Below are 45,854 nucleotides of genomic sequence, written 5' to 3'. Positions count from 1 at the left end.
WCYCCTGTTACCGCCGTGAAAGGGCGGTAACAGGGGTTCGAATCCCCTAGGGGATACCACTATTTTATTTTTCTTGATKYATTTCGAGAAATTAAAGCAAGCGTTAAGTTTTAGCCTACAGAACTTAATGAGTATTCACTCTTTGCAGAGTCTAATGCAGTCCGGGTCCCCTTCGTCTAGAGGCCTAGGACACCGCCCTTTCACGGCGGTAACAGGGGTTCGAATCCCCTAGGGGATACCACTCTCTTTTTAAGAGTTATTAAAGCCACTTAATTGTGGTTTTTTTATGTCTGAAATTTAGATCTTACCTTTCTAAACGAACGTTAAAGCCTTTCCCCAACAACTAGCACAACAGTTCTGACACCTTACTTTATAGAACAATGACTAACCTTCTACCGCTCCGCCTCCTATAGCTTCAACCTATGATTCTGCATCAAGGTTTCTATTTCACTCATGAAGGATAATTATTTAAATTATTGGACTAGCTAGCGTGAAACAGGTGTTCTATTCATAAGCAGGTGCCATTAATAAAAACTAGTGTTTCAATAGTTTCAGTTTAATCGTGCTGCCCAATTACCCTATAGATTCAATCTCCATTCGATAAAGCAACAGCATATCTAAAATGCAACCAGGATTATTCAAAGCAACCTAGATTATCCAAAGCTTTGTCAAACGATACACCGAGCACTTGATATAAAAAAAGAGGCCTATTGGCCTCTTATAAAACGTTATAATTAACCTTAGCTTCGTACAGCTATGTCATCAGCCTTTGATTGATGATAAGTAAGGCGCATTATTGCGACACAGAGTAATGCAAGAATTCCACACGAACCAATCACAACACCTTGCCATTCAAGCTGGTGCCAAAAAATCATCAAATAAGGCCCTCCAAGCGATGCTCCGAGGTAATAACTGCAAAGATATAACGAAGTCGCTTTTGCACGATGAGTCGACGCTCTGATGGCCACAAACGAGTTACAGCAGCTATGGGTTAAGAAAAAACCACTTGCTGTGAGTAAAAAACCGATAACGATTGCAGCTAAGTTATCCATTAGGGTCAACAAAGTGCCTATGAGCATTACCACCAATGCGCCTTTAATTAAGCCTAAAGCCCCGAATTTAACAACCCACTTTGCTGACAAGTAAGACGTTAGGGTTCCACTTAAGTAACAAAGAAAAATTAATGTGGCAGCAAAACGACTAAAGTTATACGGTTCATCCATTAAGTGCAGCTGGATAAAGCTAAATTGATTGACCATCATCATGAAGGCAAGCCCACCAATGATGTAAACCAAGCGCATTTGATGATCAGTTAAATGGTAAATAAACCCACCAACATCCTGCTTTATTTTCGCAATCATACCGATTGAACTTTGAGTTTTCTCAGGTTTCAATTCTCGCCTTGGTAGCAGGTAGGTGACAATTGAGATCCCTAATAAAGTGACGGCAAAATTGACTGTCATGGCTTGCTCCCAAGTGCAGTATTGAGATAACAAACCGCCCATCAACCTACCACCAATCCCCCCTAAGCTATTGGCCATAATATAAATTCCAGCAGCTTTAAGTAAAAAACTTGCAGGCAATTGCTCTTTAAAATATGCCATGGCTATTGCTGGCACTGCAGCTAATAGGATGCCTTGTAATAATCTCACCATTAATAAAGCATCAAAATCTTGCGCAAATATCAATAAAATATTTGATGCCACTAATAACCATAGGCTCAGCATAATTGGGGCTAGACGGCCTACTCTGTCAGAAATAACGGCGTAAATTAATAATGAAAAAGCCAAAGAGAAGCTTGTAACAGAAAGAATAAGCGTTGCTTTGGCGCCGCTCACATGAAAATGCTCTGCAATAGAGGGTAGCATCCCCTGTACAGCATAAAGGTTGATATAGACAACGATAGAGGCTAAACACAAAGCCCAGATAAGGCGAAGCTCAGATCGAGATCGACCGAGTTCATTTACAGCATTAGCACGCAAATCAGGCACAACTTAAAGCCTCGATGAAATGTTTGAGAAAAGATGATTATTACTTGCTGTTCAGCATAAGCAAATTGAGTGACAAGAAGATGTGAGTTACGTCTTAAATTCTAAGAATAAATACTTAAGACGTAACTAAATAAGACTTTTTAAACCAAATCAAAGCAAGCTAGACTATCGCTGAACCTGCTTCATTATCACTTCAGTAGTAAATTTATCATTACTGATCACAGGGAATTTTTCATAGGTTTGAAAAATGACTTGATCTTGATAAGAAATCATAGCTACTACACCATAATCAATATCATCATCTATACCTTCTGCTGGCAAAGTAAACTTAAACGGTACCGGTGCCCGCGCAATATCAAAGGTCTTTTGAGAGATGATTAATCCAGGGGTATTAAAATCAATAATCGCAATATTGATCTTACAGCCTTGGGGTAAGGTAACTTTTTCAAGGTATCCTGCATAACCATTAATAATGACTGGTTTATCAGGCTCTACAGTCACACAGGCTGTCATCATTAATGCCATTAGCGCAAAAATGGCAGCTTTAACACCATACTTCATATACATTATCCTTTCGTCATTCTTAACAGGCCTTCTTGCGTTGCTGAAGCAACTAAACGCCCTTGCTGATCAAAAAACTGTCCCTTCACAAAGCCACGACCACCGCTTGCATTGGTACTTTCAACACTATAAAGCAACCAGTCAGAAAAATTAAATGGTCTATGGAACCACATAGCATGATCTATCGTAGCCATTCTCATGCCTGGAGTTAGGAATGAGACGCCATGTGGCTGCGCCGCTGTAACTAAGAAATTGAAATCTGAGGCGTATGCCAACAAATACTCCTGCACGCTATGGTCACTTGGAATATTGCCACTAGCACGCATCCATGTATAACGCTTAGGCTCAGTTGAGTCTGGCGCAATAGGATGAATAGGGTTAACTAAGCGCATTTCAATTGGCGAGTCAGCCATGAACTTTTCAAGTATTTTAGCAGGTACTTTATCTCGCATTGTAAGTGCAAGTTCTTGTTGATTGAGCAATCCATCAGGCCCAGGCACTTGCGGCATCTTTGCTTGATGATCAAATCCTTCTTCGGGAGTTTGAAAAGAACAAGTCATATAAAATATAGGACGGCCTTTTTGAATGGCTTTGACTCGTCTTGCACTAAAGCTGCCACCATCGCGCATATTCTCAACATCATAAACAATTGGTAATTTCTCATCACCCGCTCTTAAAAAGTAAGAATGTAATGAATGAACGTGTCTATCTTCGCTGACAGTTTGCTTAGCAGCACTTAGCGCTTGGCCCATCACCTGACCACCAAAAACATGACCAAAGCCTAAATCCTGACTTTGACCACGAAACAGTCCCAGCTCTATTTGTTCTAATGAAAGTAACGAAAGTAAATCGTTTAATACCTGACTCATAAATATCCTAACGCTGTTCAAGCAAACTAATAGTCTAAGGTTACCTTAGAACGACTCATCAATCGTAAAAATATTCTTAAATTTACGCACATGTAAACAAAATTCACTAAAAATCAGCACAAATAACAACAACTTTTTACCTAATTGCGAGATCACAACCTCGTACTTAATCATAAAAAATTGCTATGCTATTAGGCAATCCTAATTTAACTCAACATCTTGAAGCCTTAACTATATGCAATCTTGGATTTTAGCGATTCGACCACGCACCTTACCTGCTGCCATTGGTCCATTATTAGTGGGTAATATTTTAGCCCTTCACCTAGAACAATTTAGTTTTACCATTGCTTGTATTTCGATGTTATGTGCCGTTTTATTACAAATTGCCGTTAACTTAGCGAATGATTACTTTGACTTTAAAAACGGTATTGATACAGAAGAGCGTGTGGGCCCTGTTCGTGTCACTCAAAGTGGCATGATTTCACCTAACAGCGTTCGTAATGCAATGGTGATATGTCTTGTACTTGCGTTGCTCGTCGGCTCAGCACTGATTGTTCACGGAGGTTGGCCAATCGCCATTTTGGCAGTAGCCGCTTTATTAGGTGCCGTTTGTTACAGCGGTGGTCCTTACCCGCTTGCATCACATGGGTTGGGAGAAGTCGCAGCGTTTGTTTTTTTCGGGCTAGTGGCAGTGGTTGGCAGCTATTACATTCAAGCGGGCGATACCAGCACCAGCGCTTGGCTGTTAGGTAGCGCTATTGGTTTGTTTAATGCGGCCATTATGCTCGTTAACAACACCCGAGACATTCAAACGGATACCAAAGCCGGCAAACATACTCTTGCTGTTAGAATTGGTCAGGCGCAAGCTAGAGTACTTTATCAAGCATTAGTATATTTACCGTTCGGCATTATCATCGGTGGTTTCTTGATGGGAGCTTTACCAGGAATACCAGTATTACTTGCAGGCCTTGCATTAGTTTATGCACGTCAGCTTAGCGGTGAGTTTAGCCATACTAGTGGCGAGGCCCTTAACCCTATCCTTGGCCGAACAGCTAAATTGACCATGATTTTTAGCTTCTTATTCAGCATCGGCTTAATTTTTAGCTTACCTCACTAACATCAACAAAAAGGCTTCCTAGGGAAGCCTTTTTTGAAATGAGTTAAATCGATTTCCTGATATTAACCAGTGTCTCATTAACCAGAGTCTCATGCTTTAACGATGAACTACTCAACCTCTGCAGCGTTGGCCGCCGCAGCATTAGCGGAAATTTGTTTTCTATCAAATTGATCATTCAGTAAAATCAAATCAGCAATTGCAGCTCTTAACTTCACCGATGCAGGTGCCTTCTTAGTCGTTCTTTGGCTCATGGATTCACGTAATAAAACAATTTCTAATAACTTCTCTAGTGATTCACTATCTTTGATATCTAAAGGGGGGAGTTTTTTGTCTGCGGCTTGACTGTATTTCTCATATTCAGCGATAAGTGTTTCAATCGCTTCATCAACTCTTGCTGCCTTATCCATATTAGCACCCTGCTCCGTTATTATTTTAAAGCCTATAACTGAACCTATAGCACAGACGTCTGATATACAAGTTTTCTTCAAGCTTGGTAATGAGTAAGTATTGAAAATAAGACAGGTTTTTAAACGATAAGTAGGGTCTGTTGATCTTTGCTGGTTAAGTTTTGTTCGAAATAAAAGCGTTTTAATCGAGGCTAATGAATTGATGCCTAGTCATCTAAGCACCTTTTATTCACAAAGATGCATTCAACAAAGAGTAAAACGCTTATAGTCGAACCCTTCGGGCAGCGTTTGTAGGTCATTTTTACCGCGTTATCAACTTTTTATGTAGAATAACTACACCACAAAGTCTCTGCCTTGTACAAATGACCAACAATTCGCTGCAAAAAACAACCTCGAAAGATCAACAGGCCCTAGTGATATTCGCTGAACTCGAGCAATAAAAAAGCGCCTTATATTAAGACGCTTTGTTCATGTCCCGCCGTTAGTGGTAGGGCTTCGAATACATAAGAGAAATCTACACTTTAGATAAAATACGCTCTTTAGCGCTCCAATCTAAATGGTATTTTTCACCTGCAGGCTTATCTGTACGCTCAAAAGTATGTGCGCCAAAAAAGTCGCGCTGACCTTGAAGTAAGTTGGCCGGTAAAGTTTCGCTACGGTAGCTATCGTAGTACGCCACAGCAGAGCTAATACACGGTGCTGGAATCCCTTGCATTACTGAGGCTGCTACCGTCTTGCGCCAATTCATATGCTTAGCAGATAAACTGTCGCTGAAGGTTTGAGCCATCAGTAAGTTTGGAAGCGCTGCATCATCTTGATAAGCTTTGGTAATTGACTGCAAGAAAGTCGCACGGATAATACAACCTGCACGCCAAATCTTAGCAATTTCAGCAAAATCTAAAGACCAGTTTTGCTCTTTTGCTGCCATAGCCATTAATTGGAAGCCTTGTGCGTAGCAACACACTTTGGCGCAATACAATGCATCTTCAAGATTGGCAATAAACTCAGCTTTTTCAGCATCACTTAAAGCCACTTTTACAGGACCTGCAAGCTTTGAGCTTAAGTTAACTCGTAAATCTTTTTGTGTGCTCACTGCGCGCGCATAGACAGCTTCAGCAATAGTTGGCGCTGGGCAGCCAATTTGTAAACTGCTCACAGCAGTCCACAAACCTGTACCTTTCTGGCCTGCTTTATCTAATATCATTTCAACTAGAGGTTGACCCGTTAATGGATCATCTTGTTGTAAAACCTCAGCACTGATTTCCATCAAGTAGCTGTTTAAGCTGCCTTTATTCCAGTTATGGAAAATATCGCCAATTTCATGAGCTGACAAACCTAAACCATCATGAAGTAACTGATAAGCTTCGCAAATCAATTGCATATCGGCATATTCAATACCGTTATGAACCATTTTCACATAATGACCAGAACCTGCTGGACCAATATATGTAGTGCATGGCTCACCTTCAGTTACTGGGTTACCCGGCTCGAAGCGTTCAATAGGTAAACCTGTATCAGGGTCGACTTTAGCCGCCATGGCTTTCCATACAGGTGCAACATATTGCCATGCATCTTTATCGCCACTAGGCATAAGTGATGGGCCAAAGCGCGCACCAACTTCACCACCTGAAACCGCTGAACTAAAGAACACAAATTTGCCTTTAAAACGGGCTTCACGTTCAACAGTATCAGTCCATAAACTGTTACCTGTATCAACGATAATATCGTCAGACTCGATACCAGCTTCGATTAATGCATTACACACACCATCAACCGGTCCACCAGCAGGAACAGATAAAACAATAACACGAGGTTTAGCCAGTGAATCGAGCATTTCGGTAAGATTATTACAACCAAGCATTCGGGGTGCTTTGTCGGCTTTTCTTTCCGCTTGTTCTTGATTAATAGCAGCATTTACTTTTTCACTGTCAAGATCAAAAGCTGCCACCTGGTAGCCATTATCAGCTATGTTTAACGCGAGATTTTTGCCCATCACACCGAGGCCGATAACGCCGATGTCTGAACGAAATGATTGGGTATTCATTATTATTTTCCAAAGGTCACAGAGATTAATCGCGCGTAGCGAATCCATTTGAAGGGGGATTATACGGATTTATGTAACAAAATTACAGTCGCAATCTGTGCACACACTATTGCAGAAATAGGAAAACAATCATTAAAATTTTTTTATCTAATAAACACAGATAGTTATAAATTATATGTCAATTGTAAACGGCTAAATTAGTACAATCTTCAGCCTTTGACAAATAATCACCTTGATGATTTATAAAGCGGATAAAGCAGGGTTGTAAAAGCGCATCTATCGGAGTGATTAAGCTTTTACATCCCTTACCCTGCTTTAAATTGCTTTAGTTAAAGCCGTGCATCACATCAATGCCAAAGCCTTTACCTTCGCCATGACAAGTTCGACAAGATTCATCTCCAGGTTGATATATCGCACCTGAACTCGCATCTTGTTGGAACACCCCACCATAACTTTGAGCATGGGCAGCCCAACTAGCTTCATTGTTATGACATGCAGCACAAACCGCGACAGTTGGAGAATACTCAGCCACTTCACCCGTCATTGTCGCATTCGGCGTCGCGACAATAACTGAGCTTTGCGCAGACAGAGTATCCATAGTTAGCTGGCCTTCATCATGACAAGCCTGACAGTCATTCGCTGCTGCAGGATAAGTCATATCCTCTCGCTCGCTACCGCTGTAACCTACGGTTGTACGAGTATTAGCATGTAAAGAATGCACTAATTCACGATAACCTAAGCTGTTACTGATGGTTCTGAACGCCTTTACACTGGCATCACCCGGTGTATGCTTGCGCGTTGCATTCATGTATTTAACCATGTCATTGGTGTGACAGCTTTGACAACTGCCATCTGCAAGTGTGGTTGCCACTTGTGGTGAGTGACATGCACCGCAGGTAGCACCATTATCAGGAGTCGAAATTTTACTGTGGGCATCGTTCACACGTTGCTGGAATTGGTCATCATGACAAGCGACACATTTTTGGTTGTTCACCAACTCTGCATAAGCCGACACATTCGCCGTTAATGCAACAGCACTATCGGCTGGAACTTCTGCAATCACAATATTTGAATCAATATCTTGCGCGTCACAAGAAGCCACAAGACCTGTAGACTTATCACCGCACGCCATCACTTTAGCGTATAGAGTACCTGCAGAATCTAAAGCAAAATCAGCAACACCGGCATTTTCGACAATCACAGTGACCACTGAACCTTCTCTAGTCATCGTAATATCATCAGCGTCAGATACAATATCCCACACTTTTCGCTGGCCGTTATTCTCAGGCATCACTGTTTGCTGCGTATTACCTGAAGCCACAATCCATAAGTTATCAATTGCAGGGTCGACTTCTGGACTAGCACTTAATTGATTAAAGGTTAAGGTTGCCGTTAGGGTATCTTGCACTTCATCAATCACACTATCAGTAATAGCAAATTGATATTGCTCAGCTAACGCATCCGTCACACTAACCGCTGCATTATGAAATATTGCTGAACCTAATGGATTATTGCTATCAGGATGACAACCACTACAACTCATTGCCCACGCATCAGGAAATGCATCACGATCATGGAATAAACCAACAGCGGTGCCATTCCAGCCTTCTGGTGCATATTTCTCATGACAACTTAAGCAGGTTTCTTGACCAGGGTATTGATAAAAGTCCGCTTGAGGCGCTGCATCTTCAATATGACACTGCTGACATTGATGCATATCACCTGGGTACGATAAATCACTGTAATCATGCACTGAGCCTTTGTAGCCAATGACGAGATAATCACTCTTATGAATTTTATGAACTAAACTTGCCATTCCGATGCTAACACCCGTTTCTGGGTCGCCAGAATAACTGGTATGACACATTACACAGCCTTCATAATCGAAGCGTTTGCTGCCGTGCATTAATAAGCTATTGTCTGCAGACAGATCGGCTGTGTGACAGCGATAACAGCTTTGCTCAGAAGCCAATAACACTCGGCTATCTGCTTCTGCAGCGGCTGTGCCAGTTTGTGGTTCAAAATCAAATGTCGTATTAACCAACATCGTATCAATTGTAGCCCCAGAATAAGGCAACAACTCTAAATAAACACGGTGAATGTTTTCAGCAACGTACTCAGTATTGATGCCATCAATATTCGAATAGCTGTCTAAAGATTGCGAGAATGTGTAACGATATAAACCATTACCTATGGCTTCAATACAGGCTTCTTTACAAGTAGACTCTATGCTTGCTTGCCACTGCGTGCCTTTATTTTCATCCCAGCCCGGCTCTAAATCATTATCATCAACCTCTCCGGGTTCAACCACGTTATTAATATAACTGGTCCATTGTGGAGATAAATCCGTTTCAGCCGTACTTTGCACGCTGGCACTGTCAGCTTCATTTAACGGTCTAATACGTCTTTGTTGATCGCCAAGTTTGGCAATACCCGCACCTAATGTTGGAATCGAATCTAAGTCAGCTAGACCGCTTACGGCAACCCCATTGGCATTACTTAAATAGAACTCAAAAGAAACTTGTAATGCATCATCAATAGTCACTTTTTCAATTTCAGCCTTCAACGATGTTGCTGCAGATATCGCAATATTGATATCACCAGGTTCTCCATCATCTCCATCTTTTCCGTCATCACCGGAACATGCTGTAAGCGCGACCACTGGAATTAAAACAAGTGGGGTTAACCACTTCTTATATTTCCTAGTTAACAATCTACTCATCATTGTTATTCCTTTTATTAATCCATGGCTTTTATATTTTTATTAATCATTATTTATTTATAAAAATCTTATTGTGATAAAAATCATGAAACCATTTAAAATATATAAATACTTTTAAAACCATCTAAATTTCACTTTATAAATTTCATACTTCAGAAACTAACATTCTAAAAAACAAAACCATTCAAACGACAATGAAGACAAATAGAATCATAACTTGCAATAAATGAAAGTCACGCTATAAAAGTGTGACCCAAGATATATATTATAACTTTCAACCAAAACAAGAAAATAAACGTGATCATAATCAACTTGTTTTTAATTTAATTAAACAATACTCAGATTATAAATATAAACATAAAAGCAATATTTATAATTAAGAGGAAACAAATATGATTACAAGGAGAGCACTACTTGCTAATAGCGCTAAAGTTGCTGTTGGTACTGTTTATGCAGGGTCTTTAGTAAGTTTTCTGACGGGTTGTGGTAGCAGTGATGATGGTGGTGATGACACCCCTATTGTAGAAGTATTACCAGGTGGCTTAATGGTTGTTAATCCCATCATGTGTGTCGGTTGTCGCCGCTGTGAAATTGCATGTAGTTGGAGCCACGGAAAGTCTGCTGTCAGTCCAAGCACCTCAAGAATCAAAGTCGCTAAAAACTTAAACTTTGGGCCTCATGGCGTACAGACCAATTATCAAGACCAGCGCGGTGAACAAGGTGATAGCACCATTGTTCCATCTACCTGTCGTCAGTGTGATGTCTGCATGACTGTATGTCCGCAACAAGCCATTTCAGTCAATGAAGAAACTGGTGCAAGAGAAGTAAATGATGACTTATGTGTTGGCTGTGGTTACTGCGCAGATAAATGTCCTCAGCAAGTCATTACTATCGATAAAAACACGCGTAAATCACTTAAGTGCGACCTTTGCCAAGGTAATCCTAATTGCGCTCAAGTTTGCCCTACAGGTGCCATTAAGTTTTACACCTGGGAAGACGCCGTTGCTGAAGTTGAGCTTCATGAAAAATATTTAGAATTAGTTTAAATAAAAACTAAAAGGAATAATTATGACTACTACATATGGCGGCTGGGCCGGTTATATTTTAAGAGTTAATTTAACAACAAAAGTAATTACTAAAGAAACAACAGAAACCTACCATGATTATATTGGCGGGATGGGAATTGGTTATAAAGTTTTATGGGATGATCATGAAGAAGGAATTAAAGCCACAGACAAAAATAATAGATTAGTTATTTCAGCAGGACCATTAAGTGGTTCTGGTGCTATTTGTTCAGCAAGAACAACTATTACTTCACGCAACCCTGTTATTCGTAATCACTTAATTACTGACGGCCATTTTGGCGGGCACTTCTCACCCGAGCTTAAATTTGCAGGTTACGATGCTATTATCGTTGAAGGTAAATCAGACACGCCTGTTTGGTTAAAAATTGTCGATGACACGGTAACATTAGAACCCGCAGAATCTTTATGGGGAGTGGGAATTTTCGATACTTTTGCTGCTGTTAGCAAAATGATGGGACAGCAAGCCCAAGTAGCAGCAATTGGTCCTGCTGGTGAAAACCTCGTTGCCCAATCAACAATCCAAACCCAAGGTGGTCACTCTGCTGGTGGACATGGTTCTGTTCTAGGTTCTAAAAAGTTAAAAGCCATTGGTATCATTGGTACCGGCACAGTAGATATTGCAGAATCCACAACCAATGAGCAACTGCGTGCACTAGACGATCATATTCTTGGGATCATTGGTGCCAACAACAATGGGGTTGTACCTAACCAACCGCAATCTTGGGCAGAATACAGCTCTTCTGGTAGCCGCTGGCGCGGTGGGCCAGGCGTAAAATGGGGCGCAGCTGACACCCCTGTTGAATTAGAAGAAACTCCATGGGACGATCGTCAAAAAGTGGGGATGCGAACTTCTATGGCTGAAATGTATTTTGGTCGTGATGAAGCCAATAAGGTCTTTAAACGCCCAGGTGGTTGTCATTCATGCCCTATTCGCTGTTTTTGTGAAATCAAAAACCCAAAAATGAAAACTGAATATAATCTCCCAACAGAAAACATCACTAATGTATGTTTAGGGTTCTTAGACCCTTGGTACGCTATGGGTAAGCCTAGTAGCGGTGAAAAACGCACCGATATTCAAACCGTTGGTGCTTACTATATGGATGATAATGGTATCTGGAGTGCATACGGACAACTTTCTCATTTAATGCGTGAATTTACCGCACGTGGTTTTTGGGAAATTATTCTACCTGCTGAAGAATATGCAGCGATTAATTGGGCGCAGTATGCAGATCTAGACGCCCACTTTATGCAAGATTTTTATACCCGTATCGCTTACAGCACAGATTACCCTACCTCTAATATATTAGGCCGCTGTCTGGGTCGTGGTTTACACGAGTTTATTAATGAAGACGGTGAGCTATACAACGTCGAAGATATTTTAAATGAAGTTGAAAACCCTCGTATGGCAGAGCTCACGTTTGAATTAGAAGCTGATGCAAATTACGATTTAGTAGGTAAAACCTACAGTGTATTCCTTGATAAAAACATGAAAGTGTTTAACCGCTCTATGGTCGGCGGTGTTCATCATGCAAGCGAGTCTGCAGGTCAAGTTGGCGCACTGTTAAATACGGTATTTAACCGCGACCCTCAATGTCACTCGCACATCAACTTAATTAACTGCGGTTTACCCCATGCAAAGATTGCCGAAGTAGCAGCATCACTATGGGGAGAAGGCGCATTTGATCCCGTTAAGCACTACACAGCAATGAACACCTCAAAAGCTAAATTTGCTAAATGGTGTTTAGTTAAAAATGTATTGCATGATTCACTCACCCTATGTAACTGGATGTTCCCATTAGTCGTATCACCTGACGCTAATCGTAATTACCTTGGCGATAGCTCCATCGAAGCGCAAATGTTCAGTCTCGTCACAGGGATTGAGACCTCTGAAGCAGAGCTCGATGCTAAAGCCGAAAGTGTATTGCAACTTCACCGAGCACTCACAGTATTACAAATGAATGAAATCGATCAGCGCAATAAACATGATGTGCTATCTGAATGGGTTTACGATTTGGATCATGACATGAACTTTGGTGACGAAGGCACTATCAAGATGGACCGAGACGATATCCAAATTGGCTTAGATATGTTTTACGCTGAAATGGGATGGGATAAAGACACTGGTGTGCCTACTCGTTCTACCTTAGAGAAATTCAATCTGGGCTATGTAGCAGATAAGCTAGAAAGTTTAGCCCTTCTGCCAGCATAGGTGATGCACATATGATTGAACTAGTGGACTATATTCGCTTATTAAGTAAGGACGGCCGTCTTGTGACGGCCGAGCAGGTCATTGCAGTTGCTGGACTTGATCTCGAAATTGAAGATGTAGAAGTCGCTCACCAACAATTAATTGAGGATACTCAGTATCAAGACGTCGCCATCATTGCGGGTGAAAAAGACCATTACTTTTATTCAAAAAGGTTCATTGTCAGCACCTATGCTACTCAGTGGGTTGGTGTCAAAGACGGTAAGCTAATTGAAACTATGGCCAGCTATATCCGTCGCTATTCTTCAATGGGTGAATTAGTCGCGGCATCAAATTTTACTCACCCACCCTATAATCTTGAGCAAACTGAGCTAGCAACATTAAAGGAAAAGTTTAGCCATACTGAGGGATGTGAAGATATTCACTTTCAACTTGATAGGCAAAACAACAGTGACACCCAAGGTTACTACTTTTCTATCAAAACCATGACGACAACTTATGCCAAAGTCTTAGCTGATCACGATCCCTTTGAATGGTCAGCTTAAAGCCAAACAAGTAAAAAACTAAAGGTTGAACCGAGAAATAACAATGCCAATGCCAATCACACGATTGGCATTTTCTTCACTCCCCAATAAAACACTCTAGAGACAAATAGTGTCAGCGACGAGCTAAATATACGCCGACAAATAAAAATAGACTTTAGATTGATTTCCCTAATATTATTCGTGAGTTAACACTTCAACCTTATAAGTCATACAAAAGCGTGATTGAGGTATAAATTTTGTTATTTCTCACTCCTAAAATACCTCTAAATTGGTACATTAACTACAAGGTTAATCCATAATAAGCGAGCATAATGATCCCTACAACGACACAAGAAAGGCTGCTTAACCTCGACTATATGACCTTGTTAGTGTTCTTAAGGTTGTATGAATTTCAAAGCGGAAAACTAACAGCTGAATCATTTAACGTTCCTCAATCAAAAATAAGCCGCTGTTTATCACGACTCAGAGATGCTTTCGATGACCCCCTGTTTGTAAAAAAAGTATCGGGTCTAGAGATAACGGATAAATCTCAGCGCTTATACCCTATTCTAAAAAGAATCGAAATTAACCATATCGATCTTGCCCAAGAAATCGATAAGAGTATCGATAGTCTTGATAACGACATAACCATTCACGCACCATCTGGTTTCACCAATGGAATATTAAGAAAACTCTATAATTGCCAATGTAATAGTGCATGCGGTCAAACCTGTGTTAAATCAGCAATGCTTCAAGATAATGGTCCAAATGATGAAGAAATGCTGCTAAATAATCAGTGTGATGTGGTCATCACTTGCAACCCATCGATCCATGTTGGTATCCAGAGTACAAAAATCTGTGAAGTCACAGACACCTTTGTGGTTGCCAGACAAGACCATCCAATTTGGGACGAAATTTATAAGCCAATACTCGATAGAGCGCTAAATTACCCAGTGATCCTCACAGAAGTTTTACACTTTAATAGTGAGCTTGAAGCAACCCCGTTAAAACAATTTGCTGACGGTAGAGAACGCGAGCTAAAAGTGGCGGCCAAAACCAACAACCTCAATGAAATTTCTGATTTTTTGACTGGTACTGATGCCATTACGTTAGTGGTATCCCAAGGCGCTGTCGATTACCTAACCCATGATGACTCTATCCGAGCACAAATAGTTTCAAAAACCGAGCGGGCTGAACTCATGCGTAATAAGCCAAATATGACCTTATATATGCAAACTCGTAAAACCGAAAGAAAGCTCTCTGATTGCGTTAAAAGCAAACTCGCTGAATTAATTACCACAGGCGCAAATGGTTGTATTAAAACTTGTCAGTTCGAACGATAGGGCAAAACAATACCAGCCTCATCTGATGGCTGGTATTTCACCTTTTCAGGCCGTTAAACTCATATTCAACATTCCCAATATTTTATTAAATAATTCACTTATTTGACTCCACTCTTAATTGCCAGCAAGATAATTTGAGTTATTGCTCTGATTTGTCATAAATAAAGTCATGAGTTGCGCAATAACATTCGACTACAAGTAAAATAAAAAACGACTCATACTCGATTGTTAGGAATGGAATCAACATGCACAGACAGAACATTATTATTACCGGCGCAAGCTCTGGTTTAGGGCAAGGGATGGCACTTGAATTCGCCAAACAAGGTTCAAACTTAGGCTTATGTGCTAGACGAACTGATCGTTTAGAAGAACTTAAAGCTCAAATTAACCAAGCCTACCCTAATGTAACAGTGTGGATATTGGCGTTAGATGTTAATGATCACCAGCAGGTTTTCGAAGTATTTAAACAGTTCAATACGCTGATGGGCAGTGTTGATAGAGTGATTGTTAATGCGGGTATGGGTAAAGGTGGCTCAATTGGTACAGGGTTATTTGAAGCCAATAAACAAACTGCACAAACTAATTTTGTCGCGGCATTAGCCCAATGTGAAGCGGCGATGCAAATATTCAGACAACAAAACTTTGGTCATCTGGTCACGGTTTCATCTATCAGTGCGTTACGTGGGTTTAGACGCGCAATGACCGTCTATGCAGCGACCAAAGCTGGACTTTCATCATTAACTGAAGGGATCCGATTAGATGTAATGAATACTCCGATAAACGTCACTTGCGTTCATCCAGGTTATATCAAAACAGACATCAACGATCACGCTGATGGCGCACCATTTATGGTGGATGCAGAAACAGGTTGTCGAGCTATGGTCAAAGCTATCAATAAAGAGCCGGCTAATTGCTATGTTCCAAGTTATCCATGGGCATTTATCCAACTAATATTGCGAGTGTTGCCTGATAAAATCTTGCGAAAAATGAGTTAAATAAGCAACAAAATGATGATTTAACAAGCTAAAATCAACCTGTATCGCTCAATAAATATTTTGATGCCGGTTCATCTAAAATAAACAAACCACATAAAAAAAGAGAAGCTAACTGCTTCTCTTTTTTTGGCTAATTACGTCAATCCATTTATTTAAGTTCGGTAATCTTGATTGAGCCTTTTCCGTAACTTGGGTGACCTTTTTGCTGCTCTTCCGGCAATTGATTAATACAGTAATTGATATAAAAGATATTCAGCACCACAGTGAAAAATTTATTCATCTTGAAATCAATACCAAAATTCACATGGGCATAATCTTGCAACGCTGCCCGCGCTCTGAAAGACCAGAATACGTATAAGAAAAAAGCTGCAGTTAATAATAACGTCCCTATTGCCCCGATAAACCCAAATTCGCTATGGGATAACACACCACCAAAACCAAAACACACAGCAATTGAAAGTACAAACGAATCATCGGCAGTGCGTATTGAAGTAATTTCATCCATTTTTGGGTATTTAGCAAACAGCCAAATGATTGGATATATCCCGCCTGTAAATACTGTTAACCAAAAGAGTCGGCTAGTTTTCGTATTAATCTTTTCAGGTAATTCATTAATGTTGTTCATAAACGTAAATCAAGCCTTTGTCTTATTTCAGATAAAAATAACAGATGAACTTATAGTTAACAGTACCGATTATAAAACATTAATCGCCGAAGTTTGATTAAATAACACTATAAATCAGCACTTAACTCCCATTTTAGCCCAATTACACACCATATCCAGCTCAATAATCGCAATCTTTAACAGTAAAGCCTAATAAACAAAAAACGAGCCATCGGGCTCGTTTTATCTCATTAAACATTTAACTAGGATCTAGGGTAACTGATAAAGGTTAGCTAAACCGTCAACTCCTTAGTTAGCGAGTCAGCGTACCCCATTTTCGTTAACGCACTGCGGACAATGTCTAACGTCATTGGATCTTCAATGGTAGCTGGTACAGTGTATTCATTGTTATCTGCAATTTTGCGCATTGTGGCACGTAATATTTTACCTGAACGGGTTTTAGGTAATTTTTGTACCGCGCTCACTAGTCTAAATGAAGCAACAGGACCAATTTCGTGGCGAACTAAACCCAGCAGTTCCTGATAAAGTTGTTCATCCGATAAATTAACGCCATTTTTGAGCACCACTAATCCCAGTGGCACTTGACCTTTAAGTTTATCCTGCACACCAATCACAGCCGCTTCAGCGACAGCATCATGCTGGCATAGCACTTCTTCAAACCGTCCAGTGGATAATCGATGACCCGCGACATTAATGATGTCATCAATACGGCTCATAATGTACAAGTAACCATCATCATCAATATACCCCGCATCACCGGTTAAATAGTAACCGTCATACATTGATAAATAACTGTCGACATATCTCGTATCATTGTTCCAAAGTGTAGTCAGGTTGCCTGGTGGCAATGGTAATTTAATCACCACATTGCCGCTTTCATTGGCAGGCACTTGATCACCCATGGCATCGAGTACTTCTACTTGATAGCCAGGGACTGGCCTTGCAGGCGATCCCGCTTTAACCTCAATCGGATCAACTCCCATTAAATTAGCAGCGACAGGCCAACCTGTTTCTGTTTGCCACCAGTGATCAATAACTGGCTTGCTAAGTTTATCTTGCGCCCAATAAAGGGTGTCTGGATCGCATCGCTCTCCCGCCAAAAAGACTTGTCCTAAACAAGATAAATTAACACCTTTCAGGAGTTCGCCATTTGGATCTTCACGTTTGATGGCCCTGACAGCTGTAGGTGCAGTAAAAAAGCTTTTCACGTTATAATTTTCAATAATTCGCCAAAAAGCCCCCGCATCTGGCGTACCTACAGGCTTACCTTCATACATCAAGGTGGTAGCGCCAGCCATTAATGGGCCATAAACAATGTAAGAGTGGCCAACCACCCAACCCACATCCGATGCAGCCCAAAATACATCTCCTGCTTCGATATTATAAATATGCTTCATTGACCACGTCATGGCGACAGCGTGTCCACCATTGTCTCGCACTACCCCCTTAGGCTGTCCGGTTGTACCTGAGGTATATAGCACGTACAAAGGGTGGGTAGCTTCAACGGCAACACAATCAACAAATGGCGCGTCTGCGATTGCCACCTGCCAATCGGCATCTCTCACAGGTTGAAGGTCGGCGCTGTATTGTGGACGATTTAGAATTACGCAGTGATTCACTTTGTGGCTTGCTTGACTCAAAGCTTCATCTAACAAAGGCTTGTACTTCACAACACCCGAAGGCTCGATACCACATGACGCTGATAAGACTAATTTAGGTTTAGCGTCGTTAATTCGTGTGGCTAACTCATTGGCCGCAAAGCCACCAAAGACCACAGAATGAATAGCACCAATCCGCGCACAAGCTAACATGGCATAGGCTGTTTCGGGCACCATTGGCATATAAATCACCACTCTATCGCCCTTTTCAATGCCAATAGATTGCATGTAACCTGCTAATCGACTGACCTGAGAAAGTAACTCTTGATAGCTAATACTGTATTGGTTTTGAGTGACTGGACTGACATATTCAATGGCGATTCTATCGCCGTGTCCCGCCTCAACATGTCTGTCGACAGCATTAAAACAGGTGTTCATTTTACCGCCTGCAAACCACTTATAAAATGGCGCATTAGATTCGTCTAACACTTGTTCAAACGGTGTAAACCATGTCACAGCTTGTGCGGCTTGCTGCCAAAACCCTTGCTTATCTTGCAAAGATTGCTGATGCATTTGCTTTCCTAATCCAGCCATCTTTAACTCCCCTGTACCATGCTTGTAAGTTAATTTTTAATCACAACGATTATTTTTATTTCATTATGGCGTGGTTAAAAAATAAACCCTATTAGACCAAGGGATATAGCTTTTAGGTCACTCAAAACCAGTTATTTTGACATAGTTTAAACAGCTAACGCATTGAAATTAAAACACTCGTATAATTTTTCATAACCAACAATCAGTGATAACTGATATACTACTCCAGTTTTATCATCATCAAATTTGTAGCAATATCACCTCACTTGGCAAGCTCGATTTACAATAATCTCAGCCAAAAAACTGATTACAAACTGGCATCAAACTTTACCTTTACGTAAACTTCATATATCTTGCATCAAAAGACGTACTTTTGGTGAAACGATGAGCGCAAACTTGAACCCACAATCCACATATTCAATCAGTGATTTATCAAAAGAATTTGATATCACGACACGAAGTATTCGTTTCTACGAAGACCAAGGGCTAATTAAGCCTAAACGCCGTGGGCAAACCCGTATTTACAGTCTTAAAGACCGTGTACGTTTAAAACTAATTTTGCGCGGAAAACGCTTAGGGTTTTCATTAGCTGAAACCCGCCGCTTATTTGAACTGTACGATGCTGATAAAAGCAGTACATCACAACTCCATACCATGCTGGATTTAGTTGAAGAAAAGAAAGCATCTCTGCAACAGCAAATGGACGATATTAAAGTGGTATTAATGGAGCTCAATTCTGCAGAGCAGCAATGTCGAGCAGCACTTGAACAAGAAAAGTAACCACTGAACGGGTTAGACCCAATAGAAAAGTACATAAGTAGAAAAGCAGTAAGTCCAAATAGCTAAACTCATCGACGCTTTTGGTTTTACGCAGTAAAAATAAGCATTTAGACAAAAATAATCACTAAAGCTTACTAATAGAAAACCGTCACATCATAAAAGGTAAGCATTGGATCACTAAGAATCCAAGCTTACCAATGTTAGCAATAACAGTTAGACCATAAAAATTATAAGCCAAAGAAACAACATAGTTTTACGGCAGCAGTAACCTATATTCAACAGGACACAAGACAATGACATCACTCTACACAAGCCTTAATTTTGGCCTGGGCGAAGACGTGGACATGCTTCGCGACGCCATCAATGATTTTGCAACTAACGAAATTGCCCCTATCGCTGCGCAAGTTGATCAAGACAATGCATTCCCTAATCACATGTGGCCAGTTTTGGGCGAAATGGGGTTACTCGGAGTGACCGTTCCTGAAGAGTTTGGTGGTGCAAACATGGGCTACCTTGCTCATGTGGTCGCAATGGAGGAAATCTCCCGCGCATCGGCCTCAATTGGCTTAAGCTACGGCGCTCATTCTAATTTGTGTGTTAACCAAATTAACCGTAATGGTAATGCCGCTCAAAAAGCCAAATACCTACCTAAATTAGTCAGCGGTGAACACATTGGCGCATTGGCTATGAGTGAACCTAATGCTGGTTCTGATGTGGTTTCAATGAAGCTTAATGCCCGCAAAGAAGGCGATCGCTACATTCTTAACGGCAATAAAATGTGGATCACTAACGGCCCAGACGCTGACACCTTGGTGATTTATGCCAAAACCGATATCGATAAAGGCCCCCACGGTATTACCGCTTTCATCATCGAGAAAACCTTTAAAGGTTTCAGCACAGCGCAAAAACTAGACAAACTAGGCATGCGTGGCTCAAACACCTGTGAGCTAGTATTTGAAGACTGTGAAGTCCCAGAAGAAAATATTCTTGGCGGTCTAAACAATGGCGTTAAAGTACTAATGAGCGGCCTAGATTATGAACGAGTGATTTTATCAGGTGGACCATTAGGGATCATGAATGCCTGTATGGATATTGTGGTGCCATATATTCACGAGCGTGAGCAGTTTGGTAAATCAATCGGTGAGTTCCAGTTAATTCAGGGCAAAATCGCTGATATGTACACGGGCATGAATGCCGCAAAATCTTATGTATATAACGTGGCTAAATCATGCGATCGCGGTGAAACGACTCGTAAAGATGCCGCTGGCGCAATCCTATACAGTGCTGAATTAGCAACGAAAATGGCATTAGATGCGATTCAGCTGCTGGGCGGAAACGGTTACATCAACGAATATGCCACTGGCCGCTTATTGCGTGATGCCAAGCTATATGAAATCGGTGCAGGCACCTCAGAGATCCGTCGTATGCTGATTGGTCGTGAGCTTTTCAACGAAACAAAATAGTTGGCCCCAAAAGCCAAGGTAAATAGAAAGTGTTTTGCGTAACATGGTTGGGTGTTCCCCCATTGTCTCAGCCATGTTATCGCTCCCCTTTATCAAATAAGGATATGCATTGTGACGCAATTGAGCAGCCGTATTAACTCCCGTAGCGATGATTTTAAAGCCAAACATAATGACATGGCCGCCATCGTTGACGACTTAAAAATCAAACTCGCGAAGATTGAACAAGGTGGCGGCCCTGCTGCCCTTGAGCGTCATTTATCGAGAGGTAAATTGCTTCCCCGTCAACGTGTTGAAAAACTCCTCGACCCAGGCTCGCCATTTTTAGAAATCTCCCAATTCGCAGCCTATGAAGTTTATGACGAAGCCGTACCAGCTGCAGGCGTAATTGCTGGCATTGGCCGTGTTAGTGGCGTTGAGTGCATGATTATCGCTAATGACGCCACAGTAAAAGGCGGCACTTACTACCCGATTACCGTTAAAAAGCATTTACGTGCTCAAGATATTGCTAGCCGTTGTCACCTGCCTTGTATCTATTTAGTTGATTCAGGCGGGGCGAACTTGCCACGCCAAGATGAAGTGTTTCCAGACCGTGACCATTTCGGGCGTATTTTTTACAATCAAGCCCAAATGTCAGCCAAAGGAATTCCGCAAGTGGCAGTCGTGATGGGCTTATGTACTGCTGGCGGCGCATATGTGCCTGCCATGGCTGATGAATCGATTATTGTAAAAGAGCAAGGCACCATCTTTTTAGCAGGTCCGCCACTGGTTAAAGCCGCGACGGGTGAAGAAGTCTCAGCCGAAGAGCTTGGCGGCGCTGAAGTTCACACCAAAATTTCAGGTGTGGCTGATCACTTAGCCCAAAATGATGACCATGCATTAGAACTTGCTCGCAAATCTATTGCCCGCCTAAATCATCAAAAACAAATTGAAGCCCAGTTAAGTCCAGTAAAACCACCTAAGTTTGATATTAGCGAGCTTTATGGGATTGTCGGCACCGATCTTAAAAAACCATTTGATGTCAAAGAAGTCATTGCCCGTGTGGTTGACGATTCTGATTTTGATGAATTTAAAGCCAATTACGGTAACACCTTAGTGTGTGGTTTCGCCCGCATTCACGGCTACCCTGTCGGGATTGTGGCCAACAACGGCATTTTGTTTTCAGAGTCTGCCCAAAAAGGCGCTCACTTTATTGAATTGTGTTGCCAGCGCAAAATCCCATTACTGTTCTTGCAAAACATCACAGGCTTCATGGTCGGTAAAAAATACGAACATGAAGGCATCGCAAAGCACGGCGCAAAAATGGTTACCGCTGTATCCTGTGCCAGCGTACCTAAATTCACCGTGATTATTGGTGGCAGTTATGGCGCTGGTAACTATGGTATGTGTGGTCGCGCATTTGAGCCAACCATGATGTGGATGTGGCCAAATGCCCGTATCTCAGTTATGGGCGGCGAGCAAGCTGCAGGCGTATTAGCCACAGTGCGTCGTGACGGTTTAGCCCGTAAAGGCCAACAATGGTCTGACGAAGATGAGCAAGCGTTTAGAAAGCCCATCGTTGAGCAGTACGACAAAGAAGGTCACCCATATCATGCCAGTGCTCGTTTATGGGATGACGGCATTATCGACCCTGCGCAAACCCGTGATGTGGTTGGTCTTGCTTTATCCGCGGCGTTAAATGCGCCTATTGAAGATACTAAGTTTGGTGTGTTCCGCATGTAAATGCGGTTATTCAGTCAATATCAATAGGAGCATGCAAACATGGCAGTAGCCAACCCATATCAATATATTCAATGCCAGCTAAGCCAAGGCGTTGGAGAATTAATTCTAGATCGCGCAGAAAAGCACAATGCGTTTGATGAAGTGATGATCAATGAAATGATCACCGCCATTGAATCCTTTGCTAATAATGATCAATGTCAGCAATTAATTTTGCGTGCTAATGGTAAAAACTTTAGCGCTGGCGCAGACCTTAATTGGATGCGTAAACAAGCTAAAATGGATTTTGAGCAAAACCTTAGCGATGCCAACGAACTGGCTAAATTAATGCACGTGCTGGATAAGTTTCCTAAGCCCACCATTGCGTTAGTTAATGGGGCGGCCTTTGGCGGTGCATTAGGGTTAATTTGTTGTTGCGATATCGCCATTGCGAATACCCGTGCAAGCTTTTGCTTAAGTGAAGTCAAACTCGGCCTTATTCCTGCGGTCATCAGTCCTTATGTGGTTCGTGCCATGGGCAACCGTCAAGCTCGTCGTTACATGTTAACGGCAGAGCGCTTTAGCGCAGAAGTTGCTGTGACCCATCAAGTGATCCATGAGATTAATGATGATTTAGATGCCGCAGCGCAGCCATTTATTGATGTATTTAATGGCAATAGCCCACAAGGCATGGCTTGGGTTAAAACTTTAGTATCTAGCCTTGAAAATGGCGTCATTGACGACAATACCCTTGCCTATACCAGTGAGCAAATTGCTCGCATTCGTGTGTCAGATGAAGGCCAAGAAGGCCTCAATGCATTCTTTGAAAAACGCTCGCCAGCTTGGACCACTAAGCAACAAAACGCCAAGTCTGATGCACAAGGAGCTCAATAATGTTTACCAAATTATTAATTGCTAACCGCGGTGAAATTGCTTGTCGTATCATCAACACCGCTCGTGACATGGGCGTGCGCACAGTGGCGCTTTATTCTGATGCCGATGCCAATGCCCGTCATGTGGCTATGGCCGATGAATCATTTCATATTGGCGGTAGCGCCCCAGCAGATTCATATTTAAAAGGCGATGTAATTATCGATATCGCCAAAAAATCTGGCGCTGAAGCGATTCACCCAGGTTACGGTTTCTTGTCAGAAAATGCAGACTTTGCCCGCAGCTGTGAACAAAACGGCATTGCTTTTGTTGGACCTGGTAGCGACGCTATCGACTCAATGGGCAGCAAAAGCGCTGCCAAAATCATTATGGGCGCAGCCAATGTACCGCTAGTGCCGGGTTATCACGGTGATGTTCAAACCGATGAAACATTGCTTACTGAAGCTGAAAATGTCGGTTACCCAATGCTGATTAAAGCCGCTTATGGCGGCGGTGGCAAAGGGATGCGAATTGTTGAAAGCCAAGCTGAAGTGCTAGATGCAATTAACTCAGCCCGCCGCGAAGCTGCCTCATCATTTGGCAACGACAAGCTATTAATGGAGCGCTACTTACGCAAGCCGCGCCATGTTGAAGTACAAGTGTTTGCCGACACCTTTGGCAACACCATCTATTTATCAGATCGTGATTGCTCAATTCAGCGCCGTCACCAAAAAGTCGTTGAAGAAGCGCCAGCACCGGGGCTTTCTGATGCACTTCGTCAACAAATGGGCGAAGCCGCCGTTGCTGCTGCCAAAGCCATTGACTATGTAGGCGCAGGTACCGTTGAGTTCTTACTCGACACCGACAATAGCTTCTACTTCATGGAAATGAATACCCGCTTGCAAGTGGAGCACCCTGTTACCGAAATGGTCACAGGCCAAGACTTAGTTAAATGGCAGTTAATGGTTGCCAGTGGCAGCGAGCTACCGCTTAAACAAGATGAAGTCAGTGTTCACGGCCATTCATTTGAAGTGCGAATTTACGCTGAAGATCCACGCAATGAATTTCTGCCCGCAGCAGGTAAATTAAACTTCCTGCGTGAGCCAGACCAAAACCGCCACGTGCGTATCGACTCTGGTATTCGTGAAAACGATGTCATCAGTAACTTTTACGACCCTATGATTTCAAAACTGATTGTATGGGACGAGTCTCGTTCACGCGCATTGCAACGGTTAACCCATGCATTAAGCTCTTACCAAATCAGTGGGCTTAAACATAATATCGAATTCTTGTCCAACATTGCCGAGCACAAAGCCTTTGCTGAAGCTGATTTTTGCACTGACTTTATTGAGCGCTACTCAAGCAGCTTAATTGGTGATGTGACCAATGATTTTGATAACGCCCTTGCCTTAGCGGGTCTGTATCAAGTGCTTTCTCGTCAAGAGACCGCAAAGGTTAACGCCACCAATAGCGACGATCCATACTCGCCTTGGGGACAAGTGAGCGGCTTTAGACTTAATAGCGCAAGCATTCATCATGTATCACTACTGACTGACCAAGCCAGCACTCAATTAAGCACCTCTCACTTAAGCACCAGCGACAATGATGAGCCAGCACTGCAAAACTTAGTCATTACCGACTTGGGCGATGCACTTCACTTAGGGCTTAACGGTCAAGCATTAAAGCTTGCAGGTTCTATTAAAGATGATGTGCTACTGGCTGAAATAAACGGTCATAAAAGTAAAGTACCGGTGTGCCATGAAGGCGATGACTTCACCCTATTTTTACCTAGCGGCAGTTACCACTTTAAAGCGGTATTAGCTCAAGAAGCAGAAGATGCATCCGATAGCGCAGATAAACTAAATGCACCAATGAACGGTACTGTGGTGACTCACTTAGTTGAAGTGGGCGATACCGTCACTGAAGGTCAAGGCTTATTGGTAATGGAAGCAATGAAAATGGAATACACCATTGAAGCGCCATTTGATGGTGTGGTAAGTGAGTTTTACTTCCAAAGCGGCGAACTCGTCACCGACGGTGCCCAACTTCTTAATGTAGAAGCGCTTAATGTAGAAGCTGCAGACAAGGAAGCCTAATGATGAATGCATCTCGTCTTCCTAAAAAAGTGAGCATCTTTGAAGTAGGTGCTCGTGATGGTCTGCAAAATGAAAAGGCTGTGACTACCCTAGACAAGCTTACCTTGATTGAGCAACTCGCCGATGCGGGGATCAAACGTATTGAAGCAGGCAGTTTTGTGTCACCTAAATGGGTACCACAAATGGCTGATTCAGATGACGTGCTTAAAACTGTCAAGCGTAAACAAGGCGTGGTCTACTCTGCTCTTACCCCCAATCTAAAAGGGCTGGAACTTGCACTTGACGCTGGCGCCGATGAAGTCGCCATCTTTGGTGCAGCATCTGAAACCTTCAGTCAGCGCAATATTAACTGCTCTATTGAAGAGTCCATTGCCCGCTTTGAGCCAGTCATGGCGCTAGCTAAAGCAAAAAACATCCCTGTTCGCGGTTATGTCTCTTGCGTACTTGGCTGTCCTTACGAAGGTGACATTGATATTAACGAAGTCGCCCGCGTGTCTGAAATACTTTACAAAATGGGCTGTTACGAGATTTCCCTTGGCGACACCATAGGTGTTGGCACCCCCATTAAAGCCCGTAAGATGGTTGAAGCCGTTGCTAAATTAGTCCCTGTTGAAAAACTGGCGCTGCACTTTCATGACACCTATGGCCAAGCACTCGCTAATATTCAGGCATGTTTAGAAACTGGCGTGAGTGTCATTGACTCATCGGTTGCTGGCCTTGGCGGCTGCCCTTACGCCAAAGGTGCATCAGGCAATCTTGCTACCGAAGATGTGGTTTACATGCTGCACGGAATGGGCATCGAAACCGGCATTGATTTAACTAAGCTTGCTAAAACAGGTCAGCAAATAAGTCACACTTTAGGCAGAACAACAGGCTCAAAAGTGGCACAAGCTATTTGCGCAGAATAAACCGTTTTTAGCTAATAAGTTTTTTAGCTAAGAAACTTTTTAGCTAATAAGCTTTTTGCCAATAAACTTTTTGCTAATAAGTAATAAGCAGATAGCAGACCAAATACATCGCGATTGGCATCAATTGCCACTCGCACAATACTGAAAAGGACAAGATGATGGCAGGACTCAACAAAGTCGTTCATAGCTACGAAGAAGCCTTACAAGGTTTAACAAATGACATGACCATCATGGTCGGTGGTTTCGGCCTATGCGGTATTCCAGAAGGCTTAATTAATCACATGGTCACCATGGGCGTATCAGGTTTAACTGCCATTTCAAATAATGCCGGTGTGGATGATTTTGGTTTAGGCTTATTGCTTAAACAACGTCAAATCGCCACCATGATTGCCTCATACGTTGGCGAAAACGCCACTTTTGAGCAGCAAATGCTATCAGGTGAACTTAATGTCATCTTAACGCCGCAAGGCACATTGGCTGAAAAAATCCGAGCTGGCGGCGCGGGTATCCCTGCCTTTTTCACTGCCACAGGTTACGGCACCCCGATAGCTGACGGTAAAGAAACCCGTGAAATCAAAGGTCGTCATTACGTACTTGAAGACTCACTAACGGCTGACTTTGCCCTCGTTCGAGCTTGGAAAGCTGACACTATGGGTAACTTAATCTTCCGTAAAACCGCTGCGAACTTTAACCCTATGATGGCGACAGCTGGCAAAATCACCGTGGTAGAAGCTGAAGAAATTGTAGAGCCAGGTGAGTTAGACCCTAACCATATTCATACCCCAGGTATTTACGTTGACCGCGTTATTCAAGCAAGTTTCGAAAAGCGCATCGAACAACGTACTGTCAAACCAAACGCAGCGGCAGCAAAATAAGGAGCAAGACATGGCATTATCAAGAGAACAACTTGCTCAACGTGTAGCCCAAGAAATGCAAGATGGCTTTTACGTTAACTTAGGTATCGGTATTCCAACCTTAGTCGCAAACTATATCCCTGAAGGCATGAGCGTGATGCTGCAATCTGAAAATGGTTTATTAGGTATGGGCGAGTTCCCAACTGAAGACACCATAGATGCAGATCTTATCAATGCTGGTAAGCAAACCGTCACCGCTGTTGATGGCGCATCGTTTTTCTCATCAGCAGAGAGCTTTGCAATGATCCGCGGCGGCCATGTTGATTTAACCGTACTTGGCGCATTTGAGGTCGATGTTAATGGTTCAATCGCATCATGGATGATCCCAGGCAAGTTAATTAAAGGCATGGGCGGCGCCATGGACTTAGTGGCTGGCGCTGACAATATTATCGTCACCATGATGCATGCTGATAAAAAAGGTAACTCTAAGTTACTGCCTTTGTGTGAGCTGCCATTAACGGGTTATGGCTGTATTAAACGCGTGATGACTGACTTAGCCTTTATGGAAATCAAAGACGGCGCATTTCACTTGTTAGAGCGTGCTCCTGGAGTGTCGGTTGAAGAGATCCAATCTAAAACTGCAGGTAAGTTGGTGGTGCCAGAGCATGTACCAGAAATGGTGTTTTAACTTCTAGCCAAAAGTTAATGTGTTGGCCTTTTTAAAATCAAAAGCGAGCTTCATTGGAGGTTCGCTTTTTTGTTTGGTGTGATTTGAGGTTTATTTAAGAGCACCAAACTCCGTTTGGATTGATTGAGAATTAAAAGATTAACGTCGTGGCGCTTCGCCCACCCCAGACCAAAAGGGAGTGAACGGCAACTCCCTCTTGGAACACCCACCCGCTCCAACGAAGTTATTCTGAAAAGCGAATAAGCTGCGCTCTTATTCGAAAATAACTAACGCTTACGATGGGGCGTCCCTTCCCCTCGAAAGCTAGCCAGACATCCATGTCTGGACTTACGTCATTTTCTTCAACGACCACAACAACTTCGAATGGAGATTGTTGAGCCTGCTGGTTTGTTGTTTATAGACAATAATTATCTTAATTCAAAATTCAAATAAATTACTTAGGGTTATTTTTCATAACCCATTGATTTGTGATTTCGCAAAATTAGGAGTATTTTCGACATCCAAGTCATATGATATACCATTGAAACAATTAGACTTTATAGACATTGCAATTCCATCAAGACCAGGATATATAGCTGACTCATTAACACCTAGTACATTTAATTTGTCTTTAATAAGATGCTTGAGTTGCCCTGGTATAATGAACTTATGTAGTTTTTCATTATCAAAATCTGCCCTTATATTATGGTGTACTGTAAATATACCTGATTGATTAACTACACGTTCAGAGATATTTGGTGCTCGGAACTCTAAAGTTTCTGATATTGAAAAAGGGCTTTGAGGATAAAAAGAATCTATGTTGATGTGGCTTATCAAAAGATAAACAGCACAGTCACTAAGTTCTGTATTATTGTACAATTCTTCAGGTTTATGATTAGTTGCAAAATATAACGCGACTAACGGGTTTATAGTCCAATCCAATAAGCGAGTAGGTAATCCATAGTGTTGCGCAAGACTAAGCCACTCCCAATCATTTTGAGGCAAGCAAGGTAGCTTCAGAGCTGTTTGCATTTTAAATTGCTTTAATAACTCTTTTTCTCTACTTAATTCTTCAAATACATTTTTTAATATAGGTAATCTACCTACAGATGGAATAAGAGTATATTTTTCATCAATTACACCACGAAATATACAATGATTGCTGGGAACAAAACGCGTAGCGAATTGGAAAACCATCTCAATTGTATCTAGAACTTGAACTCGCATAAAATCCTGCTAATACAAAAATATAATAGTTTATTATCTACCTAAATTTATTGAATATAAATACTTTTTATTATTAAGTAGGATCAGAGTAAACTTTATTTATCCAACCAATAGTTGAACCTGCTGATTCAATGTTCTCCGTTGGAAGTGTCTGAATGCGTTAAGCTAATTTACGTGATGGAGGCAGGACGCCGACATAGCCTTAGATTGAGCCACGGATGGCGAATCTAAGGCGGTAGTAAATTCGCTTAATTAAGCATGAGGATCAACACTTCGTCGGAGCGGCAAGGGATATCGAAAAGGGAAATGCTGTTGTTTCCCTTTCGTCGGGTGTGGGCGAAGCACCACGATTTTAAATCTTAGTGACCGAAGGTCATAACCAACCATCCGTCAGAGTATACTTATTCGAAAGACTCCAATTTAACTTGCTGATTCAATGATCTCCGTTGGAAGTGTCCGAATGCGTTAAAGCTAAGGTACGAATCTGAGGCGGTAGTTAATTCGCTAATAAGTACGGGCCTATTTTTTTACAAGAACCACTTTGTCGGAGCGGCAAGAGTCTTTATATATGAATCAGCGAAAAGGGAAATGCTGTTGTTTCCCTTTCGTCTGGTGTGGGCGAAGCACCACGACTTTCATCCCAGTGACCGAAGGTCATAAACAACCAATAAATGGGGTCAGCTCAAACTTTCTCTAACTAGATCATGTAAATCAGTAAGCCCTATGTTGATGAATCAACAAGCGTCAGTTAACACTCGAACAGAAGGACCTTCACCCTGAGGGTTTTGGTAACGCACCTGACATCCGTATTCAGTGCGATCGCCAGTAGTTGGCGCACCGCTAAAGAAAATATAAATTTGGTTGCGATTAGACGCCTTATCGATAAAGAAGGGAGCTGCACTAGGGTTGTTCACAATGATGTTTTTTCCAACTGAGTCGATATTGAACCAAACTTGCACTTGAGCGTTTATTTGTTCGAAAGAATCACCGCCATTCACAGATGGATAACCAGCTAGAAGTGGTACTTGCACTCCATTTATGGTGATCTCGTCTTCGCCGCTATCTTTCCCTTCAATTAACGCTTTACTATGCAAAATTGATAACGCTGACTTCATTCCTGCGCCTACACTGAGCATAGTTTTGGCTTTGGCATCCTGACTAAGATTGATAAATCGAGGTGCAGCAATCACAGCTATCACACCAAGCAGGATGATCACAGCTACAAGCTCTATCAGTGAAAACCCTTGATTTTGTTGCATGCTTTGTCTAACCCCAGTAAATCACTACTTAGTATCTTATAGCACATTGTGATTAAGGGGGTAGTCTGAATAAGTCAGGTAATAGGATTATATCGTGGTTGAATTAATATTAAGTAGGGGCTGAGTAAACAGTCTTCATCCCCCACTTAATATAGCTAATGATGAATCTTCTCAATCAAACGCCTGTCAAAACTAAGCTTCTATCACAAAGCTGCCTTGCATAATCGCCCAATGGCCTGGAAAAGAGCAAAAGAACCGGTAAGCAGCAGTGCTGTCCAAACCTTCAATACTAAAGGTGATTGATGTAGCCCCACCGCCACCAATCACATCGGTATAAGCCAGTACTCTTTCATCCCCAGCTTTAATATAACTTTTGTCAGCTCCTGCACTCATGCCATCTGTTGCAATCGCTTGTACGTTTTCTGCAGTGCTTAATACCCAGTTATGACCCATGGCAGTTTTAGGTAAGTTACCTGAGTGCTTTAGATTCAATGTAACTTCTTTGCATGTAGCAGGAACTGATAACGTTTTCTTATCAAACTGCATTGCATCATTTGCAGTTATGGTCAGTTCACATTCGTTTGCTTGAGCGTGCAAGCTCGTTAAAGTTAAAGCCATTATCGCGATCATTTTGGTAAAATTAGTCATGTTATTCCCTTTCAAAATAGTTAGAACTTGCAGTCTCTGTGCAAAGTTAGGGAATACTAAAACAATAATCGCTAATTGAGAATGATAATCAGTTGTAAATAAGTTAAAGATTTCCACCTTTAGCAAAAAAGATAGCTAGCCCATAATAATTAAACTCACTAGCCACTTGAAACTGACTGCTAACTGCTGATTAGCAAGAGTTCAACATTGAAAGTATTATAATAAGTATCTCTGTGGGAATGATGGACACTTCACGGTACTAAACGCTAAAATAACGACTCGCGGCTGCACATCAATTTCAGTCAACTCTAGAGAAAATACAATGATTGTAGAAAATGTGCTTCCTGAAAATTATGCTGAAATGCTTAATGTTTGGGAGAACTCAGTCCGAGCAACTCATGACTTCATTACAGAAGAAGATATTGAGTTTTTTAAACCAATCATCATTGAGCAAGCTTTTCCAGCAGTGATCTTGAGATGCGTTAAAAGCGAAAGTGGTTCAATTATTGGCTTTGTGGGAATCCACGATTCAAAGATTGAAATGCTATTCATTTTAAATGAAGCAAGAGGAAAAGGTGTTGGTAAAGTGCTACTGCAATATGCCATTAAGCAATTAGGCGCAACCAAAGTTGACGTGAATGAGCAAAACCCATTAGCTGTCGATTTTTATAAACATATGGGGTTCAAGGTTGTTTCACGCTCGCCACTTGATGATATGGGAAAACCATTTCCAATTCTGCACATGACTTTATAACGTTCGGTTTGTCGTAACCAAATTTGTTAGAAGAAACGCCCAAAGCTAATAACTTTGGGCGTTTCCGTTTTTGTTTTTGTTTTATTTTTGTCTCGGCCATTTAAGTCACAGCTTTCTTATACCCAATTCAACCGCTGAGTTAGTAACCCTATTCGTGGTGATTGAAAGTTTTAAACAGTTTCTAAGACTCGCTCGGTATCTGGTTTCACTCTTAACCATAAAACACCAAAGATTGATAACTTTTGTGTATCGTATCCTATAGGTCATCAGTTTGTTACCAAGATACCAAATGTTGGTTTGCTCAGCGTAAAACTCTCACTCAATGTTCAGTCAAAAGTGCCATACCTTCATTGTATTAACTAAACTATGCTTTAATAACCGCTTCAAATAGAACAAGTTAAATGAAAACCCAGACAGAAATAGTCAACGGCATTTATGAAACAGAAAAAATGCACCTCACCATTGGCGCCAACTCAGTAGAAAAACACTTTAAACCGTATCGTAAATATATCAGCCGCTATAACATCGAAAAAGAGTCATTAATTCTCCTTAAAGGAATTAAAGGTGTACCGAATTTAATTAGTAATGATGACCGACAAAAAGTATTGATAATGTCTAAACTGCCTGGGCAAACCCCTACCCGTTTAAATAAGCAAAATTTACTCGATTTAACCGTCATCGTGAATAAAATGCTTGATGCTGGTGTCGCTCGTCATGCTTTGCCCATAAGAGATCTTATAGTTGATAGCAGTAATAAACTGGGTGTAGTTGATTTTGAACGTTCCACTTTACGTCGTTCAATCTTCCGCTTCGATTGGTATGTAGCTAAAAAAGTCACTCACTACCATTTATACCGTTTAATTGCTCAATTTCAGCCCGATTTGCTCACCAGTAAACAGGCCATGAAACTGAATATCGTCACTAAATTAAGACGTGCCTTTAATCGATAAGTCTATTTAAATAGCAAAAATTTCATTTATCAACCAAATCGGATCGCACCTGTTGCTCGCTTAAGCACAACACGTTAGGCTCAAGCCCTATTTTATCTTTTGGCTTATTAAATGACACTTGAAGTGATACTGCTGTTACTAGCAGGATTTTTTGGCGGAGTACTAAATTCACTCGCTGGAGGCGGCAGCTTTATTACCTTTCCAGCACTGATTTTTGTCGGCGTACCACCTGTCATGGCCAATGCCACCAATACCTTTGCTTCATTTGCGGGTTACCTTAGTGGTGCATTTGCCTTTAGGCATGAACTCAAGGCGCATAAAAAAGAGTTGGTTGTTATCCTGCTAACCAGTTTTTTAGGTGGTGGATTAGGCGCATGGCTATTACTGTTAGCCCCAGAAGCCGTATTTCAACAAGCCATTCCTTGGCTGCTACTTTTTGCTACTGTGCTGTTCATTTGGGGCGCAAAGATTAATCAGCTCGTCAGTCAGCTATCTGGTAAACATAAATACGCATCCCAACTTGGCGCTGTACTTTTATTCTTAGTTCTTTTATCAATTTGTATCTATGGCGGCTTTTTTAATGCAGGGCTTGGGATTATTGCATTGAGTTACTTAGCCTTGGCAGGTCATTCAAATATTAATGCGATGAACGGAATTAAATTGGTGATTTCATCTTCAGTCTCATTAATCGCAATTGTGCTGTTCATCTACCATGATGCTATTGCTTGGTTTGAAGGCAGTGCTGTGCTGATAGGTACGTTATTTGGCGGCTATATGTCAGCTCATATATCAAAACGTATTTCTCAGCAGCATATGAGAACGTTTGTCATTCTAATGAGTTGCGCTATAACGCTATATTTTTTTGTGACGGCATAAATACATCTAACTGAGGGAAGACTCCTCCCCTCAGGTTCAAGTTCAGTTTGTCGAATTCTTATCTTTATTGTTGATTAGTGACATAAAACTTCAGATAACAATGACTAGAAATGATATCTAACGCCGCCTATTGCTTCTAGCTCGACTTTAACGTCATCCAATAAATACAAGGTTGGCTGTGCTTCGATAAAAAAGGTAAATCGCTCTACCATAGTGTGGGCAACCAAAATCAGTAAGCAAAAAATAGCGATCCTTAAATTACCATTTAAGTTATCAGTCTTATGATTTAACTATGCAGCTAAAATCTCATTAGAATTGATGGGAAATTGCTGTTCGATTCGAAATAAGAAACCAATCTAAAAGCACTACAACCCAGTTAAAATCACTGCTTAGTAAACTATAAGTAAGAATAAACACCACACAAAAAACTTCCTAAGACTTTAATACTCTTGTGTTCAAAAAACATGCAGGTTGGTTATTTTGTATTAGGCTTAATGGCAGGTCTTAAATGACTTATATCTAGTAATTCGACAATTTTTTAAGGAGAGAAAAATGTCAAAGAAACTAATAGCACTGCTCATATCAGCTTTATTACTGGGTTGTGGAAGTAGTGATGATGATCCTGAAACTCCCACTCCAGAACCCGTCGTCCCTCAGCCAGAAGTTGAAGACCCAGCCCCTACAGCTCTTCAAGGTATCTTCATTGATAGTGCTGTCATCGGTATCGGCTATCGCACAGAAACACAAACAGGCGTTACAGATGAACAAGGTAACTATGACTACCTTGAAGGTGAAACAGTAACCTTCTTTATCGGTGATTTAGAGTTCCCTGCTACACCAGCATCTGGCGTGGTGACCCCTTTCAACATTGCGGCATCTGAAAATGTCGATGATGACCAAGTGGTCAATATCGCAAGGCTTCTGCAAACACTCGATCAAGATGGCGATGCCGAAAATGGTATTACTATTACCGAAACCGCTATAGCCAGTGCTGAACCAGTAGATTTTACGTTAAGTAAAAGTGACTTCGCTGAAAGCGCAGCCGTAACAGCCACTATTGAAAATGGCGGCCAAGATACTGCAGTAACTGAATTAGTTGATGAAAGCGATGCAGTTGATCACTTAACAGAACAGGTTGCCGCCAATGGTGTTCAGGTCGGTATTGTGGGTACGTGGGATCTTACAGGTGAAGAAAATGAGTTACTTACTCTAGTGTTTTTCAATGACGGTACATACACACACTTTGAAGTCGATACTGATGACGAAGACGAAGATTCCGGTATGGAATGGGGTACCTATACTCGTGATGTAGATACTAACCAAGTCATTGCTACGCAAACATTTGATGAGAATGGTGATACAGGCCTAACTGACTTTACAGATGAAACCGGTGCGCCTCAATTATTCGCTGCCGTGGTAGAGGATATGCTCGAATTATCAATAGATGAAGATGCTGACGAGACAGTCGATGAAACTCTTAACTTTGATGGTCAAGTTGATGATGGTGTTGTTGGCACATGGCTTGTGAAAGCGGTTGATGATCAACTTACAGATGAAAATGATTTACTGATGTTCATATTTAACGCTGATGGCACTTATATTCATGCTGAGGTCGATCAAGATGATCAAACTGAAGATTCAGGCATGGAATGGGGAACCTACAGTATCGATAGTGAATCAAACCTTGTCACGGTTACACAGACCTTTGATAGTAATGGTGATACTGGCCTAACCGATTTTGTCGGTGAAAATGGTCCAACTTTTACCATGACAGCACAAGGAAATACCTTACTTTTACAAATTGATGAGGATGGTGATGGTGATATTGATACCCAAATATCTTTTCAACGAATTTAAACAGAGCAAATTAACAATATTGATAATGGCATAGGTATAAATCTGATTCAGCTCGCTATTAACTTGTTAATAACGAGCTGAATTTATTTTCAAGGGCGCTAACTTATACTTCATTAACTGAAGCTACATTATCAGCCAATGACATTAAATATCCTTTAAAAATGATATCTAACGCCGCCTATTGCTTCTAGCTCGACTTTAACGTCATCCAATAAATACAAGGTTGGCTGTGCTTCGATAAAAAAGGTAAATCGCTCTACCATAGTGTGAGCACCAAAAATCGCTCTAGCGCCTAATTGAATGTCATTATTTTTAGAGTCAGCAACTTTACCACCTACGCCCCAGTAAAAATGTTGCTGACCTTGGAAGTTAAAAGTTTTATCTAAGGTAAATGATAAATCATCAAAGCCAACACCAAATTTATAATTATCCATTTTGATATTAATACCTGAGTCACTCCCCACCATTAGTCCCACTTCTGGAGCCGCTTTGGCTTGAGCTGAAACCATTATGGTGATTAAAATGATGATTGAGGTAAACAGTGTCGCAGACTTCATGAATATCCTTGCTAGATGCTGAAAAGGCGTCATCCTAGCGAGATTGCATATCAGTGTAAATTAGAAAGCCCTGTTCTTCGTTTTATGAACATATTTCTATAATAAAGCTCCAAACCTGATAACCATTTGATAGCGCAATAGCATCAAGCTAAGTAAAGTCCGTCTGAAATGAGCCTATTAATGCCAAGATAGCTTGTGACAAGATGGGTTGTGAAAAAATAATAGCGCTAAAATAAGCTGTTGGGAGATTGAATGAAATAGCTAGAGTTAATTTTAAGAGAGTGTAACTAACGAGACTGTAACTAACTTTGTGTAACTGCTTATCAAACAGTACTCAATATAATATCGAGTACGGAACCGATTCAAATACATCTCAATCTATGAACTAGTTCCGATTATCTTACTTTAAGATAATTTCTCGCATTCTATATTCACCGGTTAAGGTTCTAACTTCTGGGTATTTGGCTGAAATTTCGTTAGACATTTTCTCGTCTGACTCACTCCATTTCTTCATAAACTCTTGATACCTAGTTTTATTCGGCTCGATATCAGCAGCATTAGCAAAACTGACCACCAGCAGCATATTAAAATCACCGCTCGTCGGTAAATCACTGCCGTATATCTTCCAATCTTTAATATAACCAAGCTCCTTTTGCAGCTTTACAGCTTTAACCCAACTATTGCGCAAACCCGCTAGGTAAATATCACCCATGTTCGGATCAACACGTACAGTCGTCATCATCATTATTTCGGTGCCAAGATCATAATCTTCAAATACCTCTAGTCTATCCTTTGAAAATGCAGAACCACTTACTAAAACGCATAACAATAATATTAAGCTCTTGTTCATGTCATTTACTCCTTTTGCAATCATTTAGGTCACGACATAGCGGCCAAATGTGCATAGAAAGTATAGCCAAATGGGCTATAAACGCATGATTAAATGTAAACGTGAGTCTTTTCAGTTTATTAGATTGAAATCTCAAATAGCTCTGATAAAAAATGTCAACCTAAAGTGATACAAGCTTTTGATGAGTATAGATAAAAAATGAATACTTAAGGTTGACATAAAATATTCTGCAAGAAAAACTGACGTAGATATTACAAGTTTGACCCATTGTTATGGATCAAAAAAGGCCTGTTAAACGTTAGATTAACAGGCCTAATTGCAGTACTTTAGTTGTACGCTACTTATCGACAATAATTAGCTTACTGATAAAGCGTTATCATCACGATAGTCGCAACTTTCAGCCTCAATATTGAATAACAATGTTAAAGCTCTTTGGCAGTATTACCTGCAAATAGACTTTGTATTTTTGGCGTAATACTAATCAACTGAGCTGTCAGTAAGCTCATGCTGTAACCTAGCATGGCACCTATCAGTAATGGCGGTATTATTGCGACTAAGTCAGCGCCTAATGCAAAAGTAATACAGCAACCAATAAAGGCACCAGGAATAAAAGCGAGCTTTTGATAACTGGCTTGTAAGCACATAGCAGCAGTAGCAATACCAGTAAACGCATAGCCAACCATAGGCGATATAAAGAAGCCACTGCCTGAAATAATCAACCATCCCCAAAACACACCCGATAAGTTAGTACTCATGGCCATAAACATGCCTTTGATACCGGTTTCAGATTGTGCAAAAAAGGTACTGCAACTTAAAAAACCTACCCAAGTGACTAATTGAAAGACATCTGCAACCCCTGCCCATAATGCGGCGAGTAATCCAGCTGAAATAGCTATTTGCCAACGATGTTCCATAGTTAACCTCTTGATTATAGTTTTCATTAAAAAACTTAGCGTTCTTTAAATTGCACAATATCAAGTAATTTACGCTATTTTGCCGATAAACAAAAGCGATCTAGTCCCAGTTTTGATGAATAAAGCAGCGTATAAATATTCAAATATGTCACTATATTCAATATTACTAATTCAAAATGCACATTAAATTGGTCATCACTATTGGCTTTTCTATTAATTGAAAAGCATAAAATAAAATAATTATTTAGATAAAGGATTGAATTTGCCAACAAACAAGTGATAGGCATCAAAGTTTAGCCATTCAATTGTTCATTATTTGTAGATATTTGTATTTTCATGCTTTAAGCAACAGTTTGGGAAAAAAAGCTCAATTAGTCTGATACTCAACAACAAATTGACAAACTAAACTCGCAGGCTCTTTTAATGAGCTGCTTAGTTTGGTGACAGAAATGACTAAGGGCAACTCATGAAAAAATATCTATCTACCTCAAGGTTGAACCTAGCCACTAACAGCCTTGACTGGGTAATGGGCATGACAATTAAGCAGTCTTTAAGCTTAAAGGATGCAGTGGCATTAAATGATGTAACCAAATTGGCGATCCCAGATAAACCTATTGAGACGCTGTATATCCATATTCCTTTCTGTCACACCCTTTGCCGCTTTTGCTCGTTTCATAAGATTAAATTCAATGAAGGTGTTGCTAAGGCTTACTTCAAAGCCTTGAGACAAGAGATCCGTACCGTCATCGCCCAAGGATATCGCTTTAATAGAGTTTATATTGGCGGCGGCACCACGACGATTTTAGAAGACGAACTGATTAAAACCATCGAGATGATTAAGTCTATTACCACAGTACGTGAAGTGTCCTGTGAAAGTGACCCAATCTACTTTAAAGAAGGTAATCCACATTTACTTAAAGGTTTAGTCGATCGCATGTCGATTGGCGTGCAGAGCTTTGACGATAAAATCTTAAAAGCCAGTGGCCGATTTGAAAAGTTTGGTAGCGGACTGCAACAAGCTGAATACGTTAGCCGTGCTATTGAAGTTATCCCAACCGTCAATCTAGATATGATGTACGGTTTTAAAATGCAAACGCCAGAAACCGTTGCCAGTGATTTAGCGCAAACGATACGACTGAGCCCAGATCAAATTACCACTTACCCGCTCACAGTAGGCATAGGCCAGAACCGCAAAAAAGCCGGTTGTTTAGCTGGTAGTCCTGAAGAATTATGGCCACAATTCTTAGCGGTAAAAGAAGCAATGGGTGAACGTTACATCATGGAGTTCCCTTGGACATTCAGCCGCAACTTTGGTCAGCCGGTAGAAAATAAATATGTGTTAGATGGCGAAGATTGCTTTGGCGTTGGCTCAGGTGCTTTTGGTCGTTTTGGTGAACAGTTTAGAATTTCAAGCTTTGATATTCCTGACTATATTAGTCGAATCGAATCAGGGCAAACTGGTACCTGTTATACCAAACCATTAGAAACCAAAGCCTTACTGCAACATCACTTAATGATGATGATGGGTCATGGCTTACTAGATAATCAGCAGTTCAAAGCTCATACAGGGAAATCACTTTGGCAAGCCTTCCCGCTAGAGATGAGTTATTTGGTTTCAGCTGGTGCACTGACTAAACAAGGCAGTAATTACCAAACAACTACCGAAGGTCAATTTATTGCACTTAAGATGTTTTCTGGATTCTTAGCTGGCATGGATTACTTGCGTGAACAAGCTAGAGAGCTGCCACTGAGCATGTCAGTTAATGAGGCTGAAACCGATACCCCAGCTTCTACTATTATCACTTCATAACTGGCATTTGCTAGCTCAGCGCTGGACTAGTAGCCGATTACCCCGCAATACTTTTGTTTGCGGGGTGATACGCTATAACCTTAATACTTCAAGATACAAAGTCCCTAATTACTCAGATAACAAAAATTCAATCGCTTGGTCTAGCTTTGGTGAATCAGGATCAGAAATCCGTGTTAGCCATACTAATTGCCCTGCACGGTTAATGAATACTGTTGTTGGTGTACCTGTGACTCCGTAGAGGTCAGCAACACTGTCACCCTCTATTAGTGTATTCATACCCATGCCACGTGACTTCAATACTTCAGCAGGCTCAGCACCTTTATCCTCATTAAAGCTTATTGCAATCATTTCAAGGTCACTATCAAGGTTGGCTAACCTTAAACGCTCAAGTCCCGGTTGCAGCTTTTTGCAATAAGGACACCAGGTAGCCCAAAAGTGAATCACAACCGGTTTACCAGCATGTTCAGCCAATGACCATTCATTACCTTGTGCATCATTAAGAGTAAAAGGTTTCGCCTGTGGGAATTGATATTCAGGAGTGAATTGAGAATCATCAGCGTGCACGCCAGCAGAGAAAAATACCAATAACAAAACCAACGTTGAAAAGGTCATGACTACCCCTAGTAACTCTCGGTGCAGCAAGTTTACACTTGATAATCCAATGTCCGCCGAGGAATTTACAGAGCATTTTAAAACGCTCGCTGATGTTTGACTGACTGCACTGTCCTTACTGTATGTCATAAATATTCAATCCTAATAAAGTTGCAAATGGGGAGCGTTATTGCACTGCAAATATTAAGACCGCCTAAAGCTTGTTTTCTATTCAACTCCTGCTTATTTAAACATTCATATTGCGGTGTATTTTTGCAGGACTCTTTACCTAACAATGGTTAACAAGTCATTGATACATGGTTTTACAAACTGGTCTAATCAGGTTAAGTTTAAATAAAAAAATAATGGATTATATATGCAGACGTTAACTAAGTGGTTGAATGAAGGATATTTTCATAAACACTCATTTGCTAAAAACTTTGAGAATAATGTCTTTGTAAAACAAGCTGGAGATAAGACTAAACCCACTTTACTGCTAATCCATGGTTTTCCCACCAGCAGTTATGACTGGCAACCAATTTGGCATGAGTTAACTCAACATTTTCATTTAGTGACCTTAGATATGATGGGCTTTGGTTACTCAGATAAACCCAAAGACTTTCCCTACTCTTTTGCTGCTCAAGCCAACCTTATTGAAGATGTCCTCACATCAATCGAGATTAAACAAGTCCATATTTTGTCCCATGACTACGGCAATACCGTTACTCAAGAATTATTGGCAAGACAAGCTGATGCAAAGCAAAACAACGACTCACGTCCGTTTGACGTATTGAGCAGTTTATTACTTAACGGCGGTATTTTCCCAGAAGTTATCCATCCCATCCTGATCCAAAAGTTATTACTCAGCCCAATAGGTTTTATCGTTGCGAAAGGGATGAGTTATCGAGCCTTCAAACGTAACTTCGATGATATCTGTCATATTCCTATTGATGAAGTAGAGTTGCGTAAATATTGGCAATTGATCCAACACAATCAAGGTGACCGTATCTTTCATAAATTGATTCAATACATGAAAGAAAGAGTAAAGCACCGTGATCGCTGGGTGGGAGCTTTAATCAATAACCAACAACCAATGCGATTTATTAATGGCTTAGAAGACCCTATTTCGGGTAGAGACATGTTAAAACGCTACCAAGAACTGATTTACCAAGCTGATGCCGTTAGCCTTGAAGAAGTGGGACATTATCCTCAAGTTGAAACACCAGAACTTGTGCTCGAGCACGCTTTCGCTTTTTGGAGATCTCACCAAATCATCAGCGATGAAATTTCAGAATAAATAATGCTGAGTTTTTACTCGAAATTGGTTAAGGTAGTTTTATTGCTTAATGATTAAGCTAAATAACACTCTAAAAAATCTAATGTAATCAAGGCTAAATTCTCAATCACTAGTAGCCCATTACTAGAACTAGAACTAGAACGAGAACTACAAAATAGAACAGAAATGGATTCTGTTAATCCTGCTTCGGTGGTATCGGCAGTTTGACAGAGTGTAAACAACAAAGGACCGTATTATGCCAATTTATCATGCTCCCCTTCGTGACTATCAGTTCATCTTATCTGAGTTACTCAATATTTATCAGCAACCTGACCTCAAAGGTTTTGATGAAATAGACCCCGAGCTGACCGATGCGATTTTACAAGGCGTGGCAGACTTCACCACTGATATCATGTTGCCATTAAATGCCTCTGGCGATCTTGAAGGCTGTCAGCTAGAAAACGGAAAAGTGATAACACCAAAGGGGTTTAAAGCAGCTTACCAGCAATACATTGATGATGGTTGGGCCACCCTAACCTGCGATCCTGAATACGGCGGCCAAGGTTTACCTGAAGTCATTGGCACCTTTGCCACCGAAATGAAAACAGCCACTAACATGGCCTTTGCCATGTACCCAGGACTAACCCATGGTGCTTATTCGGCAATTCATGTTCATGGCAGCGATCAACTTAAGCAAAAATACTTAGAAAAATTAGTCAGTGGCGAGTGGACAGGTACCATGAACCTCACAGAGTCTCATGCTGGAACCGATTTAGCCCTACTGCGCACTAAAGCAAAACCATTGGGTGATGATAAATTTGCCATTAGCGGCGAAAAGATATTTATCTCATCTGGCGATCACGACTTAGCTGAAAACATCATTCACTTAGTGTTAGCAAAGTTGCCTGACGCACCTGATGGCGTTAAAGGTATTTCGCTATTTGCCGTGCCTAAATTCATGGTCAATGATGATGGCTCCCTTGGTGAAGCAAACACCTTAAGTGCCACCGCCCTTGAACACAAAATGGGTATTCACGGTAACTCAACCTGTGTGATGCTATTTGATGGCGCCGTAGGCGAATTAGTCGGCGCGCCGCATCAAGGCTTAAAAGCCATGTTCACTATGATGAACCAAGCTAGACTCGGTGTGGGAATTCAGGGATTGGGTGTATCAGATATTGCCTACCAAAATGCACTGGTTTACGCCAAAGAGCGTATTCAAGGTCGAGCACTATCTGGCGTTAAGCAAGCTGACCAAGCCGCAGATCCAATTTTAGTTCATGGCGACGTGCGCCGTATGCTGCTGTCGCAAAAATCATTCAATGAAGGCACCCGTGCATTAATGGGCCAACAGGCATTATGGCTTGATCAAGCAGAACGTCATACCGATACAGTTAAAGCAAAACAGGCCTCTGCTCTCGCGGCACTATTTACCCCAATTGTTAAAGGATTTGTCACCGACCAAGGCTTTAAAGCCTGTGTTGATGCGCAGCAAATTTATGGCGGTCATGGCTACATCAACGAATGGGGCATGGAGCAATTTGTCCGTGATATTCGTATTGCCATGCTTTATGAAGGCACTAACGGTGTTCAAGCGTTAGATTTAGTGGGTCGTAAATTGTTATCTGATAAAGGAGCGACATTAAGCCTTTGGTCAGACATGGTGAAACAGTTTATTGGTGAGCACAGCACTAATGACGCAATGAAGCCGTATATTGCAGGGCTAATGGATGCTGCTGGTGATTTAGAAAAAGCCACTGGCTTTATTGCTAAATCTGCCGCCACTAACCCAGATATGATTGGTGCAGCCTCAATGCCTTATATGCAGTTATTTGGTATCTCTGCTCTCGCTTGGATGTGGGCACGCATTGCTGCTACTTCTCTTGAAGCCATTGAAGCTGGAACTGATGAACAAGCTTTTTATCAAGCTAAGTTAAACACAGCCAGCTTTTACATGAACTATTGGGGTTGTCAGACACGAAGCTTACGCAAACAAGTAGAAATGAGTAGCGCAAACATTGCTGCATTTGACGACAATGACTTTTAAGCGATGCTATTAAACCGCATTAACTCTGCAACTAAAAAACAAAAACAGCGCCAATAGGCGCTGTTTTAATTCCATAACGATGTTTGATAACTTATCTAAGAATGAAAGCCACTTGCTTATAATAAAATTTAATCATTTTTAAACTCACTTTTGGACAGTAAGTGAGTTGGCTAACGCCGCTATTTACGGCAAATTTGGAGTGGAGCGGTTTGTGCTAGCGTAGCGTATAAGCACAAAACGAACCAAGGAAAATTTGTCCAGCCAGCTTGCTGGCGGTGCAACATAGCTTTGTTATGAGTTTGATTTACTACCGAAAAAGACCGGGGCAACAATAAACGCCACATATAATTGACCTAACGAAAATATACCAAATAGCAATATAGCCACAGCAGGAGCTACTGAGATAGAAAAGTTGAATACCGACAGTTGAGCGGTTCCACTTTCTGAAAAAGAACCCACAACCAAACTGAGCACCCATATTCCTGTGTACAGCACACCAAGAGCTTTAGCCCCCAATACTCCTTCTGACTTCCTCAAAAACAATAGTACGCCGACGGGCAGCATTGCAATACCAACAATATCAACCCCGTTTCCTGACAAAGATGCTAAGAGAGAGGAAAAACCTGAGATTACATATAATAAAATGACAAACATTAAGCTCAGAGGCATTTCCTTTTTAGATGAACTCAACTCCCCCTCCTATTGACTCATAACGCCCTGCTAATAAGTGAACCATGTGCTGGCGGGCGATTTGCTCAGCAAATGGCGTGACAGCCTTGGTGAATCTGAATTCAGCAGCTTGTTATAAGCCAATTATGGAACCGTTCTTTGAGGGCCGTTCATTTGGAGTTTGATCTCATCAATATATTGTTGAATAACAACCTTTTCCCAAGCCGGATCAATAGACTGTAAATCAGTAAATGCTTTAAGAGCCTTACTGTATTGCTTTTGTTTAAAGTGAGAGATCCCTAAATAGTAATATGCAAATGAATCTGACTTGTTCTCACTTAAACGAGCTTCAGATAACACCTGAAGCTCCCTTAGCTGACCCATGTCATCCAATTTTTGAGCTTCATTGAAAAAATCTTCACGAAACGACGAATTTATTCGATTGCTATTTAAACGATAATTGAAAAAAATAACTCCACCTAACACGAAGAGAATTAGGTAAATCCCATATAGCATCCATTTTATTTGTTCGATATCTTCAGCCATAGACTAACTCCATGTTCTAAGAGCTTATAACAGCTTATTAGCGAGAATTCCGATAAACACCCCAAGGCGACTTACCAAAACCCAATCACTTTTTAGCATAATTTATTAATAATTTTAATAACTTAACAGCCATCAAAATTTAAATCAATCGACTAAATAGTGGATAAAACCGAGAATTGAGATAACCGAGAATTATCTTGGGTCGTTATGTAAACTTCTTTTAAGCCAAAACGCTAACTTTTCAATGATATAGGATTGTTTGATTGGTAAACCCGAGAATTTTTTATTAGTTTTTATTGGCAAGGTTGCTTTATATCACTACTTCAATCTAATCCATTGCCTGCCGCAGGCTTTTGTGCAGATACAACTGCGAGACGCTGCGAGTACGTCCATGTAAGCTCTGCCAAAACATCCATGTTTTGGAAGCTCGCTGCTGCATCTACACTGGGATTATTGTCTCTTCGATTTGACGGTATTTGTGGCAATGATAAGCATAAAAAAATCTAAATATAAAAATCTAAAAGGCACCATTTGAATTGAGGACGTTGAAGAAAATAGCGTGAGCCTGACAGGACGTCAGGCTAGCTTTCGTCGGGCCATGGTCACTCCTTGGCATATATGGACCCATCCGGTTTGCAAGATATTTAATATCGACTTTGAGAATAGTTCATTGCACCCATATATTCGGCCTGTTATTGAGGTACTCCTCTGGCCCTGATGGATATTTGCTTCTACTTTCCTTATCATCCTTACGGCTTCTTTAGAGCCAATGCCAGGCGAAGGTTTTAAGTAGAACAGTCTGACTGTCTCATCATCAATTYAATTATCTTGGCAACTTGGTGGTTGGTAAAACTAATTGTTAGCGCGTTAATGATTACTTTTATGCAGCAGCGATACGATATTCATCTTCTCTTGCTGCTATAACCCACGCTATCCGTGCAAGCTTGTTCGCGACGGCAACACAAGCTCTGTTAAAGCCACGTCTTTCTGCAAGTGCGGTTGCCCAGCG

Annotated in this window: 38 protein-coding genes, 1 tRNA gene and 1 pseudogene; 22 read left to right on the top strand and 18 right to left on the bottom strand. The window is 41.2% G+C overall.

The annotated features are described in order from the left end of the window. The first annotated feature begins 165 nt into the window (after positions 1 to 165). Positions 166 to 241 (top strand) — tRNA-Glu (locus FNZ24_RS15395). 499 nt (positions 242 to 740) lie between these two features. Here FNZ24_RS15395 and FNZ24_RS15390 read toward each other — a convergent pair. The 3 genes from FNZ24_RS15390 to tesB form a co-directional block, all read right to left on the bottom strand. After that, positions 741 to 1,982: an MFS transporter gene (locus FNZ24_RS15390; protein ID WP_153915620.1), complete on the bottom strand. Its 1,242-nt coding sequence runs from the start codon at positions 1,980 to 1,982 to the stop codon at positions 741 to 743. Between the two features lie 174 nt (positions 1,983 to 2,156). Beyond that, positions 2,157 to 2,558 (bottom strand): YbaY family lipoprotein, encoded by a 402-nt coding sequence (locus FNZ24_RS15385; RefSeq protein ID WP_153915617.1) that lies wholly within the window; start codon positions 2,556 to 2,558, stop codon positions 2,157 to 2,159. Next, entirely contained in the window at positions 2,558 to 3,421 is an 864-nt protein-coding gene (gene tesB / locus FNZ24_RS15380) for an acyl-CoA thioesterase II (protein ID WP_153915616.1), read from the bottom strand. The genes FNZ24_RS15385 and tesB overlap by 1 nt, the downstream gene beginning before the upstream one ends. Positions 3,422 to 3,656: 235 nt before the next feature. On the opposite strand from tesB, the gene FNZ24_RS15375 reads away from it, so the two are divergent. Then, the gene (locus tag FNZ24_RS15375; protein ID WP_153915615.1) at positions 3,657 to 4,538 is read left to right on the top strand and encodes a 1,4-dihydroxy-2-naphthoate polyprenyltransferase; all 882 of its coding nucleotides are present in this window, start codon (positions 3,657 to 3,659) and stop codon (positions 4,536 to 4,538) included. 107 nt (positions 4,539 to 4,645) lie between these two features. Here FNZ24_RS15375 and FNZ24_RS15370 read toward each other — a convergent pair whose 3' ends face one another. From FNZ24_RS15370 to FNZ24_RS15360, 3 genes are all read right to left on the bottom strand, one after another. Continuing rightward, on the bottom strand, positions 4,646 to 4,945 hold the full coding sequence (locus tag FNZ24_RS15370) for a hypothetical protein (protein WP_153915614.1): 300 nt from the start codon (positions 4,943 to 4,945) through the stop codon (positions 4,646 to 4,648). A 514-nt stretch (positions 4,946 to 5,459) separates the two neighbouring features. Next, complete coding sequence (gene gndA, locus FNZ24_RS15365) at positions 5,460 to 6,989, bottom strand: NADP-dependent phosphogluconate dehydrogenase (RefSeq protein ID WP_153915613.1); 1,530 nt, start codon at positions 6,987 to 6,989, stop codon at positions 5,460 to 5,462. A gap of 325 nt (positions 6,990 to 7,314) precedes the next feature. Continuing rightward, positions 7,315 to 9,714 (bottom strand): OmcA/MtrC family decaheme c-type cytochrome, encoded by a 2,400-nt coding sequence (locus FNZ24_RS15360; RefSeq protein ID WP_228768511.1) that lies wholly within the window; start codon positions 9,712 to 9,714, stop codon positions 7,315 to 7,317. 389 nt (positions 9,715 to 10,103) lie between these two features. On the opposite strand from FNZ24_RS15360, the gene FNZ24_RS15355 reads away from it, so the two are divergent. The 5 genes from FNZ24_RS15355 (at position 10,104) to FNZ24_RS15335 (ending at position 15,864) form a co-directional block, all read left to right on the top strand. Further along, positions 10,104 to 10,757, top strand: coding sequence for a 4Fe-4S dicluster domain-containing protein (locus FNZ24_RS15355; RefSeq protein ID WP_153915612.1), 654 nt, complete (start codon positions 10,104 to 10,106; stop codon positions 10,755 to 10,757). Between the two features lie 22 nt (positions 10,758 to 10,779). Beyond that, positions 10,780 to 13,005 (top strand): aldehyde ferredoxin oxidoreductase, encoded by a 2,226-nt coding sequence (locus FNZ24_RS15350; RefSeq protein WP_153915611.1) that lies wholly within the window; start codon positions 10,780 to 10,782, stop codon positions 13,003 to 13,005. An 11-nt stretch (positions 13,006 to 13,016) separates the two neighbouring features. After that, positions 13,017 to 13,547 carry a hypothetical protein gene (locus FNZ24_RS15345; protein WP_153915610.1) on the top strand — a complete coding sequence of 177 codons (531 nt, stop codon included), beginning with the start codon at positions 13,017 to 13,019 and terminating at the stop codon, positions 13,545 to 13,547. A 311-nt stretch (positions 13,548 to 13,858) separates the two neighbouring features. Then, the gene (locus FNZ24_RS15340) at positions 13,859 to 14,869 is read left to right on the top strand and encodes a LysR family transcriptional regulator (RefSeq protein WP_153915609.1); all 1,011 of its coding nucleotides are present in this window, start codon (positions 13,859 to 13,861) and stop codon (positions 14,867 to 14,869) included. A 245-nt stretch (positions 14,870 to 15,114) separates the two neighbouring features. Next, complete coding sequence (locus FNZ24_RS15335; protein WP_153915608.1) at positions 15,115 to 15,864, top strand: SDR family oxidoreductase; 750 nt, start codon at positions 15,115 to 15,117, stop codon at positions 15,862 to 15,864. A 148-nt stretch (positions 15,865 to 16,012) separates the two neighbouring features. Here FNZ24_RS15335 and FNZ24_RS15330 read toward each other — a convergent pair whose 3' ends face one another. Then, positions 16,013 to 16,489, bottom strand: a complete 477-nt coding sequence (locus FNZ24_RS15330) for a hypothetical protein (RefSeq protein WP_153915607.1) — start codon at positions 16,487 to 16,489, stop codon at positions 16,013 to 16,015. A 272-nt stretch (positions 16,490 to 16,761) separates the two neighbouring features. Further along, the gene (locus FNZ24_RS15325; RefSeq protein WP_153915606.1) at positions 16,762 to 18,681 is read right to left on the bottom strand and encodes a propionyl-CoA synthetase; all 1,920 of its coding nucleotides are present in this window, start codon (positions 18,679 to 18,681) and stop codon (positions 16,762 to 16,764) included. 384 nt (positions 18,682 to 19,065) lie between these two features. On the opposite strand from FNZ24_RS15325, the gene FNZ24_RS15320 reads away from it, so the two are divergent. The 8 genes from FNZ24_RS15320 (at position 19,066) to FNZ24_RS15285 (ending at position 28,035) form a co-directional block, all read left to right on the top strand. Continuing rightward, positions 19,066 to 19,461: a MerR family transcriptional regulator gene (locus tag FNZ24_RS15320; protein WP_153915605.1), complete on the top strand. Its 396-nt coding sequence runs from the start codon at positions 19,066 to 19,068 to the stop codon at positions 19,459 to 19,461. A gap of 293 nt (positions 19,462 to 19,754) precedes the next feature. Then, positions 19,755 to 20,924: an isovaleryl-CoA dehydrogenase gene (locus FNZ24_RS15315; RefSeq protein ID WP_153915604.1), complete on the top strand. Its 1,170-nt coding sequence runs from the start codon at positions 19,755 to 19,757 to the stop codon at positions 20,922 to 20,924. 111 nt (positions 20,925 to 21,035) lie between these two features. Further along, entirely contained in the window at positions 21,036 to 22,643 is a 1,608-nt protein-coding gene (locus FNZ24_RS15310) for a carboxyl transferase domain-containing protein (protein ID WP_153915603.1), read from the top strand. A gap of 39 nt (positions 22,644 to 22,682) precedes the next feature. Continuing rightward, positions 22,683 to 23,513 (top strand): enoyl-CoA hydratase-related protein, encoded by an 831-nt coding sequence (locus FNZ24_RS15305; protein WP_153915602.1) that lies wholly within the window; start codon positions 22,683 to 22,685, stop codon positions 23,511 to 23,513. Beyond that, positions 23,513 to 25,585 carry an acetyl/propionyl/methylcrotonyl-CoA carboxylase subunit alpha gene (locus FNZ24_RS15300; RefSeq protein WP_153915601.1) on the top strand — a complete coding sequence of 691 codons (2,073 nt, stop codon included), beginning with the start codon at positions 23,513 to 23,515 and terminating at the stop codon, positions 25,583 to 25,585. Before FNZ24_RS15305 ends, FNZ24_RS15300 begins: the two co-directional genes overlap by 1 nt. Then, positions 25,585 to 26,493: a hydroxymethylglutaryl-CoA lyase gene (locus FNZ24_RS15295; RefSeq protein WP_153915600.1), complete on the top strand. Its 909-nt coding sequence runs from the start codon at positions 25,585 to 25,587 to the stop codon at positions 26,491 to 26,493. The genes FNZ24_RS15300 and FNZ24_RS15295 overlap by 1 nt, the downstream gene beginning before the upstream one ends. Positions 26,494 to 26,651: 158 nt before the next feature. Further along, on the top strand, positions 26,652 to 27,368 hold the full coding sequence (locus FNZ24_RS15290) for a CoA transferase subunit A (RefSeq protein WP_153915599.1): 717 nt from the start codon (positions 26,652 to 26,654) through the stop codon (positions 27,366 to 27,368). A gap of 10 nt (positions 27,369 to 27,378) precedes the next feature. Next, complete coding sequence (locus FNZ24_RS15285; protein WP_102528827.1) at positions 27,379 to 28,035, top strand: 3-oxoacid CoA-transferase subunit B; 657 nt, start codon at positions 27,379 to 27,381, stop codon at positions 28,033 to 28,035. Between the two features lie 450 nt (positions 28,036 to 28,485). Here FNZ24_RS15285 and FNZ24_RS15280 read toward each other — a convergent pair whose 3' ends face one another. The 3 genes from FNZ24_RS15280 to azu form a co-directional block, all read right to left on the bottom strand. Then, positions 28,486 to 29,241, bottom strand: a complete 756-nt coding sequence (locus FNZ24_RS15280) for an FRG domain-containing protein (protein WP_153915598.1) — start codon at positions 29,239 to 29,241, stop codon at positions 28,486 to 28,488. A gap of 734 nt (positions 29,242 to 29,975) precedes the next feature. After that, positions 29,976 to 30,500 carry a type II secretion system protein gene (locus FNZ24_RS21890; RefSeq protein WP_153915597.1) on the bottom strand — a complete coding sequence of 175 codons (525 nt, stop codon included), beginning with the start codon at positions 30,498 to 30,500 and terminating at the stop codon, positions 29,976 to 29,978. A gap of 192 nt (positions 30,501 to 30,692) precedes the next feature. Next, a complete protein-coding gene (azu, locus tag FNZ24_RS15270; protein WP_153915596.1) occupies positions 30,693 to 31,148 on the bottom strand; it encodes an azurin in 456 nt (151 codons plus the stop codon). 322 nt (positions 31,149 to 31,470) lie between these two features. Here azu and FNZ24_RS15265 point away from each other — a divergent pair, with 322 nt between their 5' ends. From FNZ24_RS15265 to FNZ24_RS15250, 4 genes are all read left to right on the top strand, one after another. Beyond that, positions 31,471 to 31,902, top strand: a complete 432-nt coding sequence (locus tag FNZ24_RS15265) for a GNAT family N-acetyltransferase (protein WP_153915595.1) — start codon at positions 31,471 to 31,473, stop codon at positions 31,900 to 31,902. A gap of 401 nt (positions 31,903 to 32,303) precedes the next feature. Beyond that, entirely contained in the window at positions 32,304 to 32,852 is a 549-nt protein-coding gene (locus FNZ24_RS15260) for a hypothetical protein (RefSeq protein ID WP_153915594.1), read from the top strand. 111 nt (positions 32,853 to 32,963) lie between these two features. Then, entirely contained in the window at positions 32,964 to 33,728 is a 765-nt protein-coding gene (locus tag FNZ24_RS15255) for a sulfite exporter TauE/SafE family protein (RefSeq protein WP_153915593.1), read from the top strand. Between the two features lie 552 nt (positions 33,729 to 34,280). Beyond that, on the top strand, positions 34,281 to 35,585 hold the full coding sequence (locus tag FNZ24_RS15250) for a hypothetical protein (RefSeq protein WP_153915592.1): 1,305 nt from the start codon (positions 34,281 to 34,283) through the stop codon (positions 35,583 to 35,585). 155 nt (positions 35,586 to 35,740) lie between these two features. Here FNZ24_RS15250 and FNZ24_RS15245 read toward each other — a convergent pair whose 3' ends face one another. The 3 genes from FNZ24_RS15245 to FNZ24_RS15235 form a co-directional block, all read right to left on the bottom strand. Further along, entirely contained in the window at positions 35,741 to 36,142 is a 402-nt protein-coding gene (locus FNZ24_RS15245) for a hypothetical protein (RefSeq protein WP_153915591.1), read from the bottom strand. Between the two features lie 400 nt (positions 36,143 to 36,542). Then, positions 36,543 to 36,992 carry a hypothetical protein gene (locus FNZ24_RS15240; protein WP_153915590.1) on the bottom strand — a complete coding sequence of 150 codons (450 nt, stop codon included), beginning with the start codon at positions 36,990 to 36,992 and terminating at the stop codon, positions 36,543 to 36,545. Positions 36,993 to 37,414: 422 nt separating this feature from the next. Beyond that, complete coding sequence (locus FNZ24_RS15235) at positions 37,415 to 37,906, bottom strand: DUF1097 domain-containing protein (RefSeq protein WP_153915618.1); 492 nt, start codon at positions 37,904 to 37,906, stop codon at positions 37,415 to 37,417. A gap of 466 nt (positions 37,907 to 38,372) precedes the next feature. Here FNZ24_RS15235 and FNZ24_RS15230 point away from each other — a divergent pair, with 466 nt between their 5' ends. Then, positions 38,373 to 39,716, top strand: coding sequence for a coproporphyrinogen III oxidase family protein (locus FNZ24_RS15230; protein WP_153915589.1), 1,344 nt, complete (start codon positions 38,373 to 38,375; stop codon positions 39,714 to 39,716). A gap of 108 nt (positions 39,717 to 39,824) precedes the next feature. On the opposite strand, the gene FNZ24_RS15225 is transcribed toward FNZ24_RS15230, so the two are convergent. Beyond that, entirely contained in the window at positions 39,825 to 40,328 is a 504-nt protein-coding gene (locus tag FNZ24_RS15225; protein ID WP_153915588.1) for a TlpA family protein disulfide reductase, read from the bottom strand. Between the two features lie 355 nt (positions 40,329 to 40,683). Between FNZ24_RS15225 and FNZ24_RS15220 the strand changes: the two genes are divergently transcribed. After that, entirely contained in the window at positions 40,684 to 41,604 is a 921-nt protein-coding gene (locus tag FNZ24_RS15220; RefSeq protein WP_153915587.1) for an alpha/beta fold hydrolase, read from the top strand. Between the two features lie 235 nt (positions 41,605 to 41,839). After that, a complete protein-coding gene (locus FNZ24_RS15215; protein ID WP_153915586.1) occupies positions 41,840 to 43,630 on the top strand; it encodes an acyl-CoA dehydrogenase C-terminal domain-containing protein in 1,791 nt (596 codons plus the stop codon). A 291-nt stretch (positions 43,631 to 43,921) separates the two neighbouring features. On the opposite strand, the gene FNZ24_RS15210 is transcribed toward FNZ24_RS15215, so the two are convergent. The 3 genes and pseudogenes from FNZ24_RS15210 to FNZ24_RS15200 all read right to left on the bottom strand — a co-directional run. Next, positions 43,922 to 44,320, bottom strand: coding sequence for a hypothetical protein (locus tag FNZ24_RS15210; RefSeq protein WP_153915585.1), 399 nt, complete (start codon positions 44,318 to 44,320; stop codon positions 43,922 to 43,924). A gap of 123 nt (positions 44,321 to 44,443) precedes the next feature. Then, positions 44,444 to 44,845, bottom strand: a complete 402-nt coding sequence (locus tag FNZ24_RS15205) for a tetratricopeptide repeat protein (protein WP_153915584.1) — start codon at positions 44,843 to 44,845, stop codon at positions 44,444 to 44,446. A gap of 880 nt (positions 44,846 to 45,725) precedes the next feature. Next, positions 45,726 to 45,854, bottom strand: a pseudogene (locus FNZ24_RS15200) (IS110 family transposase); the annotation flags it as partial.

The organism is Shewanella sp. TC10 (assembly GCF_009663145.1).
GTDB lineage: Bacteria > Pseudomonadota > Gammaproteobacteria > Enterobacterales > Shewanellaceae > Shewanella.
This window is presented reverse-complemented; position numbering and strand designations above follow the sequence as displayed.

Bases quoted from the DNA above. Each gene is read 5' to 3' on its own strand.
- FNZ24_RS15325 (WP_153915606.1), bottom strand. From the start codon at position 18,681: ATGGCTGGATTAGGAAAGCAAATGCATCAGCAATCTTTGCAAGATAAG.
- FNZ24_RS15265 (WP_153915595.1), top strand. From the start codon at position 31,471: ATGATTGTAGAAAATGTGCTTCCTGAAAATTATGCTGAAATGCTTAAT.
- FNZ24_RS15300 (WP_153915601.1), top strand. From the start codon at position 23,513: ATGTTTACCAAATTATTAATTGCTAACCGCGGTGAAATTGCTTGTCGT.
- FNZ24_RS15315 (WP_153915604.1), top strand. From the start codon at position 19,755: ATGACATCACTCTACACAAGCCTTAATTTTGGCCTGGGCGAAGACGTG.
- FNZ24_RS15225 (WP_153915588.1), bottom strand. From the start codon at position 40,328: ATGACCTTTTCAACGTTGGTTTTGTTATTGGTATTTTTCTCTGCTGGC.
- FNZ24_RS15355 (WP_153915612.1), top strand. From the start codon at position 10,104: ATGATTACAAGGAGAGCACTACTTGCTAATAGCGCTAAAGTTGCTGTT.
- FNZ24_RS15285 (WP_102528827.1), top strand. From the start codon at position 27,379: ATGGCATTATCAAGAGAACAACTTGCTCAACGTGTAGCCCAAGAAATG.
- FNZ24_RS15235 (WP_153915618.1), bottom strand. From the start codon at position 37,906: ATGGAACATCGTTGGCAAATAGCTATTTCAGCTGGATTACTCGCCGCA.
- FNZ24_RS15220 (WP_153915587.1), top strand. From the start codon at position 40,684: ATGCAGACGTTAACTAAGTGGTTGAATGAAGGATATTTTCATAAACAC.
- FNZ24_RS15255 (WP_153915593.1), top strand. From the start codon at position 32,964: ATGACACTTGAAGTGATACTGCTGTTACTAGCAGGATTTTTTGGCGGA.
- azu (WP_153915596.1), bottom strand. From the start codon at position 31,148: ATGACTAATTTTACCAAAATGATCGCGATAATGGCTTTAACTTTAACG.
- FNZ24_RS15290 (WP_153915599.1), top strand. From the start codon at position 26,652: ATGGCAGGACTCAACAAAGTCGTTCATAGCTACGAAGAAGCCTTACAA.
- gndA (WP_153915613.1), bottom strand. From the start codon at position 6,989: ATGAATACCCAATCATTTCGTTCAGACATCGGCGTTATCGGCCTCGGT.
- FNZ24_RS15345 (WP_153915610.1), top strand. From the start codon at position 13,017: ATGATTGAACTAGTGGACTATATTCGCTTATTAAGTAAGGACGGCCGT.
- FNZ24_RS15245 (WP_153915591.1), bottom strand. From the start codon at position 36,142: ATGAAGTCTGCGACACTGTTTACCTCAATCATCATTTTAATCACCATA.
- FNZ24_RS15360 (WP_228768511.1), bottom strand. From the start codon at position 9,714: ATGATGAGTAGATTGTTAACTAGGAAATATAAGAAGTGGTTAACCCCA.
- FNZ24_RS15340 (WP_153915609.1), top strand. From the start codon at position 13,859: ATGATCCCTACAACGACACAAGAAAGGCTGCTTAACCTCGACTATATG.
- FNZ24_RS15330 (WP_153915607.1), bottom strand. From the start codon at position 16,489: ATGAACAACATTAATGAATTACCTGAAAAGATTAATACGAAAACTAGC.
- FNZ24_RS15250 (WP_153915592.1), top strand. From the start codon at position 34,281: ATGTCAAAGAAACTAATAGCACTGCTCATATCAGCTTTATTACTGGGT.
- FNZ24_RS15370 (WP_153915614.1), bottom strand. From the start codon at position 4,945: ATGGATAAGGCAGCAAGAGTTGATGAAGCGATTGAAACACTTATCGCT.
- FNZ24_RS15350 (WP_153915611.1), top strand. From the start codon at position 10,780: ATGACTACTACATATGGCGGCTGGGCCGGTTATATTTTAAGAGTTAAT.
- tesB (WP_153915616.1), bottom strand. From the start codon at position 3,421: ATGAGTCAGGTATTAAACGATTTACTTTCGTTACTTTCATTAGAACAA.
- FNZ24_RS15215 (WP_153915586.1), top strand. From the start codon at position 41,840: ATGCCAATTTATCATGCTCCCCTTCGTGACTATCAGTTCATCTTATCT.
- FNZ24_RS15230 (WP_153915589.1), top strand. From the start codon at position 38,373: ATGAAAAAATATCTATCTACCTCAAGGTTGAACCTAGCCACTAACAGC.
- FNZ24_RS15385 (WP_153915617.1), bottom strand. From the start codon at position 2,558: ATGTATATGAAGTATGGTGTTAAAGCTGCCATTTTTGCGCTAATGGCA.
- FNZ24_RS15295 (WP_153915600.1), top strand. From the start codon at position 25,585: ATGATGAATGCATCTCGTCTTCCTAAAAAAGTGAGCATCTTTGAAGTA.
- FNZ24_RS15280 (WP_153915598.1), bottom strand. From the start codon at position 29,241: ATGCGAGTTCAAGTTCTAGATACAATTGAGATGGTTTTCCAATTCGCT.
- FNZ24_RS21890 (WP_153915597.1), bottom strand. From the start codon at position 30,500: ATGCAACAAAATCAAGGGTTTTCACTGATAGAGCTTGTAGCTGTGATC.
- FNZ24_RS15205 (WP_153915584.1), bottom strand. From the start codon at position 44,845: ATGGCTGAAGATATCGAACAAATAAAATGGATGCTATATGGGATTTAC.
- FNZ24_RS15375 (WP_153915615.1), top strand. From the start codon at position 3,657: ATGCAATCTTGGATTTTAGCGATTCGACCACGCACCTTACCTGCTGCC.
- FNZ24_RS15260 (WP_153915594.1), top strand. From the start codon at position 32,304: ATGAAAACCCAGACAGAAATAGTCAACGGCATTTATGAAACAGAAAAA.
- FNZ24_RS15305 (WP_153915602.1), top strand. From the start codon at position 22,683: ATGGCAGTAGCCAACCCATATCAATATATTCAATGCCAGCTAAGCCAA.
- FNZ24_RS15335 (WP_153915608.1), top strand. From the start codon at position 15,115: ATGCACAGACAGAACATTATTATTACCGGCGCAAGCTCTGGTTTAGGG.
- FNZ24_RS15320 (WP_153915605.1), top strand. From the start codon at position 19,066: ATGAGCGCAAACTTGAACCCACAATCCACATATTCAATCAGTGATTTA.
- FNZ24_RS15240 (WP_153915590.1), bottom strand. From the start codon at position 36,992: ATGAACAAGAGCTTAATATTATTGTTATGCGTTTTAGTAAGTGGTTCT.